55 protein-coding genes (2 of these 55 running past the window's edge) are annotated in these 54,524 nt (G+C 67.3%); 30 read left to right on the top strand and 25 right to left on the bottom strand.

All coding sequences use genetic code 11. The features are described from left to right. Together ACO2Q5_RS12345 and ACO2Q5_RS12340 are read left to right on the top strand one after the other, a co-directional pair. A protein-coding gene (locus ACO2Q5_RS12345; RefSeq protein ID WP_423291417.1) for a DMT family transporter crosses the window boundary here: on the top strand, positions 1–857 show its 3' portion. It extends 10 nt beyond the left edge of the window; 857 of the gene's 867 nt are visible here — the last part of the coding sequence; its start codon lies off the left edge, out of view; the stop codon is at positions 855–857. Positions 858–944: 87 nt separating this feature from the next. After that, positions 945–4,274 (top strand): caspase family protein, encoded by a 3,330-nt coding sequence (locus ACO2Q5_RS12340; RefSeq protein WP_423291415.1) that lies wholly within the window; start codon positions 945–947, stop codon positions 4,272–4,274. Between the two features lie 7 nt (positions 4,275–4,281). Here the strand turns inward: ACO2Q5_RS12340 and ACO2Q5_RS12335 are convergent, their stop codons facing one another. From ACO2Q5_RS12335 to ACO2Q5_RS12315, 5 genes are read right to left on the bottom strand one after another with little or no spacing between them, the layout of a single operon-like run. Next, a complete protein-coding gene (locus tag ACO2Q5_RS12335; protein ID WP_423291413.1) occupies positions 4,282–5,058 on the bottom strand; it encodes a hypothetical protein in 777 nt (258 codons plus the stop codon). A gap of 2 nt (positions 5,059–5,060) precedes the next feature. Beyond that, the gene (locus ACO2Q5_RS12330; protein WP_423291411.1) at positions 5,061–5,993 is read right to left on the bottom strand and encodes a putative B6 ABC transporter permease subunit 1; all 933 of its coding nucleotides are present in this window, start codon (positions 5,991–5,993) and stop codon (positions 5,061–5,063) included. A 9-nt stretch (positions 5,994–6,002) separates the two neighbouring features. Continuing rightward, positions 6,003–7,082, bottom strand: coding sequence for a putative B6 ABC transporter permease subunit 2 (locus ACO2Q5_RS12325; protein WP_423291409.1), 1,080 nt, complete (start codon positions 7,080–7,082; stop codon positions 6,003–6,005). Next, on the bottom strand, positions 7,079–8,626 hold the full coding sequence (locus tag ACO2Q5_RS12320) for a putative B6 ABC transporter ATP-binding protein (RefSeq protein WP_423291407.1): 1,548 nt from the start codon (positions 8,624–8,626) through the stop codon (positions 7,079–7,081). Before ACO2Q5_RS12320 ends, ACO2Q5_RS12325 begins: the two co-directional genes overlap by 4 nt. A 60-nt stretch (positions 8,627–8,686) precedes the next feature. Continuing rightward, positions 8,687–9,727 carry a putative B6 ABC transporter substrate-binding protein gene (locus ACO2Q5_RS12315; protein ID WP_423291405.1) on the bottom strand — a complete coding sequence of 347 codons (1,041 nt, stop codon included), beginning with the start codon at positions 9,725–9,727 and terminating at the stop codon, positions 8,687–8,689. Between the two features lie 91 nt (positions 9,728–9,818). On the opposite strand from ACO2Q5_RS12315, the gene ACO2Q5_RS12310 reads away from it, so the two are divergent. Both ACO2Q5_RS12310 and ACO2Q5_RS12305 read left to right on the top strand, forming a co-directional pair. Next, entirely contained in the window at positions 9,819–10,223 is a 405-nt protein-coding gene (locus ACO2Q5_RS12310; protein WP_423291403.1) for a hypothetical protein, read from the top strand. Positions 10,224–10,501: 278 nt separating this feature from the next. After that, the gene (locus ACO2Q5_RS12305; protein ID WP_423291401.1) at positions 10,502–11,269 is read left to right on the top strand and encodes an SDR family oxidoreductase; all 768 of its coding nucleotides are present in this window, start codon (positions 10,502–10,504) and stop codon (positions 11,267–11,269) included. 10 nt (positions 11,270–11,279) lie between these two features. Here the strand turns inward: ACO2Q5_RS12305 and ACO2Q5_RS12300 are convergent, their stop codons facing one another. From ACO2Q5_RS12300 to ACO2Q5_RS12275, 6 genes are all read right to left on the bottom strand, one after another. After that, positions 11,280–11,960 carry a GntR family transcriptional regulator gene (locus tag ACO2Q5_RS12300; protein WP_423291399.1) on the bottom strand — a complete coding sequence of 227 codons (681 nt, stop codon included), beginning with the start codon at positions 11,958–11,960 and terminating at the stop codon, positions 11,280–11,282. 121 nt (positions 11,961–12,081) lie between these two features. Continuing rightward, on the bottom strand, positions 12,082–13,248 hold the full coding sequence (gene ppaT / locus ACO2Q5_RS12295) for a pyridoxamine--pyruvate transaminase (protein ID WP_423291397.1): 1,167 nt from the start codon (positions 13,246–13,248) through the stop codon (positions 12,082–12,084). 4 nt (positions 13,249–13,252) lie between these two features. Then, the gene (locus tag ACO2Q5_RS12290) at positions 13,253–14,575 is read right to left on the bottom strand and encodes an MmgE/PrpD family protein (protein ID WP_423291395.1); all 1,323 of its coding nucleotides are present in this window, start codon (positions 14,573–14,575) and stop codon (positions 13,253–13,255) included. After that, on the bottom strand, positions 14,572–15,465 hold the full coding sequence (locus tag ACO2Q5_RS12285) for an NAD(P)-dependent oxidoreductase (protein WP_423291393.1): 894 nt from the start codon (positions 15,463–15,465) through the stop codon (positions 14,572–14,574). The genes ACO2Q5_RS12290 and ACO2Q5_RS12285 overlap by 4 nt, the downstream gene beginning before the upstream one ends. A gap of 22 nt (positions 15,466–15,487) precedes the next feature. Next, complete coding sequence (locus tag ACO2Q5_RS12280) at positions 15,488–16,240, bottom strand: SDR family oxidoreductase (RefSeq protein ID WP_423291391.1); 753 nt, start codon at positions 16,238–16,240, stop codon at positions 15,488–15,490. Continuing rightward, positions 16,237–17,163, bottom strand: a complete 927-nt coding sequence (locus ACO2Q5_RS12275) for an N-acyl homoserine lactonase family protein (RefSeq protein WP_423291389.1) — start codon at positions 17,161–17,163, stop codon at positions 16,237–16,239. Before ACO2Q5_RS12275 ends, ACO2Q5_RS12280 begins: the two co-directional genes overlap by 4 nt. 104 nt (positions 17,164–17,267) lie before the next feature. On the opposite strand from ACO2Q5_RS12275, the gene ACO2Q5_RS12270 reads away from it, so the two are divergent. The 8 genes from ACO2Q5_RS12270 (at position 17,268) to ACO2Q5_RS12235 (ending at position 25,478) form a co-directional block, all read left to right on the top strand. Next, complete coding sequence (locus ACO2Q5_RS12270; RefSeq protein WP_423291387.1) at positions 17,268–17,675, top strand: carboxymuconolactone decarboxylase family protein; 408 nt, start codon at positions 17,268–17,270, stop codon at positions 17,673–17,675. A 57-nt stretch (positions 17,676–17,732) separates the two neighbouring features. Next, entirely contained in the window at positions 17,733–19,220 is a 1,488-nt protein-coding gene (locus ACO2Q5_RS12265; RefSeq protein ID WP_423291386.1) for a 4-hydroxyphenylacetate 3-hydroxylase N-terminal domain-containing protein, read from the top strand. Positions 19,221–19,287: 67 nt separating this feature from the next. Further along, the gene (locus ACO2Q5_RS12260; protein ID WP_423291384.1) at positions 19,288–19,674 is read left to right on the top strand and encodes a nuclear transport factor 2 family protein; all 387 of its coding nucleotides are present in this window, start codon (positions 19,288–19,290) and stop codon (positions 19,672–19,674) included. Continuing rightward, positions 19,671–21,089: an amidase gene (locus tag ACO2Q5_RS12255; protein ID WP_423291382.1), complete on the top strand. Its 1,419-nt coding sequence runs from the start codon at positions 19,671–19,673 to the stop codon at positions 21,087–21,089. The genes ACO2Q5_RS12260 and ACO2Q5_RS12255 overlap by 4 nt, the downstream gene beginning before the upstream one ends. A gap of 5 nt (positions 21,090–21,094) precedes the next feature. Next, on the top strand, positions 21,095–22,384 hold the full coding sequence (locus ACO2Q5_RS12250; RefSeq protein WP_423291380.1) for an amidase: 1,290 nt from the start codon (positions 21,095–21,097) through the stop codon (positions 22,382–22,384). Further along, a complete protein-coding gene (locus ACO2Q5_RS12245; RefSeq protein ID WP_423291378.1) occupies positions 22,381–22,890 on the top strand; it encodes a flavin reductase family protein in 510 nt (169 codons plus the stop codon). The genes ACO2Q5_RS12250 and ACO2Q5_RS12245 overlap by 4 nt, the downstream gene beginning before the upstream one ends. Positions 22,891–22,921: 31 nt before the next feature. Further along, complete coding sequence (locus ACO2Q5_RS12240; protein WP_423291376.1) at positions 22,922–23,965, top strand: 2,5-dihydroxypyridine 5,6-dioxygenase; 1,044 nt, start codon at positions 22,922–22,924, stop codon at positions 23,963–23,965. A gap of 1 nt (position 23,966) precedes the next feature. Further along, entirely contained in the window at positions 23,967–25,478 is a 1,512-nt protein-coding gene (locus ACO2Q5_RS12235; protein ID WP_423291374.1) for a GMC family oxidoreductase, read from the top strand. A gap of 113 nt (positions 25,479–25,591) precedes the next feature. Here ACO2Q5_RS12235 and ACO2Q5_RS12230 read toward each other — a convergent pair whose 3' ends face one another. From ACO2Q5_RS12230 to ACO2Q5_RS12220, 3 genes are all read right to left on the bottom strand, one after another. Next, complete coding sequence (locus ACO2Q5_RS12230; RefSeq protein WP_423291372.1) at positions 25,592–25,762, bottom strand: YdcH family protein; 171 nt, start codon at positions 25,760–25,762, stop codon at positions 25,592–25,594. A 112-nt stretch (positions 25,763–25,874) separates the two neighbouring features. After that, on the bottom strand, positions 25,875–26,636 hold the full coding sequence (locus tag ACO2Q5_RS12225) for a tRNA1(Val) (adenine(37)-N6)-methyltransferase (protein ID WP_423291370.1): 762 nt from the start codon (positions 26,634–26,636) through the stop codon (positions 25,875–25,877). Further along, positions 26,633–26,848 carry a DUF2007 domain-containing protein gene (locus ACO2Q5_RS12220; protein WP_423291368.1) on the bottom strand — a complete coding sequence of 72 codons (216 nt, stop codon included), beginning with the start codon at positions 26,846–26,848 and terminating at the stop codon, positions 26,633–26,635. Before ACO2Q5_RS12220 ends, ACO2Q5_RS12225 begins: the two co-directional genes overlap by 4 nt. A 68-nt stretch (positions 26,849–26,916) precedes the next feature. Here ACO2Q5_RS12220 and ACO2Q5_RS12215 point away from each other — a divergent pair, with 68 nt between their 5' ends. Then, positions 26,917–27,924 carry a polyprenyl synthetase family protein gene (locus ACO2Q5_RS12215; RefSeq protein WP_423291366.1) on the top strand — a complete coding sequence of 336 codons (1,008 nt, stop codon included), beginning with the start codon at positions 26,917–26,919 and terminating at the stop codon, positions 27,922–27,924. Here ACO2Q5_RS12215 and ACO2Q5_RS12210 read toward each other — a convergent pair. After that, complete coding sequence (locus ACO2Q5_RS12210) at positions 27,900–28,403, bottom strand: protein-tyrosine phosphatase family protein (protein ID WP_423291364.1); 504 nt, start codon at positions 28,401–28,403, stop codon at positions 27,900–27,902. The two genes, ACO2Q5_RS12215 and ACO2Q5_RS12210, sit on opposite strands and share 25 nt — an antisense overlap. Before the next feature lie 77 nt (positions 28,404–28,480). Between ACO2Q5_RS12210 and ACO2Q5_RS12205 the strand changes: the two genes are divergently transcribed. From ACO2Q5_RS12205 to recR, 4 genes are all read left to right on the top strand, one after another. Next, positions 28,481–30,244 (top strand): DNA polymerase III subunit gamma/tau, encoded by a 1,764-nt coding sequence (locus ACO2Q5_RS12205; protein WP_423291362.1) that lies wholly within the window; start codon positions 28,481–28,483, stop codon positions 30,242–30,244. After that, positions 30,241–30,705: a GNAT family N-acetyltransferase gene (locus ACO2Q5_RS12200; RefSeq protein ID WP_423291360.1), complete on the top strand. Its 465-nt coding sequence runs from the start codon at positions 30,241–30,243 to the stop codon at positions 30,703–30,705. Before ACO2Q5_RS12205 ends, ACO2Q5_RS12200 begins: the two co-directional genes overlap by 4 nt. A gap of 78 nt (positions 30,706–30,783) precedes the next feature. After that, positions 30,784–31,128: a YbaB/EbfC family nucleoid-associated protein gene (locus ACO2Q5_RS12195; RefSeq protein WP_423291358.1), complete on the top strand. Its 345-nt coding sequence runs from the start codon at positions 30,784–30,786 to the stop codon at positions 31,126–31,128. Between the two features lie 2 nt (positions 31,129–31,130). After that, complete coding sequence (gene recR, locus ACO2Q5_RS12190) at positions 31,131–31,736, top strand: recombination mediator RecR (RefSeq protein ID WP_423291356.1); 606 nt, start codon at positions 31,131–31,133, stop codon at positions 31,734–31,736. A gap of 12 nt (positions 31,737–31,748) precedes the next feature. Here recR and ACO2Q5_RS12185 read toward each other — a convergent pair whose 3' ends face one another. Further along, a complete protein-coding gene (locus ACO2Q5_RS12185) occupies positions 31,749–33,143 on the bottom strand; it encodes an aldehyde dehydrogenase family protein (protein WP_423291353.1) in 1,395 nt (464 codons plus the stop codon). 238 nt (positions 33,144–33,381) lie between these two features. On the opposite strand from ACO2Q5_RS12185, the gene ACO2Q5_RS12180 reads away from it, so the two are divergent. Then, positions 33,382–35,739, top strand: a complete 2,358-nt coding sequence (locus tag ACO2Q5_RS12180; RefSeq protein WP_423291351.1) for a DEAD/DEAH box helicase — start codon at positions 33,382–33,384, stop codon at positions 35,737–35,739. Positions 35,740–35,856: 117 nt separating this feature from the next. Here ACO2Q5_RS12180 and ACO2Q5_RS12175 read toward each other — a convergent pair whose 3' ends face one another. Further along, entirely contained in the window at positions 35,857–37,263 is a 1,407-nt protein-coding gene (locus ACO2Q5_RS12175; protein WP_423291349.1) for an amidohydrolase, read from the bottom strand. Between the two features lie 89 nt (positions 37,264–37,352). Beyond that, positions 37,353–38,045, bottom strand: coding sequence for an orotidine-5'-phosphate decarboxylase (gene pyrF / locus ACO2Q5_RS12170; RefSeq protein WP_423291347.1), 693 nt, complete (start codon positions 38,043–38,045; stop codon positions 37,353–37,355). Positions 38,046–38,162: 117 nt separating this feature from the next. Between pyrF and ACO2Q5_RS12165 the strand changes: the two genes are divergently transcribed. Then, entirely contained in the window at positions 38,163–38,936 is a 774-nt protein-coding gene (locus ACO2Q5_RS12165) for a hypothetical protein (RefSeq protein ID WP_423291345.1), read from the top strand. Further along, entirely contained in the window at positions 38,933–39,775 is an 843-nt protein-coding gene (locus ACO2Q5_RS12160) for a TolB family protein (protein ID WP_423291343.1), read from the top strand. The genes ACO2Q5_RS12165 and ACO2Q5_RS12160 overlap by 4 nt, the downstream gene beginning before the upstream one ends. On the opposite strand, the gene ACO2Q5_RS12155 is transcribed toward ACO2Q5_RS12160, so the two are convergent. Then, the gene (locus tag ACO2Q5_RS12155; protein WP_423291341.1) at positions 39,765–40,430 is read right to left on the bottom strand and encodes a YggS family pyridoxal phosphate-dependent enzyme; all 666 of its coding nucleotides are present in this window, start codon (positions 40,428–40,430) and stop codon (positions 39,765–39,767) included. The two genes, ACO2Q5_RS12160 and ACO2Q5_RS12155, sit on opposite strands and share 11 nt — an antisense overlap. A 133-nt stretch (positions 40,431–40,563) precedes the next feature. After that, on the bottom strand, positions 40,564–41,532 hold the full coding sequence (locus ACO2Q5_RS12150) for a porin (protein ID WP_423291339.1): 969 nt from the start codon (positions 41,530–41,532) through the stop codon (positions 40,564–40,566). Positions 41,533–41,790: 258 nt separating this feature from the next. On the opposite strand from ACO2Q5_RS12150, the gene ACO2Q5_RS12145 reads away from it, so the two are divergent. Further along, complete coding sequence (locus tag ACO2Q5_RS12145) at positions 41,791–42,327, top strand: DUF3576 domain-containing protein (RefSeq protein WP_423291337.1); 537 nt, start codon at positions 41,791–41,793, stop codon at positions 42,325–42,327. Between the two features lie 34 nt (positions 42,328–42,361). Here ACO2Q5_RS12145 and holA read toward each other — a convergent pair whose 3' ends face one another. From holA to leuS, 3 genes are read right to left on the bottom strand one after another with little or no spacing between them, the layout of a single operon-like run. After that, on the bottom strand, positions 42,362–43,375 hold the full coding sequence (gene holA, locus ACO2Q5_RS12140; RefSeq protein WP_423291335.1) for a DNA polymerase III subunit delta: 1,014 nt from the start codon (positions 43,373–43,375) through the stop codon (positions 42,362–42,364). A 4-nt stretch (positions 43,376–43,379) separates the two neighbouring features. Then, positions 43,380–43,871, bottom strand: coding sequence for an LPS assembly lipoprotein LptE (lptE, locus tag ACO2Q5_RS12135; RefSeq protein ID WP_423291333.1), 492 nt, complete (start codon positions 43,869–43,871; stop codon positions 43,380–43,382). After that, on the bottom strand, positions 43,858–46,494 hold the full coding sequence (gene leuS, locus ACO2Q5_RS12130; protein WP_423291331.1) for a leucine--tRNA ligase: 2,637 nt from the start codon (positions 46,492–46,494) through the stop codon (positions 43,858–43,860). The genes lptE and leuS overlap by 14 nt, the downstream gene beginning before the upstream one ends. 166 nt (positions 46,495–46,660) lie before the next feature. Here leuS and ACO2Q5_RS12125 point away from each other — a divergent pair, with 166 nt between their 5' ends. From ACO2Q5_RS12125 to ACO2Q5_RS12095, 7 genes are all read left to right on the top strand, one after another. Beyond that, positions 46,661–47,689, top strand: coding sequence for an MBL fold metallo-hydrolase (locus tag ACO2Q5_RS12125; RefSeq protein ID WP_423291329.1), 1,029 nt, complete (start codon positions 46,661–46,663; stop codon positions 47,687–47,689). Next, positions 47,686–48,078 carry a DUF6173 family protein gene (locus ACO2Q5_RS12120; protein WP_423291327.1) on the top strand — a complete coding sequence of 131 codons (393 nt, stop codon included), beginning with the start codon at positions 47,686–47,688 and terminating at the stop codon, positions 48,076–48,078. The genes ACO2Q5_RS12125 and ACO2Q5_RS12120 overlap by 4 nt, the downstream gene beginning before the upstream one ends. A gap of 69 nt (positions 48,079–48,147) precedes the next feature. Then, positions 48,148–48,297, top strand: a complete 150-nt coding sequence (locus tag ACO2Q5_RS12115; protein ID WP_423291325.1) for an aa3-type cytochrome c oxidase subunit IV — start codon at positions 48,148–48,150, stop codon at positions 48,295–48,297. A gap of 20 nt (positions 48,298–48,317) precedes the next feature. Beyond that, positions 48,318–48,947 carry a hypothetical protein gene (locus tag ACO2Q5_RS12110; RefSeq protein WP_423291323.1) on the top strand — a complete coding sequence of 210 codons (630 nt, stop codon included), beginning with the start codon at positions 48,318–48,320 and terminating at the stop codon, positions 48,945–48,947. Positions 48,948–48,956: 9 nt separating this feature from the next. Next, complete coding sequence (mobA, locus tag ACO2Q5_RS12105) at positions 48,957–49,532, top strand: molybdenum cofactor guanylyltransferase MobA (protein ID WP_423291321.1); 576 nt, start codon at positions 48,957–48,959, stop codon at positions 49,530–49,532. After that, positions 49,532–50,029 carry a molybdopterin-guanine dinucleotide biosynthesis protein B gene (gene mobB, locus ACO2Q5_RS12100; protein ID WP_423291320.1) on the top strand — a complete coding sequence of 166 codons (498 nt, stop codon included), beginning with the start codon at positions 49,532–49,534 and terminating at the stop codon, positions 50,027–50,029. Before mobA ends, mobB begins: the two co-directional genes overlap by 1 nt. A gap of 24 nt (positions 50,030–50,053) precedes the next feature. Next, positions 50,054–50,638, top strand: a complete 585-nt coding sequence (locus ACO2Q5_RS12095) for a GNAT family N-acetyltransferase (RefSeq protein WP_423291319.1) — start codon at positions 50,054–50,056, stop codon at positions 50,636–50,638. A 2-nt stretch (positions 50,639–50,640) separates the two neighbouring features. Here ACO2Q5_RS12095 and ACO2Q5_RS12090 read toward each other — a convergent pair whose 3' ends face one another. Beyond that, positions 50,641–51,660, bottom strand: coding sequence for a hypothetical protein (locus ACO2Q5_RS12090; RefSeq protein WP_423291318.1), 1,020 nt, complete (start codon positions 51,658–51,660; stop codon positions 50,641–50,643). Between the two features lie 9 nt (positions 51,661–51,669). Then, positions 51,670–52,140 carry a transcription elongation factor GreA gene (greA, locus tag ACO2Q5_RS12085; RefSeq protein WP_423291317.1) on the bottom strand — a complete coding sequence of 157 codons (471 nt, stop codon included), beginning with the start codon at positions 52,138–52,140 and terminating at the stop codon, positions 51,670–51,672. Positions 52,141–52,428: 288 nt separating this feature from the next. Here greA and ACO2Q5_RS12080 point away from each other — a divergent pair, with 288 nt between their 5' ends. Together ACO2Q5_RS12080 and ACO2Q5_RS12075 are read left to right on the top strand one after the other, a co-directional pair. Continuing rightward, on the top strand, positions 52,429–54,075 hold the full coding sequence (locus ACO2Q5_RS12080; RefSeq protein ID WP_423291316.1) for a 4Fe-4S dicluster domain-containing protein: 1,647 nt from the start codon (positions 52,429–52,431) through the stop codon (positions 54,073–54,075). Positions 54,076–54,192: 117 nt separating this feature from the next. Next, positions 54,193–54,524, top strand: the 5' portion of a protein-coding gene (locus ACO2Q5_RS12075) for a tetratricopeptide repeat protein (protein WP_423291315.1). It continues 1,423 nt past the right edge of the window; only the first 332 of its 1,755 coding nucleotides appear in the window; the start codon lies at positions 54,193–54,195; the stop codon falls past the right edge of the window.

The raw sequence follows: 54,524 nt of genomic DNA, 5'->3' as shown, positions 1-54,524 counted from the left end.
GCCGGGCCACGGCCATCGGATTCACCGCCATCCTGATGTGGGCGCTTCTGGCGCTGTTCACCATCGGCTCGGCACCCGTGCCGCCCTTGCTGCTGAATGCGCTGTGCTTTGGCATCGGGGGGCTGATCGGGCTGGTCTGGACCGCACGGCGCGGGTTCGGCGTGCTGCGCTCCGTGTCCTGGCGGGTCTATGCCTTCGGAACGGCGGGGCTGTTCGGCTATCACCTCTTGTATTTCACCGCCTTCCGCCTGTCCCCCAGTGCCGAAACCGGGCTGATCGCCTATCTCTGGCCACTGTTCATCGTGCTGTTCTCGGGCCTTCTGCCGGGAGAGCATCTGACAGCGCGGCATGTGACCGGCGCGCTGATCGCCTTTGCGGGGGCGGCGCTGATCGTCCTTGGCCGCGACAGTGACGGGGCCACCACCGCGGCGGGACTGGTGCTGGCCTTCGGCTGTGCCGTGACATGGGCCGCCTATTCGGTGCTGTCCCGCCGCCTGGGCGATGTGCCCACCGAAAGCGTGACCGTCTTCTGTCTGGCCACCGCGGTTCTGTCCGTCGTTGCGCATCTGGTGATGGAGCCGACGGTCTGGCCCGTCACGGCCAGTGGTTGGCTGGCGGTGCTGGCGCTTGGGCTGGGCCCGGTGGGGGCCGCGTTCTTCACCTGGGACATCGGGATGAAGAAGGGCGACATCCAGCTTCTGGGCGTTGCCTCCTATGCCGCGCCGCTTTTGTCCACGCTGGCACTGGTGCTGGCGGGGATCGCCCGGCCAAGCTGGATGCTGCTAGCCGCAGCCGTGCTGGTGGCCGGCGGGGCCATGCTGGCGGCGGGCGGGCGGCGGACCGGACGGAAGACCTGACCTATGGCCAGAACAGGGTTGCCTTGACCACCGGCAACGCCCCACACTTCCTCGCATGCGGTTGCGGGGAAGGAGGGGAAGAGGGTCATGCGTTTCTGGCTGCGTCTTCTGATCGCGCTCGCCCTTCTGCTGCCGGGCATGGCTCTGGCCCGAACCTGCCCGCCCCCCGATCCGGATTTCACCCCCGTCCTTGAGCCCTCCGGCCGGTCGGGCGCGCCGCTGGCCCTGCGCTGGACTGACCCTTGGCCCAAGACCGAAGGCTGCGACGACGGCCGTTATCTTGTTCTGTCGCTGCCGGAGCGGAGCCGGATCGCAGGCCCGGGAGCGATGCTGCTGGGGCCGGGCGACCTTGCCCCCGGCGGCATGACATGGCGGGCAGACGGGCTGCGCGCTTTCATCCCGGTGGACCGCGCCCGGAGTTCTTCGGGCGAAATCACGTTGCTGCCCTATGTCACCGGGGATTACGCCGTTGACTGGGCGCTGGTCCATCTTGCCCCCGGCGGAGAGGAGGATCTGCTGGCCACGGGCCGCCTGCAAAGCCGGATCCTGCCCGGCACACCCGAAGTCGTGGTTTTCGACGCCAATGCCACCGATGCGCCGCAGCAGAGAATACGCTCCAACTCCGGCGCGTTCATTCTGGAGGTGCGCGAGGGCCATTTTATCGTGCGCGACACGGCAAGCGGCGTCCCGGTCTACAGCGGTGAGGGGTGGTTCCCGGCTTTCTCGCCCGGGTCGCGCTTTGTCCATGCCTTCCGGCCTGAAAGCGGCGGTGAACTCTCGCCCTGGGAAAGCGGAACCCTGTTTTCCGATCTCGACGTGATCGACCTGAAGGCCGGGGTGCCGGTGCTGCAACTGCGCGCCGCGGGCTTTGCCTCACGCGGGGATTTCATCACCGGGCTGCTCTGGTCGCCCGGGGACAGCTTCCTGACGCTGTTCTTCGAGGCAAACGGCTCCATGTCGATGAAACCCATGCTGACGGACGGCCCGCTCTGGGGCGGTCACTACAGCTGCGGCGCCTGTTCGCCCTGGGGTGAGGCCGTGGTGCTGATCGACGCCGACAGCGGCGCGGCATGGATGGGCGCAGGCCATGCCGATGCGGGCAGATCGCTGTATTTTCCCGATGAGATGGTTACCGAAGCGCCGGACCGCCTGCCGGAAACCGGGCCCGATGGCGGCCATCCTCTGCTGCGCGACATGCTGGGTCCTCCTCGGTCCAGCTATCTGGCCGGGACGCGGGACGAAACCGATCTGGGCGCGCTGGAGCTGGTCAGCCACACCGTGATCGCAGCGAATGACACCATCGCCAGCGATGCCGGCGAGGCGATGACCCGCGCCGCAACCGCGCTGTCCGGCAGCGATCTTGGCGCGCGCGGCGAAGGCCGCATGGAAGACCGGCTGGCCGATCTGGGCCTTGCCGCCCGGGCCACGCTGCGACTGCGCAGCGATGTGGTGCCGATGGAGTTCCTGCGGCTGAGCGATGAGGAAAGCGACGCGCTTTACCAGCGCGACGTGGTGCCGCCGCACTGGATCACCCCCGGCGGCTATTATGCCGATAGCGGCGGCGCGGCTTTGGCGGCCGGTCTTGCCTCGCCGGAGGAAGCCGCCCGGCTGACGCAGCTTTCCGCTGCGGCGATGGAGAACGGCTATTGCACCGTATCCCGCGCCGAGGATGCCATCGTCACCACGTGGCGCAGCGCGGCAGGCGTGCTGTCCCAGCTTTTGCAGGTTCATTGCCGCGTGGGTACCGGATACGAGCCGGAGGGCTTTCTGTACCTTCTGCGGCTGGACGACGCGCAGGACCGGCTGGTGCTGGTCTCCGAGGTGCTGCGCTATGAGGACCGCGAAGAGCCGGAGGCCGCCGGGGTCGAAGTGATCGACGTACTGCCATGGATCGACGAGGATACAGAGGCTACGGAGGTGCTGGTGCCCGCTTTGCCGGTGGATGTCGCAGCGCAGCTCCCGCTGCGGATCACGCGGTTGGGCGACGATCTGATTGCCATTGCCGGGATGAACGGGCGGGTTCTTCTGCTGGATGCGGCCACGGGCGGGGTGCGGCAGCTGTTCCTTGGCCTGCCCGCGCCGGAACAAATCGCGCGCATCGCCCTGACCGAAACCGGAGGGCATCTGCTGCAACTGCAAAAGGACGGCCAGTTCCATGTCTATGCCGCCGGCACCGGCGACCGCCTGCTCAGCGGCATCTGGCTGGATGATGAGGTGATGGTCTTCGACCCGGCCTTCCGCTTCGATTCCACACCCGAGGGGGCCGCCTATGTCTCGCTGAGATTTCCCGGCGAAATGAGCCTTTACACGCTGGAACAGATGGGAGCCCGCCTGCGGACACCCGGTCTGGTGGCCGAAATCCTGCAGGCGGGCACCGCCATGGCAACCACGGCCCTGCCCGATGCCCTGCCGCCGCGGTTGTCGGTGACTGCCAGCGATCTGGTCGCAGGCCGCCTGTCCCTGCAGGCCGAGGCGGATGGCGGCCTGTCCGCGGTGGAACTTTACCGCGACGGCGTGCTGGTCCTGCGCCAGCCGGTGCAGGGCACCGGCGCCGCGCTGACGCTGGACCTGCCGCTTTTGCCGGAAACCCGCTGGATCTCGGCCCGGGCGGTCGACAGGGCGGGGCTGACCAGTGCCCTTGCAGTGGTGCCGGTGTCCGCGGGGACTGGCCCGCCGCGGGGCCGACTGGTGGCGCTGGTGGTGGGGATCGACGATTTCTCCGACCCGCGCCTGCCGGATCTGGGCTTTGCCATCGCCGATGCCCGGGCCTTTGCCGATGCCGTCTCACGGGCGGCGGGGCGCGGGCGCTATGCGGATGTCACGGTTGAGATGATTTCACCCAAGGCGCCGCTGGCGGTGGCCCTTCCGCAACGGATTGCCGCTGTCAGCGCCGGATTGGGGCCCGAGGATACGCTGATGGTCTATCTCGCCACTCATGGCGTCACCGGGCCCGCGGGCAGCGCGCTGGAGGGGCAATTGTTCCTGACCGACAGCCAGACCCGGCTGGACCGGCTGGACCGCACCGCACTCGGGATGACGCAGCTTGCGGCAGCGCTGGCGGCGGTGCCAGCGCGGGTGGTGGTCTTTGTCGATGCCTGCCACGCGGGCCTGCCGGATTCCGCAACCAATGATGCGCTGCAGGAACGCCTGTCGGGTGCCGAATCGCGGATCGCGGTCATCGCCGCTGCAAAGGGCCGGCAGGTCAGCCTTGAAGGGGTCCGGCTGGGCGGCGGGGCCTTTACCTCAGCCGTGGTGCGGGCGCTGGACCGGGCAGAGACCGATCTGGACGGCAACGGCGCCCTCGAACTGACCGAGCTTTATGCTGCCGTGAAACGCGATGTCGTGCTGGCGACAGCGGGGCGGCAGACGCCGTGGATCGCGCGGTCAGGCTTTGTGGGTGAAGTGCCGCTTTTCTGATCGCGCCTCAGGCGCGGCGCAGCAGCAGAACGCGGTCCAGCCCGGTGGGCAACCCGGACAGCGCGCCCTCCGCGGACAGGTCCATCTGATGCGTGGTGCCGGTGACGGGATCGGCCACGACATACTGCCCCGCCGGAGGCCGGACGAGGGCCGGGGCAAGCCGCACGCCTTGGGCGTCACGCTCCACCACCGCCTCCCAATAGCGGCCAAGACCGCGGGCGGCCCGCGGAATGTCTCCGGCACTCAACGCCTCGCGGATGCCGGTCGAGGAATGGTCGCCCAAGAGCGGCACCGTGGTCACGGCGATGCCAAGGGGCGCCGCCAGCTGCGCCAGAAGGGCCACATCCCCGACCCGGCCCGCACCGAAGCGGAAATCGGCCCCGACCACGATCTGCCGCACACCCAACCCTTCGGACAGGATGCCTTGCACAAATTCAGCGGGTGTCAACGCCGCGAAGGCATGGTCGAACGGTGGTTCATAAATGAAATCCAGCCCCAACATCCGCGCCATGCTATGTTTCTGGCCGGGCAGCGCCAGACGGGCCAACGCCCCCTTGCCAAAGAAGGCGCGGGGATGCGGTTCAACCGACATCACCGCCACCGGCCTTTGCCCCGCGCCGATCTGCTGCGCCCGGGCGATCAGATGACGGTGGCCGCGGTGAAAACCGTCAAAGTTGCCAAGCGCGATCACCGCGCCGCGCAACCGGTGACCGGAGGCGATCCCGCTCCTGACCACCCGCAGGGGCGGCAGGTGGTCAGGATCGCTGATCCGGTCGATCAGCATGGTCAGCGCGCCCCGCGGACGAAGCTTTCGCCCAATGCGCTCGGCAGGCTGGCCTTGCGCCCTGCCACCAGCAGCACCAGCATCACCATGGCAAAGGGCAGCATCTGGATCACATCGGTGGGCACGTTTACCCCGGCCACCTGCAGCGCCGTTGTCATCGACAGCGACGCGCCGAAGAGAAGCGCGCCACCCAGCACCCATAGCGGACGCCCGCGGGCCAGCATTGCCAGCACGATAGCGATGAAACCGTTGCCATGGCTCATGAACGGGATGAAGACGCCCGCCACAGCCACCGACATGAAGGCCCCGCCCAGACCTGCCAGCGCGCCGGTGGTCAGCACGGCAAGGCTGCGGGTGCGGATCACATCCACCCCCGCGGCATCCAGCGCGGCAGGCTTGTCCCCCGCGGCCTGAAGGGCGGCGCCCAGATGGGTCATCCGGTAGATCCATGCGAAGATCGCCACCAGCGCCACGGCCAGATAGACAATGGCATTGTGGTTGAAGAACAGCGGTCCAAGGATCGGGATTTCAGACAGCGGCCAGATGGGCAGCGTCCCCATCCCGTCCAGCCGCGGATAGCTGCGTGAGAACTGCACGAAATGCAAAAGCGCCGTCACCCCCTCGGCCGCAAGGGTCAAGGCGATGCCGATGACGATCTGGTTCAGCCCAAGCCGTACGCAGAACAGCACCATGAACGAGGCGACGAAGGCCCCCGCCAGCGCGCCACCCGCGAAACCCAGTGTCATGGAGCCGCTGGCCCATGCCACCAGAAAGCCCGCATAGGCGCCGGTCAGCATCATGCCTTCAAGCCCGATGTTCAGGACCCCGGCCTTTTCGGACAGCTGCTCCCCCAGCCCGGCCAGCAAAAGCGGTATGCCCGCGGCCACCGCACCAAGGAACAGGGTGATGAGGAAACTTTCGGTAAAGAGCGACATGATTTCCCCCTAGTGCCGCGCCCGGTCCTGCTGGCGCTTGTCGGTGTATTCGGCCAAAGCCAGCGTGATCAGCAGAAGCGCCACGATGACCAGCGAAAAGAAGCTGGGCACACCCAGTTTGCGCGCCGCACTTTCCCCGCCGATGGTCAGGGCCGAGAACAGGAAGACATAGGCGATGGTGCCAAAGCCGTTCAGCCGGGCCAGAAACACCAAGGGCACCACGGTCAGGCTGTAGGCCGGGTTCCAGTCCGCCCGGACGTTGCCTTGGGTGCCCAGAATGTCCACCGCCCCCGACAGCCCGGCCAGCGCGGCCGAGATGGCAAAGACCGCGATGGTCAGCTTCGGCACGCTCAGCCCCGCATGGACAGCGGCGCGCGGGTTCGCCCCCACCAGCCGCAGCCGCATGCCAAAGGCGGTGCGCGTCATCATCAGATGCACGGCGATGACGACAACGAGGCCGATCAGCAGGCCCGACGACACGGTGGTGTCGAACAGCCGCGGCAATCGCGCCTCGACAGGCAGGGTGCGGGTCTGCGGCGTGGTGGTGGCGGGGTCCAGAAAGGCCAGCTTGACCAGCACATTGGCCAGTGAAACGCCCAGAAAGCTCATCATCAGGGTGGTGATGATCTCGTTGATGCCCTGCCATGCCTTCAGGACGGCGGGCAACACGCCCCAAAGCGCACCGATCACCGCGCCCAAAGCCAGCCCGACCAGCAGGTTCGCCCAGACCGGCAGACCCGCGCCCAGCATCAGCGGCGTCATCGCCGCCACCAGCACGGCGGCCAGAAGGAACTGCCCGTCGCCGCCAAGGTTCCAGATGCCCGCGCGGAAGGCCACGATCAGGCTGGCCGCGATCAGAAGAAGCGGCCCCATCCGCGTCAGCGTCGCCTCCAGCCCCGAGGGGCGGAAGATCGCACGCTCCACCACGTAGGCGTAATATTCAAAGGGGTTCACCCCCATGGCCAGCAGGACCAGCCCACCCAGCACCAAGGCCGCCAGCAGGGGCCCCAGCGTGACGGCCAGCATCCAGCCCCAGTCGCGGCCCGGGCCGCGCGGTGCGGCGGGAGCCATTGCCCTTTGGTCAGTCATGCGTCTGCTCCGGCACTCATCAGGCGGCCCACGGCATCGCGCGCGGCTGCGTCATTGGTCACGGTGCCCCGGATCGTCCCGCGGTCGATGACGGCGATACGGTCCGAAAGCTCCAGCAATTCATCAAGGTCGGTGGAGATCAGCAGCACCGCCTTGCCCGCGTCCGCAGCCTCGCGGATGCGCTGGCGGGTGGCGCGGATGTTCTGCACATCCAACCCATAGGTCGGCTTGGCAAAGATCACCGCCTCGGCCGCGCCAGTCAGTTCGCGGGCCAGCAGCACCTTCTGAATATTGCCGCCTGACAGCTTGCCCACCGGGGTCTGCGTACCGGGAGTGCGGATGTCGAAATCGCGGATATGGCGTTCGGCCTGCGCCAGAATCGCCTGCGGCTTTTCCACCCCCTTCTGCCAGAAGGGCGCGGCGCCGATGTCCTTCAGCAGGAAATTCGTCGCCACGGGAAAGGCGGCCACCGTGCCCTCGCCCAGACGGTCATCGGTCACATAGCGCAGGCCCGCGGCGCGGCGGCGGCCGACCGGCAGGGCGCCGATCTCCACCCCGTTCAGCCGGACAGACCCTGCGGCGGGCGTCTGACCCGCCAAAGCCTCGGCCAGTTCCTTCTGGCCGTTGCCGTCGATCCCCGCGATGCCAAGGATTTCCCCGGCCCGCACCGAAAGCGAGATGTCCTTCACCGGCACCCGGCCGGCAGAGGTCAACCCCTCCACCCGCAGCACCTCATCCCCCAGATCACGGGCGGTGCGGGACGGGCCCGCAGCTGCCTGCGTCGATGTGCCGAACATCAGGGCAATGATCCGCGCCGTATTCTCGGCATCGGTGGCGGCGCGCAGATCATCGGGTGTCATCGCCCCCACATTGCGCCCCAGCCGCAGGATCGAGATCCGGTCGCCATAGGCCAAAGCCTCGTTCAGCTTGTGGGTGATGAAGATGATCGCCAGCCCCTGCGCCACCAGCCGCCGCATCAACTCCCCCAGGGCCACCGCTTCATGCGGGGTCAGCATGGCCGTCGCCTCATCCAGGATAAGGCAGCGGCTGCCGCGCATCAGGGCGCGCAGGATTTCCACCTGCTGCCGTTCGCCCAGCGACAGAGTGGAGACCAGCGCATTGGGATCGACCCGCAGGCCCACCCGGCGCGCGGTTTCATGAATCTGCACCGCAATGCCGCCGCGGTCCGGGCGTTTCCACCACGGCCCACCCAAGGCGAAATTGTCCACCACGGTCAGGCTCGGCACCAGCATCGAATGCTGGAACACCGTGCCGATGCCCATGGACAGCGCATGGCGGGGCGAGGTCACGGTGACCGGTGCGCCGTCAATCTCGATCCGGCCCTCATCGGGCTGTTGCAGCCCCGAGAGCATGCCGACGAGGGTGGATTTCCCGGCGCCATTCTCGCCCAGCAGGACGTGGACCTCGCCCGGCCAGATGTCCACCGTCACATCCTTGTTGGCGACCACGCCCGGGAAACGCTTGGTCACGCCGCGCAGGCCCACAACGGGCCCGGCGGCGGTCACCTCTTGGGGTGCCTGCATTGCTTCGTCCTTCATCGCAGTCTTGCCCGCCACCCCACCGGGGCAGCGGGCGACAGGGCGTCAGTTCGCCTCGACCGTCTTCACCAGCGCGTGCACGCTTTCGGCATCATACTTGGCCTCGACTTTGATCGCGCCCGAGACGATGTCGGCCTGAATGGCCTCGATCTCGGTCCAGACGGTGTCCGGAATGTTCGCGGTCTTCAGCAGGCGCAGGCTGTTGTCGGCCAGCTTGATGTCATAGTTGCGGCTGCCATAGGTGCCCGCCTTCAGATCTTCGATCATCGCGGTATAGACCGGGGTCAGGTCCCAGATGACCGAGGACAGCAGATAGCCCTTGTCGATCGAGGTCTTGTCGCCGATCACGTCGATGAACATGGCCTTGCCGCCATCGGTCGCCGGGGTGGTTTCCACCGCCTGCAGCATCCCGAAGGACGACCCGTTGCCCTGCCCGAAGATCACATCCGCGCCCGAGGCGATGACGGTTTCGGTCACACGCTTGCCACCCGCGGCATCGGCATAGGCGGCCGGGCCGATCACGGCGTAACGCACTTCAATCGCGGGATTCTCGGCCTTCACGCCCTCGGCAAAGGCGATGGACATGTTGTTCCACGACGGCGGTTCGCCCGACACGACGATGCCCACCACCTTGGTACGGGTGACCTTTGCCGCCAGACGGCCGGCCAGATAGGCGCCGTCCGAGCCGGTGGCGGTATAATCCGCAACCTTGCCCGCCGCCAGCGAGGCCGGGCTATCCACAATGGCCACCGGCACGTTCATCTCAGCCCCGATTTCCGGCGCGGCGGTGTTGTAGCCCGAGGCATGGGCGATCAGCAGATCCGCACCATCCTCGGCCAGTTCGCGCAAGGTCGGGCGCACGTCACCGTAGCCCAGATTCTCGGCTACGATGACCTCGACCCCGGTTGCGGCACCGGCGGCACGGGCAGCATCCACACCCTGCTGGTTCCAACCCATGTCGGTGCCCATTTCGGGGGCGAGAATGGCAATGGAATCGACCTCCTGCGCAGCGGCGGCAAAGGCCCATCCGCCCAGAACCAGCGCCATCGCGCTGCGGCTGACCGTTCCGATGATCGTCTTTTTCATTCTGTCGTTTCCCTGTTGTCGAATTCGGTTGACTCTTGTTGGCGACCCGGATGCTTTGCCCAATACAAACCCTCCCGGACCGATGGTTCAGATGCAGTTCCCCCACATCCTTCTTGTTGCGGCCCTTTGCGGGCCGGTCGCCGCGCCCGTTCTTGCGGGGGCGCAAACGCTTGACATCACCGTGACGAACACGGGTTCGGAAACCCTGCTGTGCCGCGCGGCGATCGCACATTGGTTCTCGGCCGAACTGGGCGAGGCCGCCCCCGGCGACAGCCTGTCCTTCAGCTTTGGCGTGGTGACCGAAACCGGCGCCGTATTCCAGCTGAACGAAAAGGGTGACCAGATGGCCGTGCAGCGGATCTGGTGCGGCAGGAAGGGCGCCGACTGGCCCACCCGCGCCGAAATCCCGATGGAGCGGCGGGCCGGTATCGTGCCCGCGCCGGTCGTGCTGAACTGCGCGGTGACGGGCGACAAGACCGAATGCACGGCGCCCTGACGGCGCCGTCTCTGCCCTGTTTCTGATCCGGTTCTTTCCCGCATCACATCCGTTCCGGGTGGCGGGGAAGGCATCCCTTCGGCTGGCGGAAACCGCTGGTCAGCACCCGGAAAACCACACCCCGATTGACAGCACAAGAATACGATAACATTATCATACCGTAATACAATGCTGAAAAATCCGGGCCGGGCGCCTTTTCAGGACATCCTATTTATCCTGATGGATTTGCAGGCAAAACGTTGAAAACTGCCCTTCCGGCAATCCATCGGGGAACCAAAATGCGCACAGCAATCATCACCGGCGCCAGCCGCGGACTTGGCCGGGCCTTCGCCCTTGGACTGGCGCAGGACGGATTCGCGCTGATGCTGGCGGCGCGCGATTCTGCCGCGCTGGAAGACACCGCCGCCGCCGCCCGCGCGGCAGGCGCGCCCGACGTCTTCACCCATGCCGCTGACCTCTCGCAGCCCGGCACGGCCGAGGCGGTTGTGGCCGCAACGCTGGCTGCCACCGGCCGGGTCGATGCCTTGGTGAACAATGCGGGCGCCACCAAACGCGGCGATTTCCTGACGCTGTCGGATGCGGATTTTCTGGACGGGTTCGCGCTGAAATTCCACGCAACCGTACGTTTCTGCCGGGCCGCCTGGGCCCCGCTGGAGGCCGCGAAAGGCGCTATCGTGAACATATCGGGCGTCGGCGCCATGACGCCTGAGCCGGACTTCGCCATCGGCGGATCGGTCAACTCGGCGCTGATCAATTTCACCAAGGCCATCGCCAAACGATCACAGGGCACCGGCATGCGGATCAACACGCTCTGCCCCGGCCATATCGTCACCGACCGTCTCGCCCGCCGGATCGAGACCCTTGCGGCGGAACGCGGCATCACGCTGGACGCCGCGCGGGAAGAGCTGCGTCAGGCCCATGGTATCCCGCGCTATGGCAACCCCGAGGAGGTGGCCGATGTGGTGCGGTTCCTGTGCAGCCCCGCCGCGGCCTATGTCCACGGCACGGTGATCACCGTGGACGGCGGAGCGACGCCGGGGATCTGATCCCCGGCCTTTACTGCGCGGCGGCGGCGCTTTCTTCGGCCAGCCGCTCGCGCAGGATGGCGATGGCCACCTTGCCCGCATTCATCACATGGCGCCCAGCCACCTTGCGCGCCTCTTTCCCGCGCCGCTCGGACAGCAGGGTCACCAGCTCGTCCAGTTCCAGCAGGCTTTCATGGGTGCGGCCCGGGGCGGCCAGAGAGGTCGCGCGCAGCACCATCACCCGCGCATTCAGCGACGACAACGTGTGGCCCAGCGCCTCGTTGTGGGCGCCGAAGATCAGGCATTCGTAAAAGTTGTTCTTCGCGGTCAGCCGCTCCAGCGGATCGGTGATCTTTTCGATGCCTTTCAGCACCTCGAACGCCGCCTTCAGTGCCACGATGTCGTCATCGGTGGCATTCTTGGCAAACAACTCGCAGGCCAGCCCTTCCAGTTCCACCCGGACCTGATAGATGCCCTCGGCCTGTTCCGGGGTCAGCCGGGTCACGATCGGCCCGCGATGCGGGACGACCGTCACCAGCCCCTCGCTTTCCAGCTGCCGCAACGCCTCGCGCACGGCGGTACGGGACACGCCCGTCATCTCGCACAGGTCGCGTTCGGTGATCCGCTGCCCGGCCGTGAAATAGCCCAGGGCAATCGAATTCCGGATGCTTTCCGTCACGCTGTGACGCACCGGCGCGGCGGACTTGGTCACCCTGAAGTCAAGAGGCAATGCTTTTCCGTTCATCCCGCAATCCGTTATGCGCCCCCGCATCGGCGAAGGACCGTATTACCATGTTACTATCTGACAATCGGCCCGCAGGAAAGCGGCATGCTCAGCTGGCCGCGTCGATCACCGCCATGGCGGCCGCAACGCCTGCGCCCAGATCCAGCCTGACCCCCATGGCCTGCATGCCGCCGGCCAGCGCCGCCACCGCGGCGGGGGCATAGATCGGCCGCGCGGTCGGGCCCATATGGCCGATCCGGGTCAGCCGCCCCATCGTCTCGGCCCGGCCAGAGGAGAACATCACGCCATAGCGCGACCGGATCAGCGCCCGCAGCGCGGGTTCATCCACCCCTTCGGGCGTGGCAACCGCGGTGCAGGTGGGCGAGGCGATCTCTTCGCGGGCCGCCCAAAGCTTCAGCCCCGCCGCCAGAATGCCCGCCCGGGTGGCCCGGGCGGTCAGGGCGTGGCGATCCCAGACCGCCTGTTCCCCTTCGGCGAAATAGACCTCCAGCGCGGCCTCCAGCGCGTTGATTTCGCTGACGGAGGGGGTGAAGGGAAAGGGATTTCCGGCTTTGTGCGCAGAACGCCAGTCGCTGATCGACAGGATCGAATCCTTCGGCGCATCGGGATTGGCCGCGATCTTCTCCCACCCTGCGTCCGAGACATGCAGCAGCGACAGACCCGGCGGGCAGCCAAGGCATTTGTTCGGACCGGTGACGAAGATATCCGCCTGACACGCTTCGGGCAGGACGTTCATTCCCCCGAAGGCCGAAACCGAATCCACAATGAAGATCTTACCCGCGGCCCGGACCACGGCACCGATCTCGTCCACCGGGTTCACCGTGCCCGAAGGCGTGTCGTGGTGGCAGAGCGCGACCACCGCCACATCGGGCCGCGCCTTCAGCGCATCGGCGACCCTCTCCGCGGTCAGCACCTCATTATAGGGCACGGCGCATTCGACCACTTCTTTGGCATAGCGCGCCGCCCAATAGCCGAACCCCTTGCCATAGACGCCCGAGACAAGGTTCAGCACCACATCGCCCTTCGCGATGGCGGATGCGGCGGCGGCCTCCAGCCCCAGAACCGGCTCTCCCTGCAGGATCACCGGCGGGGTGTCGGTGTGAAAGGCGCGCTGCACCTTGGCGTTGACCTGTTCGTAGAATGCCAGAAACGCCGGGTCGTAATCATAGAACACCGGCCGCGACAGCGCGCGCAGCACGGCGGGATAGGCATCCACCGGGCCGGTGGTCAGGGTGATGACGGGATCGGCGATCATGGGGTCACTCCGCACGGGTCAGGGACAGGAAAGTGGCCGCATCCGGCGCATTTTCGATGTCGGTCAGGGCATGGATCAGCGCGGCAGCCTGAAACGGCAGTCCACGCCAGGCGATCTGGCCGCACAGTTTGTCGGCCAGATTGTCATCGCTCATCGGATGGGTCAGGCCACCCTTCGCGGCCTCCACCCTTTGCGACAGCACGCGGCCATCGGTCAAAGTCACCCGCACTTCGGCACTTTCCACCGACCGCGCGGGATTGTCGCGGAAGCTGAGCTTCGGGCCAAGCGCGCGCAATTCGGGCAGCGCCACCGCGGCATCGGAAAAGGCCCAGAGGTCGGCCCGCCCCTTCAGCAGCGCCACCGCCACGCCATGCTGCGCAGACACCTGCGACTGGCGGCCCGAGGTGACGCCGGGCCGGTCGGTCCTTTGGCGCAGCAAGGGCGGCCCGGTCAGTTCGACCGCGGCAATCTCGCCCTTGATGCCCTTGGCATGCAGCGCCAGACAGGCCTCCAGCACCGGGTTCAGCACCACGCCGCAGGGATAGGGCTTGAAGGTGTTCTTCAGGATCTCCCACCGGGTGCCCAGATCGCCGGTCAGGGCGTCGGTATCCGGCGCGTCGGAATGCAGGCGCAGGAAACCGCGTTCCCCAGACAAAGGTGCCGCCGGGCCGGTGAAACCCTGTTCCGCCAGCAGCGCACCCATCAGCCCGGCCCGGGCGGCCTGCCCAACGGAAAGGCTTTTCGACATTGTGCCCAGCGTTTCGACCGAACCGCCGTTCTGCGCCAGGGCATGGCCCAGCGCATCCACCATCTGCGCCGCGGTCAGCCCCAGCAGCCGTCCGCAGGCCAGAGCCGCGCCGAACGCCCCGCAGGTGGAGGTGATGTGCCAGCCGCGCGTGTAATGCCCCGGGTGCAGCGCAAGCCCCAGACGGCAGGTGACCTCCACCCCCAGCACAAAGGCCTCCAGCAGCGCGGCGCCCGACACGGGCCGCAGTTCCGCCAGCGCCAGAACGGCGGCGCCGACGGGAGCGGAGGGGTGGATCACCGTCGGAATATGCGTGTCGTCATAGTCGAAGATATTCGCCGCCGCCGCATTGATATGGGCGGCCCACAGGGCATCCGCCCGCTCGCGCCGCCCGATCAGGGTGCAGGTCGCCGGGCCGCCAAAGGCGGGCAGCAGCGCGGCCAGATGGTCCACCGCCGCCTCTCCGGCGCCGCCAATGGCGCAGCCCACCATGTTCAGAAGCGACCGCCGCCCCGCCGCCCGCACATCCTCGGGCAGCGGCGGCGGATCGGTCACGAAGCGGGTCAGCGCGACTTCGGTCATCCCGCAGCCTTCCCGCGCACCTCGGCCCCGGCCCAGAGTTCCAGCGGGCGGATGATCGCGGTCATGTCGGCATCGGGGCCCAGCTGCGCCTTGGTGATGGAAAACAGCATCCTGACTGCATTGCCCACCAGCATCTGGCAGCCCAACCGTTCCGCCTCTTCCAGACACAGGCGGATGTCCTTCAGCGACAAGGCAATGGCAAAACCGAAGTCAAACCCGCGCGGCAGGACAAAGCGCGGGATCTTGTCCACGCTGGCCGAGGTGCGGCCCGAACCGGCATTCAGCACCTCGATCATCACATCGGCATCCAGCCCGGCCTTGGCGCCCATCACCATCGCCTCAGAAGTGATTGCCAGCGAGGCGGCAGAGCAGATGTTGTTGATCAGCTTCATCACCTGCGCCTTGCCCGGCTCCTCGGCGACCTTGATCACCTTGCCAAGCGCCAGAAGCTGCGGTTCGACCACGGCGAAATGGTTGGACGATCCCGCCGCCATCAGGGCCAAAGTGCCCTTCTTTGCCCCTGCCACACCACCGGACACCGGGCTGTCGATCACGGCAATGCCCACTGTCCCCAGCACCTCGGCCAGATCCATCTCGGCTTTGGGGCCGGTGGTGGACAGGTCGACAACCCGCTTCACCGTGCCGGGATGGGCGGCGATGGCGCGCCCCACGGCCAGCACGACATCGGGCGTAGGCAGCGACAGGAACACCGTTTCCACCCGGCCGCACAAATCCTCCAGCGTGTCGGCCGCTTCGGCCCCGGCGGCCACCAGCGCCGCCACGGCAGCGGGCACGCGGTCATTCACCACCAGCGCGGCACCGGTCTTCAGGATGTTCTCCGCCATCGGGCGGCCCATATTGCCCAGACCCACAAAGCCGATCTTCGTCATTCCACTCTCCGTTCTTGGTCCTTCAGGCGAAGGACCAGCCATTGTCCACCGGGATCGCCGCGCCGTTCAGCCCGGCACTGGCCGGGCCGCACAGGAACAGCGCCAGCGCCGTCACCGTCTCCATCGGGATGAATTTGCCGCCGGGCTGGCGGGTGGACAGGAACAGCCGCTCCGCCTCGTCCCGCGTGATCCCCCGTTCCGCCGCGAGCGCATCAATCCGGGCCAGCGCCGAATCGGTGGCCATCAGCCCGGGGCAGATCGCGTTGCAGGTGATGTCCGTGGCCGCCAGTTCCAGCGCCACCGTGCGCGTCAGCCCGATGATCGCATGTTTGGTGGTGACGTAATCCGCCCGCCCCGCCAGCGCGATCAGCGAATAGACCGAGGCCATGTTGATGATCCGCCCCCAGCCCTGCGCCTGCATCCCCGGCAGCACGGCACGGATCAGCCGGAAGGGCGCGGAAAGGTTCACCTCCAGCGCGCGGTCCCAGGCCGGATCGGGCAGGTCGGCCACCGGCGCCATGGTCCGCACCACGGCATTGTTCACCAGAATATCCACCCCGCCCATCGCCGCCCCGGCGGCCTGCATCAGCCGGGCTGCGGCCCCATCCGTTTTCAGATCCAGAACCAGCGAGGGCGTCGCCAACCCCTCTGCCGCCGCGGTGACTTGCGGGTCGATGTCGGTCAGGAACACCCGGTCCCCCGCCGCGGCAAAGGCGCGGGCCAAACCTAGGCCCAACCCGAGGGCAGAGCCGGTGATCAGGACGCGGCGGCTCATGCCAGATACTCCCAACCCAGAACCGGCGCGGAATCCAGCCGCACGGCAATGCCCTCCAGCCCCGGAACAGGCGGATAGGCCCGCATCACCCCCGGATCATGGCCGGGCACGATATGATCGCGCGAAGGGGCCAGCGCCTCCAGCCGGTCAAAGCCGCGCAGCACCGCCGCCGCATCCACCAGCACGGGAAACGGATCGCGCCGCGCCATATTCGCGTAGAAATGCGTGGCGTCCGAGGCCAGCACCACCCAGCCCCGCGCGGTGAACACCCGCACCGCCTGCAGCCCGGCACTGTGGCCCGGCACAGCGTGCAGCCAGAGGCCCGGCGCCAGTTCCGCATCGCCCTGATGAAAGACCACGCGGCCTGCGTAAAGTTTGCGCACATAGTCCACGATATTCTCGACATCGAACGGCGCGCGGGCCTTCGGGTCGCACATGCAGGGGCCGGTGGCCTGGGCGGCCTCGGCCTCCTGCACGTGGAATCGAGCGGCGGCAAAGGGCATCAGGCTGCCCGCATGGTCATAGTGCAGATGGGTCAGAATCACCTGCCCGACCGTGGCCGCCTCCACCCCCATCAGGGCCAGCGCCTCGACCGGATCGCGCAGCAGACGGCGGCCCCGGGCCGCAGCGGCGGCAGCGCCAAAGCCGGTGTCGATCACCACCACCTCAGCCCCGCGGCGCACCAGCCAAAGGAAGTAATCCAGATTGGCGCCGCTCTCGTGCGGATCGCCGGACAGCAGGTTTTCATGGGCGGTGCGGCCGGTGTGTTCGGCATAGCGCAAGGCAAAAACGTCCCACGGGACAAGGGGTTGACCAATTTCCTCTGCCGCTGCCGCCATGGTGCCCGCCATCCCCGCCCCGTCTGCCCGATCCTTGGGCAGCCATCCCTGATAGTTCAGTATGACCGTAATCCTGTCATACAATCTGTTGACAGGTCAAGCGACGCGTGTCTAACCTGACCCCAGAACGGCGCCCGCCTGACGGCGCAGCATCCGCCCCGTGCGGCCCCCCTTTCGCGGAGTGATCCATGACCCGTCCCGAGTTTGAAGGCGAGCAGTTCCAGAAGGGGCTGAAGGTCCGGCGCGAGGTGCTGGGCGATGCCTATGTCGCGCCCTCGCTTGCCAATGCCGACGATCTGACCGCCCCCCTTCAGAAGCTGGTCACCGAATGGTGCTGGGGCGAAATCTGGACCCGCCCGGGGCTGGACCGCAAGACCCGCAGCTTCCTGAATCTGGCCATGCTGACGGCGCTGAACCGCCCGCATGAGGTGAAGATCCATGTCCGTGGCGCGCTGAACAACGGCGTGACCGAGGAAGAGATCGTCGAGGTCATCCTTCAGGCGGCCATCTATTGCGGCGTCCCGGCCGCGCTGGATGCCATGCGCGTGGCGCAGGAGGTCATCCGCACGATGCGGATGGAACGCGCCGCCGAATAAGCTTTCCGGCGTCCCGCAAGAAGGGCGCCGCCTTTATACGAACGACAGGAGAGTCTGGTGAAGCACGAGAAAGCAAATGCCTTCGACGGCAAACCGCACAAGCTGAAAACCGGTGCGGAATACAAGGAATCGCTGAAGGACAACCGGCAGATCTGGGTGGGCGGCAAAAAGCTTACCTCGGTCTATGACGAACCGGCGCTGGCCGCCGGGATCGACCTGCTGGCCGACATGTTCGATGACCAGTTCAAGCCGGAACATCAGGACGCCACCACCTATTTCGACGAGAAGGCCGGCGCCGTCATCAGCCGGTCCTGGCAGATCCCGCGCACCAAGGAAGATCTGGCCGCGCGGCGCAAGATGATCGAATACACCTCGCTGAAGACGGCGGGCACCTTCGGCCGTCCGCCGGATCTGGCGCCGTCCATCGTGGTGGGGCTTTACGCCTATCTGCCGACCTTCAAGAAGAAGAAATCGCTCCTGGACGGAATCGATCCCGATTTCGCCGAGAATATCGAGCGGTACATGGAATACGGCCAGTCGCAGAACCTGACGGCCTCGGAATCCTTGGCCGGTCCGCAGGCCGATCGCTCCTCGCCCAAGGCGGGCGAGGCGTCGCTGCTGAAGGCGAAGAAGATCACCAAGGACGGCGTTTATATCTACGGCGCCAAGACCGTGGGCTCCATCGCCGCGCAGGCGAACGACATCTTCTTCACCAACCTTGGCGGGTTGCAGGACACCCCGGCCGATGCCTGCATCTGGGGCTCGGTCGCCATCGACACCCCCGGCATCAAGATGATCTCGCGTGAGATGGTGTCCCAGCCGGGCGCGTCGAAGTTCGACCATCCGGTGGCGTCTCTGGGCGAGGAAGCCGACCAGTTCATCGTCTTCGACAATGTCTTCGTGCCGAAAGAGCGCCTCTTCAACCTCGGCGACCCCACCGCGATGAGCTATTATGGCCCGGTCTGCGTCTTTGCCCACTGGCACGTCCTGACCCGCCTTGCCGTGAAGGCAGAGCTGTTCGTGGGTGCAGGCCAGATGGTTCTGGACTATCTGGGCACCGGCCGCATTCCGGCGGTGCAGCTGATGCTGGGCCAGCTGATCGAATATGCGCAAACCCTGCGCGCCTTCATCACCGCGGCCGAGGCGCTGGCGGTCGAGACCGAAGGCGGCGTGATGCGCCCCGATGTGGGGATGCTGACGGCCGGGCGGCTCTACTCCATCGAGAACTATCCCAAGGTCATCCACATGCTGCAAGAAATGTGCGGCCAGGGCCTTGTGATGCGTTTCGGCAAGAACGCCTTCGACAATCCCGACATCGGCCACTTCCTGCATGAACTGCTGCCTGGCCACGGCGTTTCGGCCATGGTCAAGGAACAGCTGATGAACTTCATCTGGGACATGACCTCCGGCTCGCTCGCCGGTCGTGTGGCGCTGTTCGAAAACGTCAACGCCACCCCCGCCCCCGCGCTGCGCGCCCGCCTGTATAACGAGGTGAAGCGCGACGATTACGTGGCACAGGTGAAGAAGATCGCCGGGATCGAATAATCCCCCGACTGCCCCGCCCGCATCCGTGGGCGGGGTCTTTTCGACATTCAGAACAGACCGGACAGCCATGGATCATGCCGCGCTGATCGACCGCTTTTATGCGGCCTATGCCGCACGCGATGCCGCGGGGGCGGCAGCCCTGTATCACGCCCACGGATGGCACGACGAAGTGGCCATGTCCAAGCGCCGCACCGGGCATCAGGCTTTGGCCGAGGGGCTGGAAGGCTTCTGGCGGATGCTGCCCGATGTGGTCTGGCACCGGCAGGGCTATGTCCGCGCAGGATCACAAGTGGCGGTGCCCTACCGGATGACCGGCACCTTCACCGGCAAGGACGGGATTGCCCGCCCCATCGCACTGGACGGGCTGCATCTGTTCCACCTGCGCGACGGCGCGCTGGAAGGCACGGCCGACCTGTGGGATCTGGACCTGTTCAAGGCGCAGATGGCGGGATGATGGAAGAGCTTGCAAAACTGGATGGCCTTGCCACCGCCGCGCTGATCGCCAAGGGCGAAGTGACAGCGGCCGAGGTGCTGGAGGCCGCGATTTCCCGGGCAGACCGGCTGAACCCCGCGCTGAATGCGGTGGTGCACGCCCATTACGACCTTGCCCGTGCGCAGGTGGCCGCGGGTCTGCCCACAGGGCCTCTGTCGGGCGTGCCGACCCTGCTGAAAAACACCGGGTTCGAGGCGGAGGGGATGATCCTTTCCACCGGGTCCGAACTGTTGCGCCATGCGGTCAGCCCGCGCGATTCCACCATTGTTGCGCGCTACAAAGCTGCGGGCATGGTCATCATGGGCAAATCCAACACGCCCGAATTCGCGCTGTCCTTCACCACCGAGCCCGCGGCCTTCGGCCCCACCCGCAACCCGTGGGACCTGACACGCTCGCCCGGCGGATCGTCGGGCGGATCGACCGCCGCCGTCGCCGCCGGGATCGTGCCGCTGGCCAATTCCTCGGACGGGGCGGGGTCCACCCGCCTGCCCGCCAGCCATTGCGGGTTGTTCGGCTTCAAACCCTCGCGCCTTGTGAACCCCGTGGGCCCGGTGATGGCCGAAGGCATCGGCGGCATGTCCACGCCCCATGCGGTCAGCTGGACCGTGCGCGACAATGCGGCGATGCTGGATGTTTCGGCAGGGTCCGATCTGGGTGACCCATGGGCCTCGCCCGCGCATCCGGGGCGCTATCTGGCAGCCACGCAGACCCCGCCGCCGCGGCTGCGCGTGGCGCTGATCACCACAGCACCGGGCGGAGAGCCGATCGACCCCGGCATGATCCGGATCGCGCAAGAAACCGCGCGGTTCTTGGAAAGCCTTGGCCATCAGGTCGAGGAGGTGGCCGATGCGGGCTATGATGCCGCCGCGCTGAAGGCCGCGTGGCGCGTGGTCGTCGGCACCTCGGTCGCGCTTGGTGTCACGGGGGGCGATCCGGCCAGCGCCAATATCGCAAAGCTGGAGCCGGTCAATCAGGACTGGCTGCGCGAAGCCCTGTCCCTGCCTGCCACCCGCTATCTGTGGGGCATAGGGCAGCTTCACGCCGCGGCCCGGGCCTTGGGCCGGTTCTTCGCACGCTATGATGTGATGCTGACCCCGGCGGCAGCCGAACCCGCGCCGCCCTTGGGCAAACTGGCGGGCGCGGGCAAGACGCTGGATGAGTTCTATGATCTCTTCTGGGGCCATTCCCCCTTCACCGCCGTCTTCAACGCCTCCGGCTGCCCGGCCATGTCGGTGCCTTTGGGCATGGTGAACGGCCTGCCCGCGGGCGCCCATCTGGGCGCGGGCTTCGGGCGGGATGAGATGCTGTTTGCGCTGGCCGCGGAACTGGAACAGGCCGCGCCCTGGGCCGACCGCCGCCCGCCCCTGTTCGGATGAAAGCCATGGACCCCACCCGCCTCTCCGCCCGCCAGATTGCCGAGGCCGTCTCTGCGGGCCGCCTGACCGTCCGCGCCGTGGCCGAGGCGCATCTGGACCGCATCGCCGCCAGCGACGGCCCGGTGCAGGCGTGGCAGCATCTGGACCCGGATGCCGTGCGGACCGTCGCCGATGCGATGGACCGCGCCGGGCCGAAGGGCCTGCTGGCGGGCGTGCCCATCGGGGTAAAGGATGTGATCGACACCGCCGACATGCCCACCGGCTATGGCACGCGGATTTATGACGGGTTCCGCCCGCCGTGGGACGCGCCCTGCGTCACGCTGGCCCGTCAGGCGGGCGCGCTGATCGCGGGGAAAACCGTCTCCACCGAACTGGCCATGGCCAGCCCGAACCAGACGCGCAATCCGTGGAACCCCGCGCATACGCCGGGCGGGTCCTCCTCCGGCTCCTGCGCGGCGGTGGCGGCGGGGATGGTGCCCGTGGCTTTCGGGACACAGACCTCCGGCTCCACCATCCGCCCGGCCAGCTTCTGCGGTGTGGTGGCCTTCAAGCCCAGCTTCGCGCTGATCAACACTGTGGGGATCAAGGTGCTGTGCCCGGGGCTGGACACGCTTGGCCTGCTGGCGCGGGGGATCGACGATGCCGCACTTTGCACCGCCGCCTTGGCGGGCCGCCCAGATCTGGCCGCGCTGACGCCGCCCGCCCGGCCGCGGATCGGCGTTCTGCTGGGCACCCGGCTGGACAAGGCCGACCCCTGCGCCATTGACGCCGTGCACCGGCTGGCCCGGCTGGCCGAGGCGGCAGGGGCGGAGGTCACGTTTCTCGACCCGCCTGCGTGGTATGACGGCATCTTCGATCTGCATGAGGCGGTGATGGGCTGGGAAGTCACCCGCTCTCTGGCCCATGAAATCGCCGTGCATTGGGACGGGCTGTCGCCGGTCACGCGCGGCATGCTGGAGGCGCAGGCCACGGTGGATGAGCCGCGCTATGCCGCGGCCATGGCGGAACTGCCGGGCATCCGCCATCTGACGGATGCGCTGCTTAGCCGGTTCGATGTGGTGCTGACGCTGGCCGCCGCGGGCGAGGCGCCCGAGGGGATGGCGACGGGCGATCCCTTGTTCAACCGGCTGTGGAGCGTCCTTCAGGTGCCGCTGATCTGCCTGCCGGTGGCCAAGGGGCCGAAGGGCCTGCCCGTGGGCGTACAGCTGGTGGGCCCGCGGGGGGCGGATCACCGTCTCGCCTCCGCCGCGCTGTTTCTGGAAACCGCCGTCACCGCCGCCGGGGGACCGCAATGACCGCCCCTGCCCCCGAAATGGCCGACGATTTCCGCGCCGCCATGCGCCTTTTGGCCGCCACGGTGAACATCATCACCGCGGGCAACGGCCCCGCCCGCCGTGGGCTGACCGCCACGGCCGTCTGTTCGATGTCAGTCACGCCGCCCTCGATGCTCGTTTGCGTCAACCGCTTTGGCGAGGCGCACCGCGCCATCACCGAGGCGGGCGCCTTCTGCGTCAACATCCTGGCCGATGACCAGCGCGAGGTGGCGCTGCGCTTTGCCGGGCAGACCGCCGCGGGTGAAGACAAGTTCGCACCCTATGGCTGGACGCAGCTGGCCACCGGCGCGCCGGTGCTGGACGGGGCCATGGTCAATCTGGACTGTGCGCTTGCCTCGGTGACCGAAACCGAAAGCCATTCGATCTTCATCGGCACGGTGCAGGCCGTGCGCTTCGGGCCGTCGGTCCAGCCGCTTCTGCATTACAACCGGCAATTCTTCTCACTTGCTCATCAGACCGCGCTTTGAAGCGCGGCGCCCCCACAGGAAGGACGACACCATGGCCATCAGCGACGCACAGTTCCTCAAAGGCTGGAAAGAGGTGCTGGGCATGTGCAACCTCAGGCCCGGCGAACAGGTCACGATCCTGACCGGCGACGACAGCAACCGCCAGATCGCCTATATCGCCAAGCTGGCGGCCTCGGACCTTGGCGCGGTGGTGACGGAGCTGAACCTGCCGCCGATGAATGGTGAAAAGGCGCTGTCGCCCGACAAATCGGGCTATGTCGGCAAGACCGCGCTGGAGGTGAACACCGCCGCGCTGGCCTGCCTGAAAGCCAGTGACATGGTGATCGACACCCTGCAGCTGCTGTTTTCCAAGGAGCAGGAAGAGGTGCTGAAACAAGGCACCCGCATGCTTCTGGCGGTGGAGCCGCCCGAAGTCATGATGCGCCAGATCCCGCGGCCTGAGGACAAGGCCCGCGTGCTTGCGGCGGCAAAGAAGATCGGCGCAGCGAAAGAGATGCATGTCACCTCGGCCGCGGGCACGGATTTCCGCTGCACGCTGGGCCAGTATCCGGTGCTGACGCAATACGGGCTGGCCGATGAGCCGGGCCGCTGGGACCATTGGCCCTCGTGCTTCTCGGCCCGCTGGCCCGATGAAGGCAGCGCAGAAGGCACCATCGTGATTGATGAGGGCGACATCTTCCTGCCCTTCAAGCACTACGCCCGCGCGCCGGTCACCGTGACCATCGAAAAGGGCTATATCGTCGATATCAAGGGCGGCTATGACGCTGAATTCATGCGCAAGTTCATGGACAGCTTCAACGACCCCCGCGCCTATGCCATGGCGCATGTGGGCTGGGGGCTGGAGAACCGGGCCAGCTGGACCGTCCTGGGCCTCTATAACCCGCAATCGCAGCTCTGCATGGATGCGCGCAGCTTTGCGGGCAATTTCCTGTGGTCCACCGGCCCGAATACCGAAGCGGGCGGCGACCGCGACGTGCCCTGCCATCTGGACATTCCGCTGCGCAATTGCTCGGTCTCGCTGGATGGCGAGGCGATGACCCTGAACGGTGCGGTCGTGCCCGCGGACCAAAAGTAACATGCACGCCGATCTGGTGATCATCGGTGGCGGCTCGGCGGGCGCCCTTCTGGCCGCGCGGCTGTCCGAAGACCCCGCCCACCGGGTCCTGCTGGTCGAGGCCGGGGGTGAGCCCACCGATCCTGACATCTGGACGCCGCAGATGTGGCCCGCGATCCAGCACCGCAGCTATGACTGGGATTACCTGACGGTGCCGCAGCCCGGGCTGGCAGGGCGGTCCCTTCCATGGGCGCGCGGAAAGGCGCTTGGCGGGTCCAGCCTCTTGCATGCCATGGGGCATTTCCGTGGCCATCCCGCGGATTTCGCCGTCTGGCACGCCGCCACCGGCGATGCGCGGTGGAGTTGGGAAGGGCTGCTCCCCGCCTTCATGGCGATTGAGGATCACACGCTGGGCGGTGACGGCATTCATGGCAAGGGCGGGCCGATGCCGGTCTGGCTGCCCGAAGAAGAGGTCAGCCCGCTGGCCCGCGCCTATATCGAGGCCGGGGCCGGTCTGGGCCTGCCCCGCCTGCGCGGACACAACACCGGGCGGATGATCGGCGTCACCCAGAACTCTCTGATGATCCGCAACGGTCGCCGGGTGACGGTGGCCGAGGCCTGGCTGACGCCAGAGGTGCGCGCTCGGGGCAATCTGACCATCCTGACCGGCACCATGGTCGAACGTCTGGTGCTGGAGCGGGGCCGCGTCACCGCGCTGGAAACCCCCGCCGGGCGGATCACCGCGGACCGGGTGATCCTGTCGGCGGGCGCGCTGGAGGGGCCGGCGCTGCTGATGCGCTCGGGCCTTGGGCCGGAGGCGGTACTGAAATCCGCGGGCGTGCCCTGCCTGCAGGACATTCGCGAACTGGGGCAGAACCTGATGGACCATCTTCTGGGCGCCGGGAACCTCTATGCCGCGCGGCAGGAGGTGGCTCCGTCGAAGCTGCAACATTCCGAAAGCATGGCCTATATGCGCGCGGGCGATTTCACCGCGGGTGGCCAGCCTGAAATCGTGGTGGGCTGCGGCGTGGCGCCCATCGTCTCGGAAATGTTCACCGCCCCCGCGGCAGGCAGTGCTTACAGCTTCCTCTTCGGTGTCTGCCACCCCACCAGCCGGGGTGAGGTCCGGATCACCGGCCCCGCATCGCGCGACCCGCTGGTCATAGACCCGCGCTATGTCAGCACCGATCAGGACCGCCGCCTGTTCCGCGCCGCCCTGACCGCCGCGCGCGAAATCGGGCACCGGCCGGAACTGGACGCATGGCGCGACCGCGAACTGCTGCCGGGGCCGCTGCGGACCGAGGCCGAGATGGACGAATTCATCGCAAAGGCGGCGATCACCCACCACCACCCCTCGGGCACCTGCCGGATGGGCCGGGACGAGGCCGCGCCGGTGGACCCGGACCTGCGGTTGCGCGGGCTGGACAATCTGTATGTGGTGGATTCCTCGGTTCTGCCCGGGCTGACGGCGGGGCCGATCCATGCCTCGGTTCTGGCCGTGGCGGAAACCTTTGCCCGCACCGTGGCACTCTAGGCTCCGCAAACAAAAACGCAGGCCGGAACGGGCCTGCGCATGTGGAATATCGGGTCTGTGCGGGGCTGACGGTCAGAAATGACCCGCCAGCCCGCGGGTCCGCGACTGCGGCCCTAATGCGCCTGGCTCAGGCGCGTAATCTCTTCTTTCAGCTTCAGCTTCTGCTTCTTCCATTCGGCGATCTGGCGATCATCCGTGGCCGGGCTCCGCTGCGCCTTTTCGACCATGTCCGAGAGGTTTTCGTGCTTCTTCCGAAGTTCCGCAATATGCGAAGCCATCGTCATGTCGTTCCTCCTGTATCGTGACATCCGTGTAACCAGTGCATCACGGAAGATGAGTCGTGTCACCTGTCTTCCTGACGCAGGCGGAAAGAAACGGCCGACAATTTTCCGTCAATCAGCCGAAACGGGCCGAGAGGTCGGCACCCTCACGCAGGATTGCGTTGGCCTCTCTTGTATAGCTCTCGCGGTCACCGTCATGCGCGGCGCCGTCGTGGATGATCAGCGGGGCCAGCAGGCGGAACGGGGCACGGCCCCCCTTGCGGGCCTGCAACAGGATGCGCAGCGCGGGCCGCCCCTCGCGCGCGGCAAGGGGCAGGACAGCAGCTGACCCCAGCTTCGGTGCCAGCGCCGCCAGCAGGGCGGGCAGGCTGTCGGCCCCCGCGATCAGCGTCAGCCAGCCGCCGGGCGCCAGCCGCCGCGCCGCAGCCGCCACCCAGTCCCCCACCGGCAGATCCACCTGCATCGCCGTGGCCCGCACCGGCAGCGGAGAGGGCGTGCCACCCGGCGGATACCATGGCGGATTGGCGATCACATGGTCGAAGTCCCGGCGCAGCGCCACGGGCATCCGGCGCAGGTCACCCTCCTGCACCTCCAGCGGCAGGCCGTTGCGGGTCGCATTGCGGCGGGCCAGATCGGCATATTCCGGCTGCAGCTCCAGCCCCGCCTGCCGCAGACCGGACACCCGCCAGCCCAGACACAGGGACGCCGCCCCTGCCCCGCAACCAAGGTCCAGCACGCTTTGCCCCGGCCGCGCCGGGCAGGCCGCGGCCAGCAGAACCGCATCCGTTGCCGCGCGATAGCCGCGGGCGGGCTGCAGCAGTTGCAGCCGCCCGCACAGGAACTTGTCGTCGGTCAGCGCCTCCTCGGGGAAGGTCACGCCGAGGTCTCCACCCCATTGTCCTTCAGGATGGCACGGGCCATGAACAGATCGCGGTCCGCCACCATCAGCCGCCGCGGCAGAATGCCCAGCGATCCGTCAAGGACGCTCATGTGGACGTCCATGTCGAAGGCGGCTATACCCTCGCCCTCAAGAAGGGCGGTGGCGAAGGCGATCACGGTCGGATCGGTCGTGCGCAGAAGCTCTTTCATCAGATCGACGTAGCGGTCCCGGCCCGTTCGGGCAAGGGTGCCGCAGAATTCACGGATTGGGAATGCAGATGGATGGCGTCTCAGATGCGGCAAAGCGCGGCCCGCAGGACCGGCTGGCCGAGGCCCTGACCGAGGACATGGCCGCGGTGAACCGCATCATCCGCGCGCGGATGAGCAGCGAACACGCCCCGCGCATCCCCGAAGTCACCGCCCATCTGATCGAGGCCGGGGGCAAACGGCTGCGTCCCATGCTGGTTCTGGCCGCCGCGCATCTGTGCGGTTACGCCGGGACCGACCATCAGAAGCTGGCCGCCACGGTGGAATTCATCCACACCGCCACCCTGCTGCATGACGATGTGGTCGACGAAAGCGCACAGCGCCGCGGGCGGCCCACGGCCAACCTGCTGTGGGACAACAAATCCAGCGTGCTGGTCGGCGATTACCTGTTCGCCCGGGCGTTCCAGCTGATGGTGGAACCCGGCAACCTGCGGGTGCTGGACATCCTTGCCAATGCCAGCGCGACGATTGCCGAGGGCGAGGTGCTGCAGCTGACCGCGGCGCAGGATCTGGCCACGACCGAGGAGATTTATCTGAAGGTGGTGCGCGGCAAGACCGCGGCGCTGTTCTCGGCCGCTACGGAATCCGGTGCAGTGATCGCGGGTGCGCCCGCGGAACAGGTGCAGGCGCTGTTTACCTATGGCGACGCACTTGGCATCGCCTTCCAGATTGCCGATGACCTCTTGGATTACGGCGGCACCGCCGCGGTGATCGGCAAGAACACCGGCGACGATTTCCGCGAACGCAAGCTGACGCTGCCGGTGATCAAGGCCATCGCCCGTGCCACGGACGACGAACGCGCCTTCTGGGTCCGCACCATCGAAAAGGGCCAGCAGGCCGACGGCGATCTGGAACGCGCGCAGGCGATCATGGCCGGACATGGCGCGCTGGCGGCGGCGCGGGCCGATGCGCTGGACTGGGCGGCGACAGCACGTCAGGCGCTGACGGCGCTGCCGCCGCATCCTTTGCGCGACATTCTGTCCGATCTGGCCGATTACGTGGTGGCGCGGATCGCCTGATCCCCGCCGCTGGCCCACAGGAACTGGGCATCGGTCTCCACCGCGCAGGGCCGCACCGCGCGCAGGCGACGCAGCGCCTCTGCGGGCGGCTCTCCCGCCGCAACCATCAGGCGCAGGACGGCCATGCCGGACCGGCCACAGCCGCCCATGCAGTGGATGAAAACCCGCCCGCCGCCGCGCAATACGGCCAGTGCCTCATCCGCCACCGCGGGCCATGCGGCTGACACCGCCAGATCGGGCGTGCTAAAATCCGCAACGGGAAGGTGCCGCCAGAGGATCCCGGCCTCTTCCAGATCGTTGGGCAGCGTCTCGGCCCCTTTTGCGGCCAGTTCGGCCAAAGGCGTCATCGACAGCACCAGCGCCGGACCGAAGGCGCACAGATCGGCCAGATCGGCGGCATAGGCCCCGCCGCGCCCCGGCATCGGACCAAGGGCCAGCACCCCGCCCGCCACCGGCACTGCCGCAATCGTCAGCCCCATTCCGCCCCCATCTCTGCGACAGGTGGACCTTCGCGCGGCCCCGCCCTAGTCTGCACCCCGAGTCACCGGAAAGCAGCATGTCCGACACGCCCGAGAAAGCCTATCAGGTTCTCGCCCGAAAATACCGCCCGCAGACCTTTGCCGATCTGATCGGGCAGGAGGCGATGGTGCGCACCCTGAAAAACGCCTTCGCGGCGGACAGGATCGCGCATGCCTTCATCATGACCGGCGTCCGCGGCGTGGGGAAGACCACCACTGCCCGGATCATCGCCAAGGGGCTGAACTGCATCGGCCCGGATGGCAAGGGCGGCCCGACGACGGAACCCTGCGGCCTCTGCAAACCCTGTCAGGGCATTGCCGAGGGCCGGTTCTTCGACGTGCTGGAAATCGACGCCGCCTCCTCCACCGGGGTGGACAACATCCGCGAACTGAACTCGATGGCGAACACGCGGCCCGCCGAGGGCCGGTTCAAGATCTTCATCATCGACGAAGTGCACATGTTGTCGATCAACGCCTTCAACGCGCTGTTGAAGACGCTGGAGGAGCCGCGCGGCCATACGAAATTCATCATGGCCACGACCGAAATCCGCAAGGTTCCGGTCACCGTCCTGTCGCGCTGCCAGCGGTTCGATCTGAAACGGATCGAGCCGGAGGTGATGATGGCGCATCTCTCGAAGGTGGCCGCCGCCGAAGGGGCCGAGATTGCGGGCGATGCGCTGGCGCTGATCACGCGGGCTGCCGAAGGCTCGGTCCGCGACGCGATGAGCCTGATGGATCAGGCGATTGCCATGGGCGCGGGCCAGACCTCTGCCTCGCAGGTGCGGTCGATGCTGGGGCTGGCCGACCGGGGCCGGACGCTGGACCTGTTCGATCTGGTGATGAAGGGCGATGCGGCCACCGCACTGGCGGAACTGTCGGCGCAATATGCCGATGGCGCCGATCCGATGGCGGTGCTGCGCGATCTGGCCGAGATCACCCATTGGATCAGCGTCATCAAGATCACGCCCGAGGCCGCCGAAGACCCGACCGTGCCGCCCGACGAACGCGCCCGCGGGCTGGAGATGGCGGGGGCGCTGCCGATGCGCGCGCTGAGCCGGATGTGGCAGATGCTGCTGAAGGCCATCGAAGAGGTGGGGCTGGCCCCGAACGCCATGATGGCCGCCGAGATGGCGGTGATCCGGCTGACCCATGTGGCCGAACTTCCCGACCCCGAGGCGCTGGTCCGGCGGCTGAGCGAGGGGCCGCAGCCCCCGGCAGGCGGCGGGGGTAGTGGCGGTGGCGGGATGCCCGGCCGCGGCCCTGTCCATGCGCCGATGGCCCGCGCGCCGATGTCGCCCGCCCGCGGCCCGACCATGGCGGCCACCGCCCCCGTGCTGGCCGAGGGAGAACTGCGAGTCTACGCGACCTTTGACAGCGTGATCGAGCTGATCCGCGAAAAGCGTGACATGCTGCTGTTGAAAGAGGTGGAGGATTACGTCCGCCTTGCCCGCTATTCCCCCGGCCGGATCGAATTCGAACCGGCGCCCGGCGCGAAGCCCGATCTTGCGGCGCGGCTGTCGCAACGGCTGCAAGGCTGGACCCGGGCCCGCTGGGGCGTGTCGGTCGTCTCCACCGGCGGGGCACCTACGCTTGCCGAAGTCCGCGCCGCCGAGCGTCTGCAGGCGGAGGCCGAGGCGATGGAAAGCCCGCTGGTCCGCGCGGTCTTTGCCGCCTTTCCCGGCGCGCAGATCAAAGACATCCGCACCGCCGAGGACCTTGCCCGTCAGGCCGCCGCCGAGGCCCTGCCCGAGGTGGAGGCCGAGGCGGATGTGGATGACGACTGGGACCCGTTCGAGGAATGATCCCGCGCCGTGCCACCGTTGACGATGCCGCCACGGTGGCCGCGCTGAACACCCATGTGCAGGGCTGGCACGCCGCGCATTACCCGGAGGCGTTCTTTCCGCAGCCCGACCCCGCGGCCCTGACCGCGCATTTCGCCGAACGGCTGGCCGATCCCGCGACGCATTGCCTGCTGGCGGGCGATCCGGCGCAGGGCTATGCGCTTTGCGCGCTGGTGGCGCGGCCACTGTCCCTGTTCTCGCCCCCGGTGCGGCGGCTGATGGTCGACCATATCGCCGTGGCCCCCGCGGCCCGCAGGCAGGGCATCGGCCGCGCGCTTCTGACTGCGGCACGCGATCTGGCCCGCAGCGAAGCCTGTGACGAAATCCTGCTGGATACGTGGGAAGCCAACACAGAAGCGCATGCCTTCTTCCGCGCCATGGGCTTTGCGCCGCGGCGGATGCTGTTCCGCGCCGTGCCCTGAGGGGACGCCAAAGGCCCTGCCCCTTGCGCCACGCCCCCCGCGCCCGTATCTCCATACCAGCAGCAAGGGAGCGGGAAGATGTTCAAAGGTCTCGGCGGGATCGGGGACATGGCCAAGATGATGAAGGCCGCCCAGGACATGCAGACAAAGATGGCCGAATTGCAGGACAGTCTGGGCCGCACCGTGGTGGTGGGCGAATCCGGCGCCGGTCTGGTCAAGGCCCGCGCCACCTGCAAGGGCGAGGTGACGGGGCTGGAGATCGACGCCTCGATCCTGATCCCTTCGGAAAAGGAAGTGCTGGAGGATCTGATCCTTGCCGCGATCCGCGATGCGCAGGACCGCGCGGCAAGCAAATCCTCGGACGAGATGCGCCGCATGACCGAGGCGCTTGGCTTGCCCGCCGACCTCAAGCTGCCGTTCTGATCTTGGCGGCCACCCCCGACGATCCCGGGATCGAGGCGCTGATCGAGCTTCTGGCCCGTCTGCCGGGGCTTGGCCCGCGCTCGGCCCGGCGGGCGGTGCTGGCGCTTTTGACGAAACGCGGGCAGCTGATGGCGCCCTTGGCGCAGGCCATGGCACAGGTCGCGCTGAACGCGCGCGATTGCCGGGTTTGCGGAAATATCTCGACCGAAGAGCTGTGCCCGATCTGCGCCGATCCGGCCCGTGCCTCGGGCGAGATCTGCGTGGTCGAGGATGTGGCCGATCTTTGGGCGCTGGAACGCGCGGGCGTGTTTCGCGGGCGCTATCACGTGTTGGGCGGCACATTGTCGGCGCTGGACGGGATGGGGCCGGAGGAACTGGGCATCCCGCGGCTGACCCGCCGGGTGGACGAAGAGGCGGTGACCGAGGTCATCCTTGCGCTGAACGCCACGGTGGATGGCCAGACGACCGCGCATTACATCGCCGATGCACTGACCGCGACACCGGCGCAGATCACCACCCTGGCGCAGGGCGTGCCCATCGGCGGAGAGCTGGATTATCTGGACGACGGCACATTGGGCGCGGCGCTGCGCGCGCGGCGGCGGCTGTAGCCCTCCGGCCCGTCAGGTCAGGAACCGCCGCACCAGCGCGATCAGCCGTTTGGCCCGCCCCGCATAGGGCGGGAACAGCAGGGGCAGCGCCGAAAAGCGGTTGGTCAGCACCGCGCGGTCATGGCTGAAGGCGCGGAACCCCGCCTCGCCATGCGCGGCGCCAAGGCCCGAATTGCCCACTCCGCCGAAGGGCAGGCCCGGATGGGCATAATGCATCACCGTCAGGTTCACCCCCGCCCCGCCCGAGGTGGTGGCAGACAGCACCCGGTCCGCGAACCCCGCATCCCGGTCGAAGACATAGAGCGCGAGCGGCTTTGGCCCGGCATTGATCCGGTCCAGCACGGGCTCCAGAACGGTGAAGGGCAGGATCGGCAGGACGGGTCCGAAGATTTCCTCCTGCATCAGCCCCATCTCGGGCGTCACCGCCTCGACCAGTATGGGCGGCAGGCGGGTGCCTTGCCCCGGCCCGCCGGTCAGCACCCGCGCGCCCTTGGCCACGGCATCCTCCAGGAGGCCGCGCAGCCGTCCGGCGTGGCGGTCGTTCACGATCCGCGCCAGATGCGAACTGTCCGCCCCGGCGCCATAGGCCGCGGCGATCCGGTCGCGCAAAGCGGCCAGAAACGGCGCCCGCACCGCCTCATGCACGAAGACATGATCGGGGGCGATGCAGGTCTGGCCCGCATTGGCGAATTTGCCGAAGGCCACCCATTTCGCCGCCTGCGTCACATCGGCGCCGGGGCCGATGATCACCGGCGACTTGCCCCCCAGTTCCAGCGTGACCGAGGAGAGATGACGCGCCGCCGCGGCCATCACCTCACGCCCGACGGCGGGGCTGCCGGTGAAGAACACATGATCGAAGGGCAGCGCCAGCAGGGCCTGCGCCTCTTCCCGCCCGCCCTGCACCACGGCCACCAGATCGGCGGGGAACGTCTCGGCCACCAGCCGCGCGATCAGAGCCGAGGTGGCGGGCGTCATCTCGGACGGTTTCAGCACCGCACTGTTCCCGGCGGCAAGGCAGGACACCAAGGGGCCGAAGCACAGGTTGAACGGATAGTTCCACGGCGCAATGATCAGGCAGACCCCGCGCGCCTGCGGCACCACCCGGGCCGAGGTGCCAAGCGTGGTCAGCGAGGGCATCACCCGCCGCACCCGCATCCAGCGCCGCAGATGGCGCAGCGTATGCCGGATCTCCTGCATCACCGGCAGGATTTCGGTCAGCACCACCTCCGCCTCGGGCTTGCCGAAATCCTTGGCCAGGGCGGCGATGATGGCGGGCTGGTTGTCCCGAACCATCGCGGCCATCCGTTGCAGCGCCGCCCGCCGCTCGGCCAGACCAAAGCTGGTGCGCCGCGCCGCCACCTGCGCCGTCTGGGCCGCGAACAGCGCGGCGGGGGTCTGACCGGACATGGGGCACCTCCTGCTTTGCGCGCATTGCAGCCCGTTCCCCCGTCCATGCGCAACCCGGACCCGCCATGACGTTGCGGAAATAACCGCGCCGCTGCGGCTATACTTCCCCGGGGATTCGGTGTAGGAGCCCCGGATGGCCTGAAGGTTCCGGGTCCGCGACAGGGAGAGCGGACGACAGGGGCGGTGGGCCGGTTTTTGGCTCACATAGGGGTGCAGGGCACCCCGGACAGGACAGATAATGGTTATGGAACGCGTCGCCGGGCCGCTGAAAGCGGCTTTGGCAGCAAAGGGTTATGAATCGCTGACCCCCGTGCAGGAGGCCGTGCTGGCCGAAGGGCTGGAAGGCCGCGACCTGCTGGTGTCGGCCCAGACCGGCAGCGGCAAGACCGTGGCCTTTGGTCTGGCCATGGCCCCCGAGGTGCTGGGCGGGATGGACCTGCTGCTGCCCGCGGAAAAGCCGCTGGCTCTGGTCATCGCGCCCACGCGCGAACTGGCCCTGCAGGTGCAGCGTGAGCTGGTCTGGCTTTATGCCGATGCCACCGTCGCCTCCTGTGTGGGGGGCATGGACTACCGCACCGAACGCCGCGCGCTGGACCGTGGCGCGCATCTGGTGGTGGGCACCCCCGGCCGCCTGCGCGACCATGTGGAGCGTGGGTCTCTGGATCTGTCGGATCTGCGCGCCGTCGTGCTGGATGAAGCCGACGAAATGCTGGACATGGGCTTTTCCGAGGATCTGGAATTCCTGCTGGGCCATGCGCCCGAAGACAAGCGCGTGCTGATGTTCTCGGCCACGGTGCCGAAGGAAATCGCCACGCTGGCCGCGACCTACCAGCGCGATGCCCGCCGGCTTGAGGTGAAAAGCGAGGCCAGCCAGCACGCCGATATCGAATACCGCGCGATCAGCGTCACCAACCGTGACCGCGAACCGGCGATCTTCAACCTGCTGCGCTGGCATGATTCCCGCGTGGCCATCGTCTTTGCCAAGACCCGGGCGAACGTGAACCACCTGCATGCGCGGATGGTGAACCGCGGCTTCCCGGTCGTGGCCCTGTCAGGCGAGCTGAGCCAGACCGAACGTCTGCATGCGCTGCAGGCGCTGCGCGATGGCCGCGCCCGCGTCTGCATCGCCACTGACGTGGCCGCCCGCGGGATCGACCTGCCGGGGCTGGATCTGGTGATTCACGCCGATCTGCCCACGAACCCCGAAACCCTGCTGCACCGGTCGGGCCGGACCGGCCGGGCCGGGCGCAAGGGGACCTCGGTCCTCGTGGTGCCGCAATCGGAATTCCGCAAGGCCAACCGCATCCTGCAGGGCGCCAAGGTCGTGGCCGAATGGGGCAAGGCGCCGGGCGCCGATGCCGTGCAATCGCGTGAGGATGAGCGGCTGGTCGCAGACCCCGCGCTGACCGAGGCCCTGGGCGAAGAGGCCGGGATCGCCAATGCGCTGCTGGAGCAGCACGGCCCCGAGGCGATTGCCGCGGCCTTCGTGCGGCTGTGGCGCGCGGGCCGTTCTGCGCCCGAGGAACTGGCCGAAGATCTGCCGCCGCCCACCCCGGTCGCCCCGCGCGAACGCGGCGAATTCGGCGCGTCGGTCTGGTATCGCGTGTCGGTCGGCCACACCGGCCGGGCCGAGGCGCGCTGGCTTTTGCCGAAGATCTGCGATGCGGGCAGCATTGCCAAGGACGGCATTGGCGCGATCCGCGTGCAGCAGGACATGACCTTCGTGCAGATCGCCGAAGCCCTTGCCCCCCGCTTTGGTGAGATGGTCGAGATCGAGCCAGGCCTGACCATGACCCGCCTGACCGAGGCGCCGGAATTCGGCCCCACCGGGCGCGTCGGCACCCGCCCCGAAGGCCGCGCCCCGCGGCGTGACAGCGCGAAGCCCGCCTATCAGCCCAAGCCCGCCCGCATTGTCGAGGACGGCGAAGACGGCGGCGACGTGCGGGAACCTGCGCGCAAGGTCTGGGCCAAGCGGACCGAGGAGCGCCGCCCGGAACCCGCGCGCGAGAACAACGATTTCACCCCGCGCAAGCCGCGCCCCGACTGGGACCCGGACCGCAAGCCGCGGTCTGACTGGGACGCCGACCGCAAGCCGCGTCCGCGCAGCGACGATGCGGCGGGCGACGGTGGCAAACCGCGCTGGTCGAAGGACGGCGAAAAGCCCGGCTACAAATCGGCGGGCTTCCGGTCACACGGTGGGCCTGCGGGCGGCAAACCGGCGCGCGCGACCGGGTTCAAAAGCCATTCGGCCGAAGGCGGGTTCAAGAAGCGCGAGGATTATGCCCCGCGCAGCAGCGGTCCGCGCGATTCCGCACCCCGCGAAGATGGCTATGCCCCGCGCAAACCGCGGGCCGAAGGGGGCGCCGAAGGCCGCCCCTATGTGAAGCGCGAACGCCCCTCTGACGGTGGCAAGCCGGAAGGCCGCAGCTGGGGCGCCAAGAGCCATGGTGACCGCACCGAAGGGGCCAAGCCCTTTGCGAAGAAGCCGTTCTCGAAATCCGGGCCGAAGCCCGGCCCGGCCCGCCCGGCCGCGCCCAAGGCCGATGCCAAGGACACGTCCAAGCGCTTCGTGCCGCCAAAGCGTCCCCGGGCCTGACCGAGGGCGGGGGGCCGTCTGCCCCCTGATGCCATCGGTTCAGGAACCGATGGCCTTCCCCCCGAGGATATTTGAACCAAGATGAAGGGGCGGTTTCGCCCCTTTTTTCATGCCTGCTCAACCGGTGAAGCCTGGCGCGCGAAAGACCTCTTCGCCCTTGCTCAGCGTCAGCAGCACCTGCGTCGCGGCAATTTCGACCCGGGACAGGGCAAAGATGTCGCGGTCCAGAAGCACCAGATCAGCCGCCAGGCCGGGCAGCAGGCGGCCTGCCAGATCCCCGCGCCATGCCGCCGCCGCGGCCTGCGCGGTATAGGCCAGCACACAATCCTCGACCGTCAAGGCCGGGTCCGTGGCGGCGATGACCGCGAATGGGTTCAGCGGATGGGCCGGCCAGTCCGATGACAGGCAGAAAGGCAGGCCATCTTCCGGGCGCGGGGCTGCGGGCGGAAGCCGAGCCATCAGGCCGGGCACGGAGGCCGCGGGCGGCGGCGTGATCTGGTGGAGCGCGGGCCATGCACCATTTGTACCCCGGGCAGCACGCAAGGCCTGCTGCACAAGGGCGCGGGCCGCCTCGGTCGCAGCTTCGATCCGCAGCTGGAACCGGGCGGCATCCAGCGCGGTCACGAGCCGCGCCAGCTGCACCGGGTCCGGGTCGTCGGGCAGGACCAGTCCCGCCGCGAACAGGTGCAGATCCGGCTCCGGCAGCGCCGCCCGCAGCGCCAGAAGCGGGGGCAGCGCCTCCTCTGGCGGTATGTCCGCCGCTACCGGCGCCACGCCTGCCACCCGCAATGTCAGCTCCCCCGCCTCCATCGCCTGCGCGTAGATCCGCGCCTCACGCCCGGTCATCCGGGGATCGGTCACACCGGTCAGGCCATGGGCATGGGCCAAGGCCTGCGCCGCCAGAAGCCCGCGCTGATATTGCGCATCGGTCAGCGGCGGCAGCCGCGCCATGGCCCAGGCGATGGCCCCGCCATGCAGCATCCCCGTCGGCTGGCCCGAGGGAGTGCGCACGATACGGCCACCCGGCGGGTCGGCGATTTCGCGGGTGATCCCGGCCATGGTCATCGCCGCGCTGTTCAGGCAGGCGCGCTGGCCACCCGCGTCACGGATCACCGCCGGGCGGCCGCCGGTGGCCGCGTCGATGGAAATGGCGGTCAGGTTGGTGTCGGTGAAGGTGCCCAGATGCCAGCCCGCGCCAAGGATGACCGGCAGGTCGGGGTTGCGGGCGGCATGGACGGCCAGCCGGGCGCGCAGATCCGGCAGGCTTTCGCTGCCGGTCAACGTGGCGGCGGTGACCAGATCGGCCCCACCTGACAGGAGGCGCAGCCGCGCGTCCTGAAAGCCGGGCAGGACCAGACGCCCGCCCGCGTCGATCACGCGCGCATCTTCGGCGGCGCTGGCAGCAATGGCGGCGGCCGGGCCAAGGGCGGCAATGCGCCCTTCGCGGATCAGAAGCGCCTCGGCCCCGGGCCGGGCAGCATCCATGGTGCGGATGCAGGCATTGGTCAGAACAAGGTCCGTCATGATGCGGGCACCTTGCCCGGATCATCCTGCGAAGAACATGGGGCGGTTGCGCGGGCCCGCGGGGCCAGCCGAAAAGCGCCGGGCCGGGGTCAGAGCTTCGGCAGTTCCGCCACCACCGCCCGGGCCGCGGCAGCCGGATTGGCCGCCGTCCAGATCGGGCGGCCCACGACGATATGGTCGGCGCCATCGGCAATCGCCTGATGCGGGGTGGCGATGCGTTTCTGATCCCCCACAGCGGCCCCCGCAGGCCGGACGCCGGGCGTGACGATCAGCTTGCCCGCCGCTTCGGGCAAGGCACGGATCAGCGCCGCCTCCTGCGGGCTGGCAATCACGCCATCGGCCCCCGCTGCCAGCGCCCGCGCCGCGCGTTCGACGGTGATGTCGTGAATATCCCCTGCCACGATCATATTCGCATCCAGATCGGCCCGGTCCAGCGAGGTGAGGACGGTCACGGCAAGCACCTTCAGCCCGGTCCCCGCCCGCCCCTGCGCCGCCGCGCGCACCACCTGCGGATCGCCATGCACGGTCAGAAAATCCAGCCCCAGCTGCGCGATGCCGCGCACGGCATTTTCGACCGTCTGGCCGATGTCGAACAGCTTCAGGTCCAGGAACACCCGCTTGCCATGCTGCTGCTTCAGCTCCATCGCCAGCGCCAGTCCGCCGCCGGTCAGCATCCCCAGCCCGACCTTGTAGAAGCTGGCGGCGTCGCCGATCGTCTCGGCAATCTTCAGCGCCGAAAGCACATCGGGCACGTCCAGCGCAACGATCAGGCGGTCATCCATCGGGGCCTCCGGTCCAGGGTGCCTTCCCATAGGGCGCGGCGCGTCGTCACGCAACCGCCGCTTCGTTGACAGCCGCCGGTTTCGGCGCGAGTTTGGACCGAAACGAAAGGGACAGGCATGGATATCACCGTCACGGTCGAGCGGCCCGAGGAAGGCCCCGGATCGGGCCCCATTCAGGTAGGCTGGTTCCTGACCAGCGACAAGAATGCGGTGCTGTATGATCCGCCCGAGCGGGTCAGTTTCCGGCAGACCAACCGGACCCATGCCAAAAGCGCGTCGCGCTGTCCGGGGGTGATCCAGCTGGAAAGCCGGTATTTCATGGTGAAATGCCCGTTCGACCTGCATATCGGCTTTCGCCGCGAGGAGAACGGCAAGCCGGTGCTGATCAACCGCGCGGGCACGGCAAGCCCGGTCCGTTCCGGCAAGCTGAACGAGATGCTGACGCTGGTGAATGAGGCCGAGTGGCGCTATCCGGACCGGCCCACGGTGCAGCTGGGCCTGCCCTACTGCTTCATCGCCGATGAGCTGGTCTATATCACCCAGCTGTCGCCCTTCATGCATTACCGTCCCGATCCGCTGCCGGGCACGATCTTCGGCGGACGGTTCCCCGTTTCGGTCTGGCCGCGGCCGCTGATGTGGGCCTTTGAATGGCACGAGCCGCAGAAGGACATCATCCTGAAACGGGGCGAGCCCCTGTTCTACGCCCAGTTTGAGGGCATGGACCCCGCGCGCCCGGTGCAGGTGGTCGAGGCAGAGCGGACGCCGGAGCTGGCCACCTATCTGGAGCAGATCGGCGGGGTGGTGAATTACGTCAACCAGACCTTCGGCCTGTTCAAGGCGGCCGAGGCCCTGCGGCCGAAAAAGCTGCTGACGCCCAAGACGCGCGGATGATTTCGGTCCTTGAGACGGTCACGCCTTCAGGGGAGGTGACCGAGATCCTGCGGATGGCGGGCCGGGTCGAGGCGCCGAACTGGTCGCCCTGCGGCACCTGGCTGCTGGTGAACCATCAGAGCCGTTTGTGGCGGGTGCCGCTGGACCGGCCCCGGCTGGAGCCGATCGACACCGGCGTGGCGGTGAGGTGCAACAACGACCACGGCTTTACCCGTGACGGGCGCATCCTTCTGGGCAGCCATCATGAGGGACGCGGCGCGCAGATCTATGCGGTGCCGGTTGCGGGCGGCATGCCGGAGGTGATTTCGACCCAGCCGCCCAGTTGGTGGCACGGGCTGTCTCCGGACGGGGAAACCATGGTCTATGCCGCGGTCCGCAACGAACAGCGGGTCATCGACATCTACACCCGCGCGCTGGCCGGTGGACCGGAGCGGCGGCTGACCCGGGCCGAAGGCCATTCCGACGGGCCGGAGTTCAGCGCGGACGGAGCGCGGATCTACTGGAACTGCGACCGGCCGGACGGGGGCGGCCATGCGCAGATCTGGGTGATGAATGCCGATGGCAGCGGCCAGCGGCCACTGTTCCGGGATGACCGGGTGAACTGGTTCCCCCACCCGTCGCCCTGCGGACGCTGGCTGATCTGGCTCAGCTATCCGCCGGGGACCGAGGGGCATCCCTATGACCTGCCGGTGCAGCTGTGGATCGCAGACCCCGACGGGCAGGACCGCCGCGTGCTGCGGGAATTCACCGGCGGGCAGGGCAGCCTCAACGTGCCCCCCTGGGCGCCGGATGGCCATGCCTTTGCCTGTGTGCGGTATCTGCCGGAGGCTAGCGCCTGACGGACGCGGCGCTGCGGGCGCCGAAAATCGCGCTGCCCACGCGGATATGCGTCGCGCCATGTTCGATGGCGGTCTCGAAATCCGCGCTCATCCCCATCGACAGGCCTGACAGCCCGTTCCGCGCGGCAATCGCTGCCAGCAGGGTAAAATGGGGCGCCGGATGCTCATCCTCGGGCGGGATGCACATCAGGCCCTGAACCGGCAGGTCCATCATCCGGCAGGCGGCAATGAAATCATCGGCCTGCGCGGGCAGGATGCCGGCTTTCTGCGGCTCCTCGCCCGTATTCACCTGAATGAACAGATCCGGGCTTTTGCCCCGCGATCCGGCGAGCTTCGCCAGAGATTCGGCCAGCGAGGGGCGGTCGACCGAGTGGATGACGTCGAACAGCTCCACCGCGACCTTGGCCTTGTTGGTCTGCAGCGGCCCGATCATATGCAGTTCCACGCCCGGATAGCGCGCCTTCCAGGCCGGCCATTTGGTGCCGGCTTCCTGCACATAATTCTCGCCAAAGCGGCGATGACCCTGATCCAGCACCGCCTCGACCCGGTCGCCGGGCTGGATCTTCGACACCGCGATCAGCCTGACAGACCCCGCCTGCCGCCCGGCCCGTGCTTCGGCCGCGCGCATCCGTTCGGTGATCTCTGCCAGTGCCATGCCCATCCCCCGGTTTCCGGGCAGGACCCTAGCCGGAGAGAGGGCAAAGGGAAAGACCGCGCCGGAAAGCTGAGGCCGGAAATGAAAAGAGCGGGCCAAAGCCCGCTCTTTCCTTCGATCTGATCCGTAAGGATTAGAACGAGAACTTGATGCCGAGGTCGGCAACGGTCTTAGCATTGTCAGCATTGGAGTCAGCGATACCACCAACGACCGTCGCACCACCGCCCAGGCTGTAGGAAGCGCCGATGCCATAGTTCAGAACCGAGTCATCACCGATGCTGGCGATAACGGCCGAGTAGTTGGTTTGCTTCAGGTACGCCGAGACGCCGATGTCACCGAACGAATGCTCGACACCCAGACCGATCTGGTCGTCCATGGTCACACCGGACACGGCACGGTCATCAAACGAGCCGTACAGAGCATAAACAGTGGTGTCGCCGAAGGCAGCAGTTGCACCCAGCCAGATGGCCGACGGATCAACGCCAGAGGTCATGTCGATGGTTTCGTAAGCCAGGCTCACCGAGTAGTTGCCAGCAGCATACTTGGCGCCCAGTGCGAAGGCTTGATTGTCATCCGTCGACGACAGACCTTGATAACCGTCCGTGAACGAAGCCGCGAAAGTGAAGGCATCGAACGAATAGGTGTAGAGCAGCGAGGGGTTGTCACGGTTGGTGATGCTGTCAGCACCGTCACCGGTCAGGTAGTCGCCTTCGTTGGCACCCGAAGAACCCGGAGCAGCGTTGCCGTCCAGATCGGTAAATCCGACTTCGGGCAGGTCGAACAGGACAGCTTCGGCGGCGCCGACGGTGTCACCCATTTCGATCTTGCCGAAAGCGCCCGAAACCCAGATCGAGCCAGCCGAACCGGTCGAAGCCGAAGCGCCAAGTTCGTCTTCTTGGTCAACGCGGAACGCGGCGCCGAACGACAGGCCGGTGTCGGTTTCGCCGGTCAGGTTGAACTTCACGCGGGCGCGGCTGGAGAAGTTCCAGTCGTCGCCATTGTAGACGATACCCATGCGGCCGTCGCCCGACAGAGACACTTCCGCAGCGGCGAAGCCGGCGCCAGCAACCAGGAAGCTGGTGGCGAGAAGAACCTTCTTCATCTTTTCCCTCATTTCATTTTCAAGGTCGCCCACCGCAGAACTTCCACAGCAGGAATGCAGTCTATTTCTACTTCTGCAGGCCTGATTGCAACTTCGGGAAACCGGATGCGGCCAATCCGTGGCGAGTCTGGTGCACCAATGCCACAGATGCGGCAGGCGCGGTCCGGATCACCCGCCCTGCCCGGGGATGAAAAGCGCTTGGCTTGCGGGGGGCGCTCGGCTAGGAAGCAGGCAGGCGTATCCCTAAAGGCGGGTGGCATGGCTGCGACTTTCATCCTGCGTTCGGCGACAGTTCTGGCCCTGTGCGGCACCCTTGCGGGCTGTGGCGGATCGGGGCTTTTCGGCGCATCGCGCGATGGCGTGGTGACGGCGGATGAGTTCGCGTCAAAGCAGAAGGCCGATGAACAGCGCGCTGCGCTGGCCAAGGCGCGCGGCGAAGACAAGCGTGAATCCACGCTCTGGGACCTTTTTTCCAACGCTGACGACCCCAACAAGACGGTGGAAGTGAACAAGTACCTCTGGCAGGCCAGCCTTGAGGTGCTGAACTTCCTGCCGGTGGAAACGGTGGACCCGTTCACCGGGGTGATCGTGACCGGCTACGGCACCCCGCCCGGCGGCGGCCGCGCGTATCGCGCCACGATCTATGTGCAGGACCCGGCGCTGGAAGCGCGCAGCCTGAAGGTCTCGCTTCAGACCAAGGGCGGGGGCGCCGTCTCGCCCGAGACGCTGCGCGCGGTGGAAGATGCGATCCTGACCCGTGCGCGGCAGCTGCGCATCCGCGACTCGAAGCTCTGACACTGCCGTGGGCGATTGCCGCTTTTGCGGGCAGTCAGCGCCGTGACATTGCAATCCGAATCAGCGCCCGCTCCATCAGCGCCATGCCCGGCGCGCGTGAGGCCGACCGCAGCGTCAGGTCGGTGTCCAGAAGCTGGGCGATTGCCGCCTCAAGGGCGCGCAGGGGCCAGCCCTGCAGCTGCCGCTGCATCCGGTCCCGCCGCGGCCCGAAGACCCGCGCGCGCATCAGCCCGGCCTGCACCCCACCCGGATCCGAGGCGGCAACCTGCAGGCTGCGGAAATGCCTCAGCACCTGAATGCAAAGGGTGACGGGCAGCACGCCCTGCCCTTCCAGCCGCCGCATCAGCGCCCCGATCGCCCGGCCCTCGCCCTCGGCCACGGCATTGAGCAGGTCATCGACCTCGGCCTCCAATGTGGCGGGCGCAAGGGCGGCCACTTCGGCGGGTGTCAGGGGCGCCGCATCGCCCCATTTGTAAAGACCGATCTTCTCCAGCGTCTGGCGGAAATCGCCGGGATCCAGTGCTTTGGACAGGGTGACCAGATCGGCCATCGCCTCGCGCCCGACATCCTGCAGGCCGGCGCGCTTCAACTCCGCCTCGATCTCCTCGCGCGAGGGGGGATCGTCATAAAGCCCGATGCAAACAGCATTGGGGTGCTTTTCGAATAGCGTCTTCAGCGGGGATTTCGCGGTCAGATTGCCCGCGGCCACCACGATATTCGCATCCCCCGGACGCCACGCCTTCAGCGCGGCGGCAATGGTTTCGGTCAGGCCATCGGTGGCGTCTTCGACAAAGGCCACGCGCGGACCCGGGAAAAAGCCCACCTCGCGGATGCCATCGGCCAGAAGCGCGCCGTCGCGGCGCAGATCGCCCGCGGAGAGCCGGGTCAGCCGCATCTCTGCCTCCCCTTCCGGGCCGATCAGGGCGGCAATCGCCTCCTGCCGTTTCATCGCCACCCGCATCGCATCGGCGCCGAAGATCAGCAGACCCGCGCGGCCCGGATCGGGTCTGGCCAGATAGCGGGTCGCCTCGACCCCGCGCAGCAGCATCGGCTCAGGCCCGGGCGGCGATCAGCCGGGTCACGATCTGATCGGCCAGAATGCGCATCAGCCGGTAGGCGGCATCTTCCTCGGCCGCCAGAAGCGCCACGGTCGAGCCGGTGGCCGCATAGGCGGTGAAGCTCTGCACCCGGCCGCTGGCCACCAGCGTGCCCGTGGCCGTTTCCGTCAGCCGGTAGTCGATGGTGCCGCGCAGGTTGTAGCGGGTGGTGCGGCTGTCGGTGGTGATGCCAACGCCAAGCGTCTCGGTCTCGATGGAATAGGTCAGGTCATAGCGATGATCTTCGGGACGGCCGAGCCGTTCCTCGATCCGCTCGACAAAGTCGAAATCGTCCTTGGCCTTCGGATCGGCAACCCGCACCGTGCCCAGAAGCGCCGTCGCCGCCCCCCCGGGCCCATAAGCCGGGGTAAAGCCGCAGGCGGCCAGCGCCAGCGGCATCAGAAACAGGCTGCGGCGGCGCAGCATAAGAGGGTCAGGCGACGACATTGATGATGCGCCCCGGCACGACGATGATCTTCTTCACCGGGTTTCCGGCAAGGAATCTGATCACATCCTCATTCGCCAGCGCGATCTTTTCAACCTCGGCCTTGTCCATATCCTTGGGCACGGTGATTTCAGCCCGGCGTTTGCCGTTGATCTGGATGGGAAGCGTCACCGTGTCATCAACCAAAAGCGCCGGATCGGCCTTGGGCCAGGGCGCGGTGGCGCAGAGACCGGCACCACCCTGATAGGTCCAGATCGATTCGGCGATATGCGGCACCATCGGCGACATCAGCTTGGCCAAAGTGCGGATCGCCTCTTTCATCACCGGGGTCGAGGCATTGGCCCGCGCGATGGTGTTGGTAAAGGCGTAAAGCGCGGCGATGGCCTTGTTGAAGGCAAAGCCGTCAATGCCGCGGGTGACCTCGTCCACGGCGCGGGCAGTGGCGCGACGCAGGTCGTCATCGCCCTCGCCCACGTGATCCGCCGGCATCTCGCCGATGCGCGAGCACAGGCCCCAGACGCGGCTGAGGTGCTTGAACGTGGCCTCGGCGCCCGAGGCGGTCCATTCCACGTCCCGCTCAGGCGGGCTGTCGGACATCACGAACCAGCGCGCGGTATCGGCCCCGAACTGCGCGATGATGTTCATCGGATCGACGACGTTCTTCTTCGACTTCGACATCTTGGCCGAAGGGATGACATCGACCAGTGCGCCTTCGTCGCGCAGCCCCTGAATCCAGGCGTCCACATCGGGAATGCTGTCCGGTTCAGGCGCGGGCACATCGCCCAGCACCACGACACGCCGGTCACCCACGGCCAGAACCGTCACATCTTCGGGCAGGTGATAGACCGGGCGGCCCTTGTCATCGGTGGTCTTGTAGATCTCATGCGTGACCATCCCTTGGGTGAACAGCGCATTGAACGGCTCCCGCGCCTTGGCGGGCAGATGGCCGGTCTCGTTCATCGCCCGGGCAAAGAACCGGGAATAGAGGAGGTGCAGGATCGCATGTTCGATCCCGCCGATATACTGGTCCACGTTCATCCAGTAATCGGCATCCTCGGCCACGGTCGGCGTGGTGGCGCGCGGCGCGGTGAAGCGGGCGTAATACCAGGACGAATCGACGAAAGTGTCCATCGTGTCCGTCTCGCGCCGGGCGGGGGCGCCGCAGGACGGGCAGGCCACGTTGCGCCATGTCGGGTGGCGGTCCAGCGGATTGCCGGGCACGTCAAAACTGACATCATAAGGCAGCTCGACCGGCAGGTTCTCTTTCTTCTCGGGCACCACGCCGCAGGTGGCGCAATGCACCACCGGGATCGGGCAGCCCCAGTAGCGCTGACGGCTGACGCCCCAGTCGCGCAGACGGAACTTGGTCACGCCGCGACCAAAGCCCTGCGCCTCGGCCAAGGCGATGGCATCCAGAATGCCCTGATCGCCGGTCTTGACCGTCGCGCCCGCGACATTGCGGATATACTGCACCCGCTCGGTCTTGGCGGGCACGAAGGGTTCGGACAACGCGGTCTCTTCCGCGCCCTCGGCCACAAAGACCGGCGGGATCGGCAGGCCGTATTTGGTGGCGAATTCGAAGTCGCGGGCGTCATGGGCCGGGCAGCCGAAGATCGCGCCGGTGCCGTAATCCATCAGGATGAAATTCGCGACCCAGACCGGCAACAGTTGGTCGGGGTTCAGCGGATGCCGGACCCGCAGGCCGGTGTCGATGCCGACCTTTTCCGCCGTCTCCAGCTCTTCGGCGGTGGTGCCGCCCTTGCGGCAGTCGGCGATGAAGGCGGCCAGCTCGGGGTCGGCCGCTTCCAGCGCCTTGGCCAGCGGGTGATCGGCGGCGATGGCGGCAAAGCTGGCGCCATGCAGCGTGTCGGGCCGGGTGGTATACACCTCCAGCTTTTCAAAGCCGGCGGGCGCATCCACGGTGTCAAAGGCGAACTGCAGCCCCTGCGATTTGCCGATCCAGTTGGCCTGCATCAGGCGCACCTTCTCGGGCCAGTCCTTCAGCCCGTCCAGCGACGCCAGCAGATCCTCGGAATAATCGCTGATCTTGAAGAACCACTGCGTCAGCTCGCGCCGCTCAACCGCAGCACCGGACCGCCAGCCCTTGCCGTCAATCACCTGCTCATTCGCCAGCACGGTCATGTCGACCGGGTCCCAGTTCACCACCGCCGCCTTGCGGTAGACGAGGCCCTTTTCCATCATGTCGATGAACATGGCCTGCTGCTGGCCGTAATATTCCGGGTCGCAGGTGGCGAATTCGCGGCTCCAGTCGATCGACAGGCCCAGCGGTTTCATCTGGGTCTTCATCACGTCGATATTGCCGTAGGTCCAGTCTTTCGGATGGCCGCCCCGCTCCATCGCCGCGTTTTCGGCAGGCATGCCGAAGGCGTCCCAACCCATGGGATGCAGCACGGAAAAGCCGCAGCTGGATTTGTAGCGCGCGACCACGTCGCCCATCGTGTAGTTGCGGACATGGCCCATGTGAATGCGCCCCGACGGATAGGGGAACATCTCCAGCACATAATATTTCGGCTTGGCCGGGTCGCGCTTGGCGGTAAACGTGCCTGCCTCGTCCCAGGCGGCCTGCCATTTGGGTTCGATAGCGGAGGGTTCATAGCGCGACATGGGAAAGCCTCTCGATCCAGCCCGCAGGGCTTAGCGCCCCTGTCGCCCAAGGTAAAGCGCAGCCTGCCGTTCCCCGCCACGGCAGCGGTCCTTCGCATGCCACGTTGCCGTGGCGGCAACGTCATCGGCCCTTGCGCCCGGCTCTCGGCTGCCGCAACCCTGCGGCATGCCCGATGCCATCCACCACCCGTTTCCCGAACCGCCGCCCGAGGGCGGGGCCACCGAAGTTGCACCCGGCCTTCTGTGGCTGCGCCTGCCGCTGCCGATGGCGCTGGACCATGTGAATGTCTATGCGTTGGAGGAGCCGGAGGGCTGGACGCTGATCGACACCGGCATGCACTCCCGCCGCAGCGTGGCCCTGTGGGAGCGGTTACTGGCCGGTCCGCTGCGCGGGTGGCCGGTGATCCGAGTGGTGGGCACCCATCACCACCCGGACCACATCGGGATGGCGGGCTGGTTTCAGACCCGCGGGGCCAGCCTCTGGATGACGCGGACGGCATGGCTTTATGCCCGGATGCTGACCCTGGATGTGCAGGAGACGCCCACGCCGGAATCGCTTGCCTTCTGGCGGCACGCCGGGTTGCCGCCGGACCGGCTGGCAACCCGCGCCGCGGAACGGCCGTTCAACTTTGCCGATACGGTGCATCCCATCCCGGTGGGGTTCACGCGGCTGACCGAAGGGCAGGTGCTGCGGATGGGCAGGCGGGACTGGACCGTCCGCATCGGCCATGGCCATGCGCCCTCACACGCCACCTTCTGGACCGATGGCCTTGTGCTGGGCGGCGACCAGCTGCTGCCCGGCATTTCCGCCAATATAGGTGTCTACCCGACCGAGCCTGAGGCCGATCCGCTGGCCGACTGGCTGGACAGCTGCGCCCGGCTGGCAGAGTTCGCCCGCGAGGATCAGCTGGTGCTGCCCGGCCACAAGCTGCCCTTCACCGGCCTGCCGTTCCGGCTGTCGCAGATGGCCGCGAACCATCAGACCGCACTGGACCGGCTGCGCGCGCATCTGACGGTGCCGCGGACGGCCTATGGCTGCTTTCCCGCCCTCTTCCACCGCCCCGTCGGCCCCGCGGAAGAGGGGCTGGCGCTGGTCGAGGCGGTGGCGCATCTGAACTACCTCTTGCATCGGGGAGAGGTCTCGCGCCTCCTTGGGCCCGCGGGGGAGTGGCTGTGGCAGGGACAGAAAGCATGAGCGGACCGAAGCGGAAGCTGCCGGCGAAAGCACCGGCCGCAGGCATGGCGCGCGCGGCCCATGACCGGTTGATCGCCTATATCCGCCATTTCGAAAGCGGGCTGAACCCCGATGAGGAAATCGCCATGGGCTTTGCCGGGGGCGAGGCGGGCATCCTGCGCATCGAAGGGATCGGCTGGTCCGACCCCGATATCGTCACCTTCTATGGTCGCGACGAAGACGGGCTGAAGACCCAGTTGGTGCAGCATGTCAGCCAGCTTTCGGTCATCCTGCGCGCAGTGCCGCTGGCCCGGCCCGAGGCCCCGCCCCGCCGCATCGGCTTTGCCCTGACCGGAGGCTGGCGCGGCGGCGAATCCGGTGATGCCTCTGCGGGCGACATCGACAGCTGACCGGGTGACACTGGCGCGTGAATCGGGTAACAACCCCGGGAAGCGAACAAAACCCGGGAATTTGCGCAGATGGCCGACCACGCCCACACCGAACACAAGCACGGCTCGATGGATATTCGGGACCATGAAAAGACTTTTGCGGGCTTCATCAAGATCACGACCTGGAGCGTTGTGGTGATCTTCGTGGTGCTGGTCTTCATGGCGCTGGCCGGCGGCTGACGCAGATCCGGGAGATGGGAATGGTCCGTGCGATCATGGCGCTCTGCGCCGCGCTGCTGCTTGCGGCCTGCGGCGTCGACAATACCTCGGCGCCCGATGCCGAAATCATGCGCTACAGATACGTGGCCGGGCCGCCCACCTCGATCACGCTGTTCACGACAGTGAACGACCGCAACAACACCGGCGCGCATTCCGCGCTGCTGGTGAACGGATCGGAACGGGTGCTGTTCGACCCGGCCGGCACCTTCAGCCATCCCCATGCCCCGGTGCGCGGTGACGTGCATTACGGCATGACGGACAAGCTGGTGAACTTCTATCTGGATTATCACGCCCGCGATTCCGAGAAGGAAAAGTTCCACGTCATCGAGCAGACGCTTCTCGTCCCGCCCGAAACGGCAGAGCTGATCCTGCAACGGGTGAAGTCGAACGGCGCGGTGCCGAAGGCCTATTGCGCCAATTCGATCTCCAGCCTGCTGCGCGACATCCCCGGCTTTGAAAACATCGGCGTGACCTTCTTCCCGCTGAAGCTGGAGGCGCAGTTTGCCGAGATGCCCGGCGTCAGTCGCCGGATCATCACCGAAGAGAATGACAATCCCGGCGCGGGCCATGGCGTCATCCTGATCGACGACGACGGCAATGTGATGAACTAGGCCGGGGCCGTGCGCATTCTGGGCGTCATCCTGGCCGGGGGTCAGGCCCGACGGATGGGCGGGGCCGACAAGGCGCTGATGACATTGGACGGGCGCCCGCTCTTGGCCCATGCCATCGGCCGGCTGGCGCCGCAGGTGGCGACGCTGGCGCTTTCGGCCAACGGGGACCCGGCGCGATTTGCAGCCTTCGGCCTGCCCGTGCTGGCGGACGACCAGCCACTGGGCCCCCTGTCCGGCATTCTGGCCGGGTTGCGCCACGCGCAGGCCACAGGTCATGACGCGGTGCTCAGCGTCCCGGTGGACTGCCCCTTCCTGCCCGCCGATCTGGCCGCCCGGCTGTGCTCCGCAAGCGAAGACGGCGCGGCGCCGGTTCTGGCGCAGGCGGGGCGGGCGCATCCGGCCACCGCGCTGTGGCCCGTGGCGATGACCGGGCGTCTGGCCGGTTTCCTCGCCTCTGGCGCGAAACCCAGGATCATGGATTTCGCCGCCGCCCAAGGGGCCCGGACCGCGGATTTCCCCGACGCCGCCGCATTCGCCAATCTGAACACGCCCGAGGATCTCGGCGCGGCTCAGGGGAAAATGTGATGAAGCTTTACGGCATCATCGGCTGGCAGAATTCCGGCAAGACCACCCTGCTGGAGCAGCTTGTCGCCGAAATCACCGGGCGCGGCTTCACCGTCTCGACCGTGAAGCACGCCCATCACGACGTGGATCTGGATCAGCCCGGCAAGGACACCTTCCGCCACCGGCAGGCGGGCGCGCAAGAGGTGGTGCTGTCCACCGGCCGCCGCATGGTCCTGATGCGGGAACATCGCGGGGCAGAGCCGCCTCTGGCCGAGGTGCTGGCCCGGCTGGCCCCGGTCGATCTGGTGCTGATCGAGGGCTACAAGCGCGACAGCCATCCGAAAATCGAAGTCTGGCGTCCGGCCCGCGGGGCGGATCTGATCCAGCCGGGTGATCCGAACGTGCGGGCGGTGGCCACGGATGGCATGCCCGGCCCGCTGTCGGTTCCGGTGCTGGACCTGAACGATATCCCTGCCGTGGCCGGGTTCATCCTGCGGGATTGCGGCCTTGTCGCCTGATGTCTCCACCGCCGGACACGACACATGGTGACGATCCGCCAAGGCCTTGCCGCCGAACACCGCGCCGAAGCCGTCCGCATCTATTGGGAGGCGTTCGGCGGCAAGCTGGGCCTTGTCCTTGGCCCCGACACCCGGGCGCGCGGCTTTCTGGCGCGGGTGCTGCGGGCCGACCACTGCTTTTCGGCAGTGGACGGCGCCGGGCGGCTGGTGGGTGTGGCCGGCTTCAAATCCCCCCGCGGCAGCTTTGCCGGGGGCAGCGCCGCCGATCTGCGCGCCAGCTACGGGCGGTTCGGGGCGGCATGGCGCAGTGCGGTGCTGTGGCTTCTGTCGCATGAGGTGGACAACCACCGCTTTCTGATCGACGGGATCGCCGTGGCGCGCAGCAGCCGCGGACAGGGTGTGGGCCACGCCCTGCTGGAGGCCTTGTGCACCGAGGCGCGGGCGCGGGGCTATGCCTCGATCCGGCTGGAGGTGATCGACAGCAACTGGCGCGCGCGGGCGCTTTATGAACGGATGGGTTTCGTCGCCACCCGCACCGAACGGATGGGGCCGCTGCGCTATCTTTTCGGCTTCAGCGCGGCCACCACGATGGTGCGGCCGCTCAGCTGATTTCAGTCGAAGACGCCCGCGACGCGACCGAACAGCATGAAGGCCCGGGCGGTGCGGGTATCCGCCAGCTCGATCAGATCCGCGTCCGAGGCATTGCGCTCGAAGGCCTGGAACACCCGGTCAAAGGTGCGCAGGAAGTGATGCGCCGCATCGCGGAAGATCGTATCCTCGCGCATGCGCGACGCGGTCAGCGCCAGAGAGGAGCGGTCACGGATTCCACCCACGGCGCTGACGCCGCGCCCCCGCTCGCCGGTGGCAAAGCGGCGCCACAGTTCGGGGTGGGTCATCTCGGGGCGCAGGTCATCCATGTAGATGCCTTCCTGCGACAGGAGCGTCAGCACATCCTGCGCGGCGCGAATCAGCCGGGCGACCTCACGGTCCTCCAGCGCCAGACGCAGGGCACGAAAGCCTTCTTTGTCCTCGGGCGTTTCGGGGAACTGAAGCGCACGGATGAAATCCGTCACCGACAGCGGGCTGCGCAGCGCATCCGCAGGCGTGCCAAGCGCTAGCGCAGGCTGCTCGGCCTCCGGCTCGGCCCGCGGCGGCGCGAGGGCAGCCTTGCGATCCGCCGAAGGCACCGAAAGCGACGAATCCCGGCGCGACGAGAAGGTGGCCAGCACGGTTTCCGCCTGTTTGGCAGAGGCCGCGATCTCTTCCAGCTTCCGCTCGACCGAGGGTTTCAGCGCCGCCGCCTGCACCTGCGCCGTGGTCTGGATATAGCTTGCCCGCATGGCATCCACCGCCGCCTGCAGCCGCGCGGCCTCGGCCCGCAATTCGCGGACCGACCGCAAAGTGATCACCGCCGCCCAGATCAGCACCAAAGGCAGAAAAACGATCAGCAGGGTCATCACCAGACCCAGCGTCTTTTCCTCGTCCCCCGGGGGGGACGACAGGATATAGGACAGCACGGCCACGACCCAGACCACGCTCAGCCCGCCGCCAATGATCTCGGTCAACCGGCCCCTGTGCAAAGGCGGCAGATCGGCGGCGGGGTCACGGCGCGGGTCGGACTGCGGGGCCATGCTGATCCCTCAGACGTAGCGCACCGACAGGATCTCATAGCTGCGCCGGCCGCCGGGGGTGGCGACTTCGACGCTGTCGCCCTCTTCCTTGCCGATCAGCGCCCGCGCCAAGGGCGAGCGGATGTTCAGCAGCCCCTGTTCGATATTGGCCTCGACCTCGCCCACGATCTGGTAGGTCTTCTCCTCGTCGCTGTCTTCATCGACGATGGTGACCGTGGCCCCGAACTTCACGCCGCCCGACATTTTCGACGTGTCGATCACCTCGGCCAGCGACAGGATGCCTTCGACTTCCTTGATGCGGCCTTCGATGAAGCCCTGCTTTTCGCGCGCAGCATGGTATTCGGCATTTTCCGACAGGTCGCCCAAAGCGCGGGCTTCGGCAATTTCCTTGATGATGGCGGGACGCTCCTCGGCCTTGAGGTGCTTGAGTTCCGCGTCCAGCCGGTCAAAGCCCGCGCGGGTCATGGGGATCTTTTCCATGGTCCTGCCATTCCGATCAAAATGAAGAAGCCACGGCCCGGTTCCCCGGCCCATGACTTCACGCCTCCTGCGGGGTCCTACCTTGCGTGGCGGACGGCAAATTGCAAGGGGCATGGCGGGGCCGGCGGGCGGACTGTCGCCACCCGGCAAGAATATTTCCCCATATCCACAGAGATAAGCCGTGATGTTGCGTCATGGTTGACCTTAGGGCGACCATGGGGCAATCACGAACCGCCCAGGCCAGGCACGGCGGCGCGCCCGCGCCCGACGCACAGCAGGAGAGACCGGATGTCCGAAATCGTACGCGAGTCGATGGAATATGATGTTGTGATCGTGGGGGCGGGGCCCTCCGGTCTGTCGGCCGCGATCCGCCTGAAACAGCTGGACCCCGATCTGTCGGTTGTGGTGCTGGAAAAGGGGTCCGAGGTCGGCGCGCATATCCTCTCCGGTGCCGTACTGGACCCTTCGGGTCTGGACGCGCTGTTGCCCGACTGGCGCCAGATGGATGCGCCGATCAAGACCGAAGTCACGCACGACAACTTCTACCTCTTGGGGCCGGCCGGGCAGATCCGCATTCCGAACTTCCCCATGCCGCCCCTGATGTCGAACCATGGCAATTACATCGTCTCGATGGCGAATGTCTGCCGCTGGATGGCCGCCGTGGCCGAGGGGCTGGGCGTCGAGATCTTCCCGGGCATGGCGGCCAGCCATCTGGTCTTTGACGGCAACCGGGTGGCCGGCGTGGTCGCGGGCGAATTCGGGCTGGACCCCGCCACCGGCCTGCCGGGCGACGGCTATGAGCCGGGGATGGAGCTGCGCGGCAAATACGTCTTCCTGTCCGAAGGCGTGCGCGGCAGCCTCGCCAAGCAGGTGATCGAGAAATACGACCTGTCCAAAGGCCATTGCCCGCAGAAATTCGGCCTTGGCATGAAGGAAATCTGGGAGATTGACCCGGCCAAGCACAAGCTGGGCACGGTGACGCACACGATGGGCTGGCCGCTCGGGTCAAATGCGGGCGGCGGCAGCTTCATCTATCACCTTGAAAACAATCAGGTCTATGTGGGGTTTGTGGTCCACCTGAACTACAAGAACCCCTACCTTTACCCCTATGCCGAATTCCAGCGGTTCAAGCATCACCCGATGGTGGCCGAGCTTCTGAAGGGCGGCAAGCGCGTGGCCTATGGCGCCCGCGCGATCAGCGAGGGCGGCTGGCAGTCGATCCCCAAGATGGTGGCGCCGGGCGTGGCGCTTCTGGGCTGCTCGGCCGGCCTCGTGAACGTGCCGCGGATCAAGGGCAACCACAACGCCATGCTGTCCGGCAAGGCCGCGGCCGAAGCGGCCCATGCCGCGATCAAGGCCGGGCGGATGGGCGATGAGCTGACCGCCTATGAGACCGAGGTCCGGCAGGGCGCCATCGGCAAGGATCTGAAGAAGGTCCGCAACGTGAAGCCCGCCTGGTCGAAATGGGGCCTGACCGCCAGCCTGATGCTGGGCGGGGCCGACATGTGGGCCAACACCTTCGGGCTGACCGTCCTTGGCACGCTGAAACACGGCAAGAACGACGCGCAAGCGACCGAGCGGGCGGACAAGCACAAGCCCATCGACTATCCCAAGCCCGATGGCGTCCTGTCCTTCGACCGGCTGACCAATGTGGCCTACAGCTTCACCAACCATGACGAACAGCAGCCCGCCCACCTGAAGCTGAAGGACCCCTCGGTCCCGATCGCGGTCAACCTGCCGCTTTATGCCGAACCGGCGCAGCGCTATTGCCCGGCGGGGGTCTATGAGGTCCTGGGCGAAGGCGCCGACGCGACCTTCCGCATCAACTTCCAGAACTGCGTCCACTGCAAGACCTGCGACATCAAGGACCCCAGCCAGAACATCGTCTGGACCACCCCAATGGGCGGAGGCGGGCCGAATTATCCAAATATGTAATGCCTCACGCAGAATTCAGCGCGAAATCGCGGGCCGGGCGGTGCGAACCCCCGGCCCGCATTGCATGCGGCCCGGGGCGCGGCTAGCCTGCCCCTGACGTCGAGGAGACCGCCCTTCATGACCCTTGCCCTGCCGCGCCTGACCGCCGCCGCGCTTTGCGCCGCCTTTGCGCTGGCCCCTCCGCTGGCCGCGCAGGAAACCGCCACGCCGCAGACGGAAGCTGCGCCCGAGGGGCCGGTCAATTCGGGCGCCTATCTGGCCGCCCGCAGCGCCGAAGCGCATGGCGATTTCCGCACCGCCGCCGGCTGGTTCGATCAGTCTCTGCAGGCCGACCCCACCAATACCGCCCTGATGGACGGCAGCATCTTCGCCCATCTGAACCTAGGCAATCTGGACACCGCGGCCCAGCTGTCGGCACAGCTGCGGGATCTGGACGGCAAAAGCGATCT

The organism is Neotabrizicola sp. VNH66 (assembly GCF_049445895.1).
Taxonomy (GTDB): domain Bacteria; phylum Pseudomonadota; class Alphaproteobacteria; order Rhodobacterales; family Rhodobacteraceae; genus Pseudogemmobacter.
Note: the sequence above shows the minus strand (reverse complement) of the source record. Positions and strands in the feature narration are given on the sequence as shown.

What these genes read in the sequence shown, in the direction of transcription:
- ACO2Q5_RS12340 (WP_423291415.1), top strand. Translation starts at nt 945, where the DNA reads ATGCGTTTCTGGCTGCGTCTTCTGATCGCGCTCGCCCTTCTGCTGCCG.
- ACO2Q5_RS12335 (WP_423291413.1), bottom strand. Translation starts at nt 5,058, where the DNA reads ATGCTGATCGACCGGATCAGCGATCCTGACCACCTGCCGCCCCTGCGG.
- ACO2Q5_RS12330 (WP_423291411.1), bottom strand. Translation starts at nt 5,993, where the DNA reads ATGTCGCTCTTTACCGAAAGTTTCCTCATCACCCTGTTCCTTGGTGCG.
- ACO2Q5_RS12325 (WP_423291409.1), bottom strand. Translation starts at nt 7,082, where the DNA reads ATGACTGACCAAAGGGCAATGGCTCCCGCCGCACCGCGCGGCCCGGGC.
- ACO2Q5_RS12320 (WP_423291407.1), bottom strand. Translation starts at nt 8,626, where the DNA reads ATGCAGGCACCCCAAGAGGTGACCGCCGCCGGGCCCGTTGTGGGCCTG.
- ACO2Q5_RS12315 (WP_423291405.1), bottom strand. Translation starts at nt 9,727, where the DNA reads ATGAAAAAGACGATCATCGGAACGGTCAGCCGCAGCGCGATGGCGCTG.
- ACO2Q5_RS12310 (WP_423291403.1), top strand. Translation starts at nt 9,819, where the DNA reads ATGCAGTTCCCCCACATCCTTCTTGTTGCGGCCCTTTGCGGGCCGGTC.
- ACO2Q5_RS12305 (WP_423291401.1), top strand. Translation starts at nt 10,502, where the DNA reads ATGCGCACAGCAATCATCACCGGCGCCAGCCGCGGACTTGGCCGGGCC.
- ppaT (WP_423291397.1), bottom strand. Translation starts at nt 13,248, where the DNA reads ATGATCGCCGATCCCGTCATCACCCTGACCACCGGCCCGGTGGATGCC.
- ACO2Q5_RS12290 (WP_423291395.1), bottom strand. Translation starts at nt 14,575, where the DNA reads ATGACCGAAGTCGCGCTGACCCGCTTCGTGACCGATCCGCCGCCGCTG.
- ACO2Q5_RS12285 (WP_423291393.1), bottom strand. Translation starts at nt 15,465, where the DNA reads ATGACGAAGATCGGCTTTGTGGGTCTGGGCAATATGGGCCGCCCGATG.
- ACO2Q5_RS12280 (WP_423291391.1), bottom strand. Translation starts at nt 16,240, where the DNA reads ATGAGCCGCCGCGTCCTGATCACCGGCTCTGCCCTCGGGTTGGGCCTA.
- ACO2Q5_RS12270 (WP_423291387.1), top strand. Translation starts at nt 17,268, where the DNA reads ATGACCCGTCCCGAGTTTGAAGGCGAGCAGTTCCAGAAGGGGCTGAAG.
- ACO2Q5_RS12260 (WP_423291384.1), top strand. Translation starts at nt 19,288, where the DNA reads ATGGATCATGCCGCGCTGATCGACCGCTTTTATGCGGCCTATGCCGCA.
- ACO2Q5_RS12255 (WP_423291382.1), top strand. Translation starts at nt 19,671, where the DNA reads ATGATGGAAGAGCTTGCAAAACTGGATGGCCTTGCCACCGCCGCGCTG.
- ACO2Q5_RS12250 (WP_423291380.1), top strand. Translation starts at nt 21,095, where the DNA reads ATGGACCCCACCCGCCTCTCCGCCCGCCAGATTGCCGAGGCCGTCTCT.
- ACO2Q5_RS12245 (WP_423291378.1), top strand. Translation starts at nt 22,381, where the DNA reads ATGACCGCCCCTGCCCCCGAAATGGCCGACGATTTCCGCGCCGCCATG.
- ACO2Q5_RS12240 (WP_423291376.1), top strand. Translation starts at nt 22,922, where the DNA reads ATGGCCATCAGCGACGCACAGTTCCTCAAAGGCTGGAAAGAGGTGCTG.
- ACO2Q5_RS12235 (WP_423291374.1), top strand. Translation starts at nt 23,967, where the DNA reads ATGCACGCCGATCTGGTGATCATCGGTGGCGGCTCGGCGGGCGCCCTT.
- ACO2Q5_RS12230 (WP_423291372.1), bottom strand. Translation starts at nt 25,762, where the DNA reads ATGACGATGGCTTCGCATATTGCGGAACTTCGGAAGAAGCACGAAAAC.
- ACO2Q5_RS12220 (WP_423291368.1), bottom strand. Translation starts at nt 26,848, where the DNA reads ATGAAAGAGCTTCTGCGCACGACCGATCCGACCGTGATCGCCTTCGCC.
- ACO2Q5_RS12215 (WP_423291366.1), top strand. Translation starts at nt 26,917, where the DNA reads ATGGATGGCGTCTCAGATGCGGCAAAGCGCGGCCCGCAGGACCGGCTG.
- ACO2Q5_RS12210 (WP_423291364.1), bottom strand. Translation starts at nt 28,403, where the DNA reads ATGGGGCTGACGATTGCGGCAGTGCCGGTGGCGGGCGGGGTGCTGGCC.
- ACO2Q5_RS12205 (WP_423291362.1), top strand. Translation starts at nt 28,481, where the DNA reads ATGTCCGACACGCCCGAGAAAGCCTATCAGGTTCTCGCCCGAAAATAC.
- ACO2Q5_RS12200 (WP_423291360.1), top strand. Translation starts at nt 30,241, where the DNA reads ATGATCCCGCGCCGTGCCACCGTTGACGATGCCGCCACGGTGGCCGCG.
- ACO2Q5_RS12195 (WP_423291358.1), top strand. Translation starts at nt 30,784, where the DNA reads ATGTTCAAAGGTCTCGGCGGGATCGGGGACATGGCCAAGATGATGAAG.
- ACO2Q5_RS12185 (WP_423291353.1), bottom strand. Translation starts at nt 33,143, where the DNA reads ATGTCCGGTCAGACCCCCGCCGCGCTGTTCGCGGCCCAGACGGCGCAG.
- ACO2Q5_RS12180 (WP_423291351.1), top strand. Translation starts at nt 33,382, where the DNA reads ATGGTTATGGAACGCGTCGCCGGGCCGCTGAAAGCGGCTTTGGCAGCA.
- ACO2Q5_RS12175 (WP_423291349.1), bottom strand. Translation starts at nt 37,263, where the DNA reads ATGACGGACCTTGTTCTGACCAATGCCTGCATCCGCACCATGGATGCT.
- pyrF (WP_423291347.1), bottom strand. Translation starts at nt 38,045, where the DNA reads ATGGATGACCGCCTGATCGTTGCGCTGGACGTGCCCGATGTGCTTTCG.
- ACO2Q5_RS12165 (WP_423291345.1), top strand. Translation starts at nt 38,163, where the DNA reads ATGGATATCACCGTCACGGTCGAGCGGCCCGAGGAAGGCCCCGGATCG.
- ACO2Q5_RS12160 (WP_423291343.1), top strand. Translation starts at nt 38,933, where the DNA reads ATGATTTCGGTCCTTGAGACGGTCACGCCTTCAGGGGAGGTGACCGAG.
- ACO2Q5_RS12155 (WP_423291341.1), bottom strand. Translation starts at nt 40,430, where the DNA reads ATGGCACTGGCAGAGATCACCGAACGGATGCGCGCGGCCGAAGCACGG.
- ACO2Q5_RS12150 (WP_423291339.1), bottom strand. Translation starts at nt 41,532, where the DNA reads ATGAAGAAGGTTCTTCTCGCCACCAGCTTCCTGGTTGCTGGCGCCGGC.
- ACO2Q5_RS12145 (WP_423291337.1), top strand. Translation starts at nt 41,791, where the DNA reads ATGGCTGCGACTTTCATCCTGCGTTCGGCGACAGTTCTGGCCCTGTGC.
- holA (WP_423291335.1), bottom strand. Translation starts at nt 43,375, where the DNA reads ATGCTGCTGCGCGGGGTCGAGGCGACCCGCTATCTGGCCAGACCCGAT.
- lptE (WP_423291333.1), bottom strand. Translation starts at nt 43,871, where the DNA reads ATGTCGTCGCCTGACCCTCTTATGCTGCGCCGCCGCAGCCTGTTTCTG.
- leuS (WP_423291331.1), bottom strand. Translation starts at nt 46,494, where the DNA reads ATGTCGCGCTATGAACCCTCCGCTATCGAACCCAAATGGCAGGCCGCC.
- ACO2Q5_RS12125 (WP_423291329.1), top strand. Translation starts at nt 46,661, where the DNA reads ATGCCCGATGCCATCCACCACCCGTTTCCCGAACCGCCGCCCGAGGGC.
- ACO2Q5_RS12120 (WP_423291327.1), top strand. Translation starts at nt 47,686, where the DNA reads ATGAGCGGACCGAAGCGGAAGCTGCCGGCGAAAGCACCGGCCGCAGGC.
- ACO2Q5_RS12115 (WP_423291325.1), top strand. Translation starts at nt 48,148, where the DNA reads ATGGCCGACCACGCCCACACCGAACACAAGCACGGCTCGATGGATATT.
- ACO2Q5_RS12110 (WP_423291323.1), top strand. Translation starts at nt 48,318, where the DNA reads ATGGTCCGTGCGATCATGGCGCTCTGCGCCGCGCTGCTGCTTGCGGCC.
- mobB (WP_423291320.1), top strand. Translation starts at nt 49,532, where the DNA reads ATGAAGCTTTACGGCATCATCGGCTGGCAGAATTCCGGCAAGACCACC.
- ACO2Q5_RS12095 (WP_423291319.1), top strand. Translation starts at nt 50,054, where the DNA reads ATGGTGACGATCCGCCAAGGCCTTGCCGCCGAACACCGCGCCGAAGCC.
- ACO2Q5_RS12090 (WP_423291318.1), bottom strand. Translation starts at nt 51,660, where the DNA reads ATGGCCCCGCAGTCCGACCCGCGCCGTGACCCCGCCGCCGATCTGCCG.
- greA (WP_423291317.1), bottom strand. Translation starts at nt 52,140, where the DNA reads ATGGAAAAGATCCCCATGACCCGCGCGGGCTTTGACCGGCTGGACGCG.
- ACO2Q5_RS12080 (WP_423291316.1), top strand. Translation starts at nt 52,429, where the DNA reads ATGTCCGAAATCGTACGCGAGTCGATGGAATATGATGTTGTGATCGTG.